The sequence below is a fragment of the Streptomyces sp. NPDC059852 genome, from assembly GCF_042731455.1.
In the GTDB taxonomy this organism is placed as follows: Bacteria; Actinomycetota; Actinomycetes; order Streptomycetales; family Streptomycetaceae; genus Streptomyces.
In genome coordinates, this window is record NZ_JBHWJK010000011.1 from 1 (window position 1) to 56227 (window position 56227).

The following is a 56227-nucleotide window of genomic DNA, read 5'->3' on the forward strand; positions in this document are numbered from 1 at the left end:
GACGCCCCCCTCCTCCCCAGGACTACCCGACCACCGGCGCCCACGTCGCGGGGGGGAGCTGTGTCCGACCGGGTCTGCGGGGGCCGGGCAGGCGCCCCAGCCGCCGTCCCCCCCGCCCCCGCCCCCTGGTCTGTGGTTCCCGGCTAGGACCGGACCTGGTCGGTCACCTCGTCCGAGAACGTGGTCAGCCGGGTGTAGACACCCGGGTACCCCGCCTGGGCGCAGCCCTCGCCCCAGGACGTGATCCCTGCCAGGGCGCCCCCGATGAGCAGGGGACCGCCGCTGTCGCCCTGGCAGGAGTCGACGCCGCCGGACGTCTTCCCGGCGCAGACCATGTCGGAGGCGACGTAGTCCGGGCCGTACGAGCCGGCGCAACTCGAGTCGGACACCGTGGGCACGGTGGCCGTCCGCAACTGGTGGGAGGAACTGCCGCCCGACGACGTGGTGCCCCAGCCGAGGATGCGGGCGCTGGTGCCGGCCGCGTACACCCCCGTGTCCGAGGAGCCGACGTACGCGGCGGTGGCGTACGGCATCGACGTCGACAGGGTCAGCACGGCCACGTCGTCACCCTTGGTGGCCATGGTGTAGCCGGGGTGCACCCAGATGCGGCTGACCTTCGCGACGGTGCCGTCGGTGCCGTTCAGATAGGTGCGGCCGCCGACGACCCGGACATCACCGGGGCTCTCGCCGGCCATGCAGTGGGCGGCCGTGACGACCTTGGTGGGGGAGACCAGCGTCCCGCCGCAGAACTGGTTCTGCGAGGCGTCGGTGATCTGCATCATGAACGGGTACGCGGACGTCGTGGTCGTGGTCCCGCCGACGATGCGGGTGGACGCGGCCTCGGCGGTGGGCGCGCTGAGCAGAGCGGCCGCCGCGGCGGCGACCGCCGTGACGACGGCGGTCCTTCTGGCACGGGTGAGCCCGGACAAGGAGACTCCTCGGTGGGGGGACGGCCGGTGGGGGGTTCGCGCGGGCACTGGTCTCGGTGGGGCCGAGGGACCGACCCCGTGTGCCCGGCGAGCGGCACACCCACAAGGTAGGTCCCGGCTGATCCCCTGCCCAATGAGGGAAGCCCCTAAGGGAGTTGGGCAGGGAAAACCCTCGGTCGTGCCGGGTAAACCGGGCCGCGCCGACGCAATGGGGTGAACTCCACCCGAACACACCGGCGAACCCGCGCCGTACGACGCACGGGGCCGGGTGGGCGGCCCGACGCGCCTACGCGCCGGGCCCGTGCCTCACGGGGCCCGGCGCCCCGCCGCCAGGCGGACGATGTCGACCCGGGAACGGATGCCGAGCTTGCGGTACACCCGGGTCAGCGTCGCCTCCACGGTCTTGACGCTGATGAACAGGCGCGCGGCGATCTCCCGGTTCGTGGCGCCCTCCATGACCAGGCCCGCGACCTGACGCTCCATCGAGGCCAGCCCGTCCAGGCCCGCCGGACCGCCCGGCGCGGGTTCGGGCGGGGGCAGCGCCGCCGCGCTGCGCTCCGCGGCGGCCGCCTCGACCTTCCGCAGCCACGGCAGCGCCCGGCAGCGGCGGAACAGCCGGGCCGCCTCCTCGTAGGCGGCCGGGCCCGCTTCGGGGCGCAGCAGGGCCAGCGCGAAGGCGGCGCGGGCCGCCTCCAGGCCGTATCCGAGGGCTTCCAGCCGGTCCTGAGCGGCCGTCAGCCGCGCCACCGCCCCCTCCCGGTCGCCGCGCGCGGCGCGCAGCACCGCCTCGGCCCGGTCCAGCACGCCCAGCACGCTGTCGCGGTTCAGCCGCAGCGCCTGCCCCCGGGCGACGTCGATGAGGTCCTGTGCCTCCGCCAGCTCGCCGGTGCCCACCAGGGCCTCGGCGAGGTCGCCGTGCCAGCGTCCGCGCGCGGGGTCCGTGATCCCGAGGCCCTGCTCGACCTCCCGCACCCGGCGCAGCGACCGCACCGCCGCCGGCAGGTCGCCCGCCACCAGCTCGGCGTGCCCCAGGGCGGCCAGCGCACGCGAGACGTACATCTGGTCGCCGTCCTCCTCGGCGTGCTCCACGGCCTCCCGGGCCAGGGTCAGCGCCCGGTCCACCTGCCCGCCCGCCGCCTCCGCGAGGGACGTCAGCACCGCCGACGCCACCTCGCCGATCCCGGTGTCCCGGGCCAGCCGCAGGCTCTCGCGGGCCAGGTCGAGGGCGCGTCCGCACTGACCGGAGTGCAGTTCGGTCTCGGCCACTCCGCGCAGGAAGTGCACCTCGCTCTCCACCCACCCGTGCCGGCGCACCTCGCGCAGCAGCCCGGTGACGGCCGCCCTGGCCTCCGGCAGCTGATCGCTCATGATCAGCCAGCGGAAGCGCGAGTACCCGGCGCCGTTGTGGTGGCACGCCACGCGCGGGTCCTGCGGCTCCTCCAGGGCGCGCTTGATGGTCGCGGGCGCGTCCGGATGCCCCATCAGCGTCTCGATCTGGGCCTGGAACGCCAGCGCCATCAGCTCGGTGTACCGGTCGCCGGCCCGCGCCGCGAGCTCGGCGGCGTACGCGACCTCCTCGCGTGCCTCGTCGAAGTCGCCCTTGACCAGCACGGCCCGCCAGGTCAGCTGGTAGTGGACCAGGGCGAGCAGCCGCGGGTCGTCACCGGCGTCCGCCAGGGCCTGCGGGAAGATCGCGTCGACCTCCGACATGGCGTGGCCGGCGGTCTCGATCACCGCGATCCAGGCCCGCACCCGCTCCGCGGGCACCGAGGTACGGGACAGCACCTCGCGGGCGATGTCCCGGGCGAGGTCCAGCTCGCCCGCCGTGATCGCGTCCTCGGTGGCCCTCAGCCGCAGCGCGTCCGGACTCGGGTCGCCGTCCGCCGGGGTGTGCCGGGCGGCGAGCAGGCACAGCTGGGCGGCGACCGACGGGGCGCCCCGGTCGCGGGCCAGCGCGGCGGCCTCCGCGAGCCGGGCGGCGACCTGCGGGTCGGTGCCGCTGGTGGCGAGGGCCAGGTGCCGGGCGCGTTCGATCGGGTCGGAGGCGGCCGTCGACAGGGCGGCGTGGACGGCCCGGCGCTCCCGCGCGGGCGCCTCCGCGTACAGCGCGGCCGAGATCATGGGGTGCGCGAACCGTACGGCCGGCCCTTCCGGCTCGGTCGCCAGCAGGCCGAGGGCGGCGGCCTGGGCCGTCTCGGCCTCGGCGTTGGCCCGCCCGGCCGCGTGCAGCAGGGCCACGGTGGGGCGGGCGCCGGCGCTGGCCACGAGGAGGGTGCGGCGGGCCTCCTCCGACAGCATCTCCAACCGGTTCAGGACGAGGGCGCGCAGCGAGGTGGGCACCGGAAGGGGCTCGCCGGGGCGGGGCGGGGTGGCGTTCTCCGCGAGGGCCCGGCTCAGTTCGAGCGCGAAGAGGGCGTTCCCGCCGCTGGTGCGGTGGATGTCACGGACGGTGGAGCGCGGCAGACCGGTGTAGCCGCGGCGGTCGAGCAGGACGGAGAGCTGGGACCGGGACAGCGGGCCCAGGCGTATCGCCAGGGTGTCCGGCGGGGAGGCGCGCAGGATCTGGTCGTACTCCTCGCCCTCGGTGCGCACCGCGCACAGCATCCGCACCGGGGTCTCGCCGAGCCGGCGGGCCGCGAAGCCGAGGAGTTCGGCGCTGGCCGGATCCAGCCACTGGGCGTCGTCGGCGACGATCAGCACGGGCCCGGCGTCGGCCAGGGCGCGCAGCGCGGACAGGACCGCGAGCCGCAGGGCCAGCCCGTCCCGCTGGAGCGTGGACTCGCCGCGGCCGGTGAGCGCCGCCTCCAGGGCGGTGCGCTGGGCGGCGGGCAGCCGTCCGGACACCTCGTCGAGGACGAGGCCGAGGAGGTCGGCCAGGGCCAGGAAGGGAAGGTGGGATTCGGACTCGGTGGGGGAGCAGCGCAAGACGGTTCGTGCCTCGTGGCCGTATTCCGCGGCCAAAGCCCGCAGGACCGTCGACTTGCCAATTCCGGCCGGACCGTGAAGCAGCACGCTGCCGCCGCGCGCGAGCTGCTCGCGGGCCGAGGTGACCAGTTCGGCCCGCCCGATGACCTGGTCGGAGCGGCAGCCGGCAGGCTCCTTGAAGTCCCGTGGCACGGTCACCGCTCCCCTCCATGTGTCGTGTTCGGGCCAATATTAGGCAACGGTTCTTTGAAATTCGGAGCCGCGGGGAGGTGAGGCGAATAACAACCGGACCGCATAGAGAAATTCACAGCACCGATGAATGAATGGTGAGCCGTCCCGAGCGGCGCGTCCACCCCCGTGCGGCCCCGCCGTGCGGGACCGGGGCCGCCCCCGTCCGGGACCGCCCGCCGCACCCACCGGTCCGTGTCCACGGCTACGGCAGCAGCCCCGCCCGGCGCGCGGCCACCACGGCCTCCCCGCGCGTGTGGGCGCCCAGCTTGCGCATGGCCGACCGCAGATAGCCCTTCACCGTCTCCGCGCGCAGGCCCAGCCGCCCGGCGGCCACCGCGTTCGTGGCGCCCGCGGCCACACACGCCAGCACGTCCACCTCGCGCGGCGCCAGCCGCACGGCCCGCGGGTCCGCCCCCACCGCCAGCAGGCCGGCCGCGTCCAGAAACTCCGCGCGCAGCGCCGGATCACCGATACGCGGCGCCAGCGCCCGCAGCGCCGCGTGCGCCTCCCGGACCTGCTCCCAGGCGGCACCCCGTTCGTCCGGCGCGGCGGGCCCCGGCCGGGCCGCCTCCAGCAGCCCCTGCACCTCGTCCCGCACCACCAGGGCCTGCTCGACGTCCCGCGCCGCGTCCACCGCGGCCGTCAGGACACGGTCGCCCAGCGGCTGGGCGTTGCGCAGGGCGCCGTACAGGACACCGCGCACCCGGCGCCGCACGACCACCGGGACCGCCACCACCGCGCACAGGCCCTCGGCGGCGACGGCGGCGTCGTACTCGTGGCTGATCTGCCGGGAGGCCGAGTAGTCGGTGACCGCGCAGGGGCGGGCCAGCGCGACGGCCTTGCCGCCGAGGCCGTTGCCCGCGGCGACCGCGAGCCGGCGCAGGGCGTCCGTGGCGGTGCCGTTCAGCTCGCTGATGCGCACCCGCGGGCGGCCCGGCTCCAGCAGGCCACCGAAGGCGACCGGGAGCCCGGTCGAGCGGCGCAGACGCACCAGCCCACGCCCGATCTCCACCGCCGCGGCCGCTTCCACTGCCACCCTGCTCGCCCCTTCACCCGCCGCGTCCCGAGCGCACACCCCCGTTCGGGGGTAGTGAGACCCACGTCACGGATTACACGATGGCAGAGGGCCGCCCGGCAAGGTCCGGTAACCAGGAGGACGTATGAAGACGGGGACGGAGCTGTTCCGCGGGGCGCGGGACTTCCTGCTCGAACACCGCGAGGACTACGCCACGGCGTACGAGGGCTTCACCTGGCCCCGGCCGGAGCGGTTCAACTGGGCGCTCGACTGGTTCGACGCCATCGCGGCCGGGAACGACCGGATCGCGCTGCACATCGTGGAGGAGGACGGCAGCGAGGTACGGCTGACGTTCGCCGAGACGGCCGAACGCTCCGCCCGCGTCGCCACCTGGCTGCGCGAGAAGGGCGTACGGGCCGGGGACCGCGTGCTCGTCACGCTCGGCAACCAGGCCGAACTGTGGGAGACCGCCCTCGCCGCCATGAAGCTGCGCGCCGTCGTCATCCCGGCCACCCCGCTGCTCGGCCCGGCCGACCTGCGCGACCGCGTGGAACGCGGACACGTCCGGCACGTCCTGGTCCGCTCGGAGGACACCGGCAAGTTCGACGACGTGCCCGGCGACTACACCCGGATCGCCGTCGGCGGGGCACCCGCGGGCTGGCTGGCGTACGAGGACGCCTACGACGCCTCCGCCGCCTTCACCCCCGACGGGCCGACCCGCGCCGACGACCCGCTGATGCTCTACTTCACCTCCGGCACCACCGCCCGCCCCAAACTGGTCGAGCACACCCACACCTCGTACCCGATCGGGCATCTGGCCACCATGTACTGGATCGGCCTCAAGCCGGGGGACGTGCACCTGAACATCTCGTCGCCCGGCTGGGCCAAGCACGCCTGGTCCAATCTGTTCGCCCCGTGGAACGCCGAGGCGACCGTCTTCATCCACAACTACACGCGCTTCGACGCCGCCCGGCTGATGGCCGAGATGGACCGGGTCGGCGTCACCACCTTCTGCGCCCCGCCGACGGTGTGGCGCATGCTCATCCAGGCCGACCTGGGCGCGCTGCGCACCCCGCCCCGCGAGGTCGTCGCCGCCGGCGAGCCGCTCAACCCCGAGGTCATCGAGCAGGTGCGGCGCGCCTGGGGCGTGACCATCAGGGACGGCTTCGGGCAGACCGAGACGGCCGTGCAGGTCTCCAACAGCCCCGGCCAGCCCCTGAAGACGGGCTCCATGGGCCGGCCCAGCCCCGGCTACCGCGTCGAACTGCTCGACCCGGTCACCGGCGCCCCCGGCGCCGACGAGGGGGAGATCGCCCTGGACCTCTCCGCCCGGCCGGTCGGCGTGATGACGGGCTACCACGGCGACCCGGACCGTACGGCGGAGGCGATGGCGGGCGGCTACTACCGCACCGGCGACATCGGCTCCCGCGACGCCGACGGCTACATCACCTATGTGGGCCGCTCCGACGACGTCTTCAAGGCCAGCGACTACAAGATCAGCCCGTTCGAGCTGGAGAGCGCCCTGCTGGAGCACGAGGCCGTCGCCGAGGCGGCCGTCGTGCCCGCGCCCGACGCCCTGCGGCTCGCGGTGCCCAAGGCGTACATCGTGCTCGCGGAGGGCTGGGAGCCCGGACCCGACACGGCCAAGGTGCTCTTCGAGCACTCCCGGCAGACCCTGGCGCCCTACAAGCGGCTGCGCCGACTGGAGTTCGGGCCGCTGCCCAAGACCGTGTCCGGCAAGATCCGCCGTATCGAACTGCGCGAGGCCACCGCCGCGGGGTCGGACGCCGAGTACCGCGAGGAGGACTTCCGGTGAACTCCTACACCCACGGCACCGGGGACACGCCCCTGCTGGGCGACACGATCGGGGCGAACCTGGACCGGGCCGTCGCCGCCTGGCCGGACCGGGAGGCGCTGGTCGACGTGGCGTCCGGGCGGCGCTGGACGTACACGGAGTTCGCCGCCGACGTCGACCGGCTGGCGTACGCGCTGCTGGCGAGCGGTGTCGCCAAGGGCGACCGGGTGGGCATCTGGGCCGTCAACTGCCCGGAGTGGGTGCTGGTCCAGTACGCCACCGCCCGCGTCGGCGCCGTCATGGTGAACATCAACCCCGCCTACCGCACGCACGAGTTGGAGTACGTCCTCAACCAGGCCGGCGTCTCGCTGCTGTTCGCCTCGCTCAGCCACAAGTCGAGCGACTACCGGGCGATGGTCGAGGAGGTGCGCGGCCGGTGCCCGGCGCTGCGGGAGACCGCCTACATCGGCGATCCCAGCTGGGACGCGCTGATCGCGCGCGGCACCCCGGCCCCGTTCCCGGAGTTGTCCTGCGACGACCCGATCAACATCCAGTACACCTCGGGCACCACCGGCTTCCCCAAGGGCGCCACGCTCTCCCACCACAACATCCTGAACAACGGCTATTTCGTGGGGGAGTCGATCGCGTACACCGAGCAGGACCGGGTGTGCGTCCCGGTCCCCTTCTATCACTGCTTCGGCATGGTGATGGGGAATCTGGCCGCCACGTCCCACGGCGCCTGCATCGTCGTCCCGGCCCCGTCCTTCGATCCGAGGGCCACCCTGGAGGCCGTGCAGCGGGAGCGGTGCACCTCGCTCTACGGCGTGCCGACGATGTTCATCGCCGAGCTGAACCTCCCCGACTTCGCCGGCTACGACCTCTCCACCCTGCGCACCGGCATCATGGCGGGCTCGCCCTGCCCGGTGGAGGTGATGAAGCGGGTGGTCGCGGAGATGCACATGGAGCAGGTCTCCATCTGCTACGGCATGACGGAGACCTCCCCGGTGTCCCTGCAGACCCGTATGGACGACGACCTGGAGCACCGCACCGGCACCGTCGGCCGCGTCCTGCCGCACATCGAGGTGAAGATCGTCGACCCGGCGACCGGCGTCACCGTCGAGCGCGGCACGTCCGGCGAACTGTGCACCCGGGGCTACAGCGTGATGCTCGGTTACTGGGACGAGCCGGAGAAGACCGCCGAGGCGATCGACCGGGCCCGCTGGATGCACACCGGCGATCTGGCGGTGATGCGCGAGGACGGGTACGTCGAGATCGTCGGCCGGATCAAGGACATGATCATCCGGGGCGGCGAGAACATCTACCCGCGCGAGATCGAGGAGTTCCTCTACGCCCACCCCAAGATCGCCGACGTCCAGGTGGTCGGGGTGCCGCACGAGCGGTACGGCGAGGAGGTGCTGGCCTGCGTCATCCCACGCGACGCGGCCGATCCGCTGACACTGGAGGAACTGCGCGCCTTCTGCGACGGACAGCTCGCGCACTACAAGATCCCGAGCCGCCTGACCCTCCTCGACGCGTTCCCGATGACGGTGTCCGGCAAGGTGCGCAAGGTGGAACTGCGCCGCCGGTACGCGACCGGCTAGCTCCGGCGCATACACACACGCGGCCACCGGTCGAGCCCGAGCTCCGCCTCCCGGGCGCGGATCGCCCGCAGCCCGGGGGTGAGCCGGTCCTCCGGCACGACACGGAACCCCAGCCGCTCGTAGTAGGGCGCGTTCCACGGCACGTGCGTGAACGTGGTCAGGGTCAGCCCGCTCAGCCCCTCCTCCCGGGCGCGTTCCCCGGCGTACGCGAGGAGGGCCCGGCCCACACCACGGCGGGCGGCGCGGGGGTGCACGGACACCTGCTCGACGTGCAGCCGCCCGTCGACGGGTTCGGCCACCAGATACCCCACCGGCCGATCGCCCTCGTCACAGCCGACCCAGGCCCGCCCGGCCCGCCGGTACCCCTCCAGCACGTCCACCGGGAACGGCTCGTCGTCGGCGATCTCCGCCATGCCGATCTCCCGGAAGACGGCTCCGGCGGCCCGCTCGATCTCCTGAAGCACACTCAGCTCATCGGGCAGGACGGGACGGATGCGCATGGGGCGAGTGTCGTCCCGGCCGGGCAGGGACGCCAGCGGTTTTCGGGCTCACCCCGCCCCCGTCGCGTCCAGTTCGTCGGCCTGGCCGTTGACCGGCTGGGGGGTGCCCGTGAGGTCGAGGACGAACAGGGGGACGTGCAGGGAGTCGGCACGGGTGCGGGCGTCCGGGGTGTAGCCGGCGAGGGAGAAGTAGACGCAGTGCGTCGACTCCGTCATCGCCGTCAGCCACAGGCACTCCACGTCCCGCCGCGAGGCCGGGTTCACCGTCGGGTCGACCTGGGCGAGGAGGCCGTGCGCGGCGAGGCCGATGCCGGAGGTGGGGCGCTGGTCGGCGCGGCGGATGTCCCGGTAGCCGAGCCAGCGCAAGTAGACGGCCGCCGCGGTGACGGCGTCCCGGGCGGTGCGGATCGTCACCGGCTGGAAGGCGCGGCGGGGTGCGGGGGACCGCCGGGGCCCGGCCGTGGAAGGGCTCGACAGGGGGATCCGGAGGACCGTGCCGCAGGGGCAGCCCAGTTCGGGGCGGGGCCACTCGCTCTCGCGGCCGCACGCGGAGCAGCCCACGGTGATCCACTCGTCGTCCCAGGCCCGGTGGGTGACGGGGGTGGCGGTCCCGTCCGGGTCGAGCGGGGGCGCGAGGGGAGCCCCGCACGCGCACGGATAGACGGGTGCCTCGTAGTGGTGCTCGCTCCGGCAGGCCGGGCAGCGCACCGGCACGCTCTCGGACATGGCCCGCTCCAGGACGGTTCGCATCGGACGGCGGCCCCATCGTCCTCCTGCCGGGGGCCGCTTGTCCCCCTCTTGACGCTCTCCGGCACCCCACCTACATTGCTTCCAGATAGTAGAAAGTAGATTCCGTCATACGGAAAACATGACGGGATGCGACTCATCACGGACTTGCTCACCGGCGGGCGCGACGGGAGTGCGAATCCGACGGCCGAAGCAGGAGACCTCAATGGCTCGTATGACCGCTGCCCGCGCGGCAGTCGAGATCCTCAAGCGCGAGGGCGTCAGCGACGCGTTCGGTGTGCCCGGCGCGGCGATCAACCCCTTCTACGCGGCGCTCAAGGCGTCCGGTGGCATCCACCACACCCTCGCTCGCCATGTCGAGGGCGCCTCGCACATGGCCGAGGGCTACACCCGCGCGCACCCCGGCAACATCGGCGTCTGCATCGGCACGTCCGGCCCCGCCGGCACCGACATGATCACCGGTCTCTACTCCGCGACCGGCGACTCCATCCCGATCCTGTGCATCACCGGCCAGGCGCCGACCGCCGTGATCCACAAGGAGGACTTCCAGGCCGTCGACATCGCCGCGATCGCGGGGCCGGTCACGAAGATGGCCGTCACGGTCCTGGAGGCCGCGCAGGTCCCCGGCGTCTTCCAGCAGGCCTTCCATCTGATGCGCTCCGGCCGTCCCGGCCCCGTCCTCATCGACCTGCCGATCGACGTCCAGCTCACCGAGATCGAGTTCGACCCGGAGACGTACGCGCCGCTGCCCGTCTACAAGCCCGCCGCGACCCGCGCCCAGATCGAGAAGGCGCTCGGCATGCTGAACGCCGCCGAGCGGCCGCTGATCGTCGCGGGCGGCGGAGTCGTCAACGCCGACGCCGCCGACCTCCTCGTCGAGTTCGCCGAGTTGACCGGCACCCCGGTCGTCCCCACCCTGATGGGCTGGGGCGTGCTCCCCGACGACCACGAGCTGAACGCCGGCATGGTGGGCCTGCAGACCTCGCACCGCTACGGCAACGCCACCTTCCTGGAGTCCGACTTCGTCCTCGGCATCGGCAACCGCTGGGCCAACCGCCACACCGGCCGGCTGGACGTCTACACGGCCGGCCGCACCTTCGTGCACGTCGACGTCGAGCCCACCCAGATCGGCAGGATCTTCGCCCCGGACTACGGCATCGCCTCCGACGCCAGGGCCGCCCTGGAGCTGTTCGTCGAGGTGGCCAGGGAACTGAAGGCCGAGGGCCGGCTGCCCGACCGCCGTGCCTGGGCCGCCTCCACCCAGGAGCGCCGGGCCACCCTCCAGCGGCGTACGCACTTCGACGACATCCCGATCAAGCCGCAGCGCGTCTACGAGGAGATGAACAGGGCCTTCGGCCCGGAGACCCGGTACGTCTCCACGATCGGCCTCTCGCAGATCGCGGGCGCCCAGATGCTGCACGTCCACCGCCCCCGGCACTGGATCAACTGCGGCCAGGCCGGCCCCCTCGGCTGGACCGTCCCGGCCGCGCTGGGCGTCGCCAAGGCCGACCCGGACGCCCCGGTCGTCGCGCTGTCCGGCGACTACGACTTCCAGTTCATGATCGAGGAGCTGGCCGTCGGGGCGCAGCACAAGATCCCGTACGTCCATGTGCTGGTCAACAACGCCTATCTGGGCCTGATCCGCCAGGCGCAGCGGGCCTTCGACATCGACTTCCAGGTCAACCTGGAGTTCGAGAACGTCAACGCACCGGAACTCGGCGTCTACGGCGTGGACCACGTCAAGGTCGCCGAGGGCCTCGGCTGCAAGGCGATCCGGGTGACCGACCCGGCCGAGCTGGGATCGGCCTTCGAGCAGGCCGGGAAGCTGGCGGCGCAGTACCGGGTGCCGGTCGTCGTGGAGGTGATCCTGGAGCGGGTCACCAACATCTCGATGTCGACGAGCAACGACATCGGCGCTGTCGTGGAGTTCGAGGAGATCGCGACCGAGCCGGGTCACGCGCCGACGGCGGTCAGGCCGCTCAAGGTCTGATCCGGACCCGGGGCGCGTCAGCCCCACCGACCGCGAAGGGCGGTCCGGCCGACAGCCGGACCGCCCTCTTCGTGCTCCCCCGTGGATGTGCTCCCCCGTACCACCCCCGTGTCACGGGACCCGCTGCCCCCGTGCCGGCGGGCCCCGTGTGACGACAATCTGCCCTTCCCGGGGGGCAGTCCAAGCCCCTTGAACGAAGTTCAGAGGTTGATTTGAGCATGACGTAGAGGCCCTACGCCGCCGGCTGTACGCGCCCCGTCAGCCCGCCTCGTGGTGCTCCGACAGCCCCGGCCAGTCGTCGGGGCCGCCGCCCTGCCAGTCGATGAAGTCGCTCTCCGCCACGTCGGTGACGTAGTGGTCGGCGAGCCGCAGGATCTCGCTGACGTCGTCCACGTGCGTGGCGATGCCCAGCGTCTCGTCGCCCTCGGTGACCCGCCGGGAGCCGTCCAGCCCGGGCGGGTGCACCACGACGTGCGGATGCTCGGTCGGTCGTGCCGTCATGCCTTCAGACTGCTGCGAACGGCGCGGATCCGCACCCCGGCGGGACACCCGCGCACGCGCGCGGCGCCGGGCACGGGAGTTCCCGTACCCGGCGCCGCGAGGCTGTCCGGTGGTGGCCGTCCGACGGCGCGAGGCTGGGCGCGACAGTACGTTCGCGCCGCCGGACGGCGTTCTGGGGCGTGCCCGCCGTGCGTGCCCGGGACCGCGGCGGGAGCGACGGAACCTGGCCCGCCTCCCCTCAGGTCGAAGGAGGCGGCCGGGACCTTCACCACCGCACTGGCTCGCTCGCCGCCGCGGTCCACACGCGGCCCGCGCCCTCCTCCGGGCGGCCACCCCTCATCCGGGCCGGCCGGCGACGGGGCGCGGGCGGTGCGCCCGGCTCATGACCTCCCGTCAGGAGCCGGACGCCGTTCACAAGTCCGCCGGCGGGGGCCGACGGGGTGTCCGGGCGGTGCCGGTGCCTGGGCGCGACAGGACATGTGTCGGCGCCGGCACCGCCCGGAGGTCTCAGTGGGACGCGCCCGACAGGCGCTCCACGGCCCGCAGCAGGGCCGAGTGGTCCAGGCCTCCGTCGCCCTGCGCGCGCAGGGACGCCACGAGCTGGGCGACCACGGCGCCGACCGGCAGGGCCGCGCCGACGCTGCGGGCGGCGTCCGTGACGATGCCCATGTCCTTGTGGTGCAGGTCGATGCGGAAGCCCGGCTGGAAGTCCCGGTTCAGGAAGTTGTCCTTCTTCCGGGTCAGCACGGTCGAGCCCGCCAGGCCGCCGTTCAGGACGTCCAGGGCCGCCTTCAGGTCCACGCCGGACTTCTCCAGGAAGACCACGGCCTCGGCGCACGCCTGGATGTTCACGGCGACGATCAGCTGGTTGGCGGCCTTCACGGTCTGGCCCGAGCCGTGCGGACCGCACAGCACGATGGTCCTGCCCAGTGCCTCCAGGAGCGGCTTCGCGGCGTCGAAGTCCGCCTGCTCGCCACCGACCATGATCGACAGGACCGCCTCGACCGCACCGGCCTCGCCGCCGGACACCGGGGCGTCCAGCACCCGGATGCCCTTGTCCGCGGCGGCCCTCGCGAGATCGATCGAGGTCTGCGGGGTGATCGAGGACATGTCGATCAGCAGCGCGCCGGAGCGCGCGTTCTCCAGGATGCCGTCGGGGCCGTACGCGATCGCCTCGACCTGCGGGGAGGCCGGGACCATGGTGATCACGACGTCGGCGTCCTTCACGGCCTCGGCGATCGAGGAGGCCGCGGTGCCGCCCGCCGCGGCGAGCCGGTCCAGCTTGTCCTGCTCCAGCGTGTAGCCGGTGACCTGGTAGCCCGCCTTGATCAGGTTCTCGGACATGGGGGAGCCCATGATGCCGAGGCCGATCCAGGCGACCGTGGGAAGGGTGCTCATGATGGGGTGCCTTTCGGTAACGGGGTCAGCGGGGCAGCCAGTCGAAGGCCTCGGCGCTCGGGCGGTCGCCCGGCTTGTACTCGAGGCCGACCCAGCCGTCGTAGCCCGCCTTCCGCAGCTGGTCGAGGAGGTCCTCGAGGGGGAGCGAGCCGGTGCCCGGGGCGCCGCGGCCCGGGTTGTCGGCGATCTGGACGTGGCCGGTCCTCGCCGCGTACCGCTCGATCACCGCGGGCAGGTCCTCGCCGTTCATGGACAGGTGGTAGAGGTCCATGAGGAACTTCGCGTTGCCCAGTCCGGTCGCCGCGTTCACCTTGTCCACCACGCCCACCGCGGCGGGCGCGCTGACCAGCGGGTAGAGCGGTGACTCCGGCTCGTTCAGGGCCTCGATCAGCAGGATCGCGCCGATCCGGTCGGCCGCCCGGGCCGCGAGGACCAGGTTCTCCAGCGCGAGCGCGTCCTGCTCGGCCGGGTCCACGCCCTCGACGCGGTTGCCGTACAGGGCGTTGAGGGCCCCGCAGCCGAGGGAGCCGGCGAACTCCGCCGCGACCTCCACGTTGGCGCGGAACCGCTCCGACTCCTCGCCGGGCACGGACAGGGCGCCGCGATCGGGGCCGGGCAGCCGCCCGGCGTAGAAGTTCAGCCCGGTGAGCCGTACGCCCGCGTCCTCGACCGCCTTCCGCAGGGCGTCGAGCTCGGACCGCCCGGGGGCGGGGGAGTCGATCCAGGGCCACCACAGCTCGACCGCGGTGAAGCCGGCCGCGGCGGCGGCCGCGGGACGCTCCAGGAGCGGGAGTTCCGTGAAGAGGATCGACAGGTTGACGTTGAAGCGCTGCTCTGCGAATCCCATCGGGGCCGGCGCTCCCTTCCGTGGTCAATATTCCGTATGACGGAAGTTTGTTTCTGCTTATTGGAAGACTGCCGTCGGGTGTCGGAGGTTGTCAAGAGGGCTCGGCGGATGACGGCGGCGCGCGTTAGGTTGTGCGCGTGCGATTGAGAGTGGAGTTCACGACCGAGCCCTTCGACCTCGACGAGGCACCCGCGCACGCCGTGGCCGCCCGTGAGGTCATCGAGGCGGCCGACCTCGATGCGGTGGACGTCGGCCCGTTCGGCAACACGGCGGAGGGCGGCTCGGACGCGGTGCTCGCCGCCGTGGACGCCCTGCTGCGCAAGAGCCTCGACGCGGGCGCCACCCGCATCTCGCTCCAGGTCAACGTCCTCGAGGAGGGCGGGGCGTGACCGGCGAGGGGGACGACGCCTTCATCGCGGCCGTCAAACCGCTGGTCGACGCCATGGGCGGTGAACTGCTGCCGCCCGACGAGGCCGGCCCCGAGGACGTCGTGCTCTCCTGGCGGGGCGCCGACGCCGTCGCCGTACGGCTGCCCCAGCTCGCCGATTCCCTCGACCACATCCTGGCCGCCATGGAGCGCCGGATGGGCAAGCCCCTGGCCGACCTGGACCGCAAGGCCAAGCAGGAGGTCGTGCGCACCCTGGAGGCGCGCGGCGCCTTCTCCGTACGGCACGGCGTGGAGACCGTCGCGAGCGCGCTCGGGGTCAGCCGCTTCACGGTCTACAACTACCTGAACCGGGACAAGAACCCCTGACGCGGGCTCCCCGGTTTCGTTACCGGGAATTTTCAACAAAGTGTTGACGCGCTGTCGCCGCAAGGCGTTAGCTAACGCCACGCCCGTTCAGCACGAAGGCCGTTCGCGGCCACGGAGGCTCCCGTGACGCCGAATTCCACGCCCCCGGGCCTGGCCCGGTTCAACGCCCTGGAGGAGCAGGCGGCCCACGCCGCGCTCCACGAGGTGTGCGCCTCCACCGCCTGGGTGCGGCGGCTGCTCGCCGCCCGCCCCTACGCCACCCCCGACGAGCTCTACCGGGCCGGCGACGCCGCCATGGCCGGGCTGACCGCCGACGACCTCGCCGAGGCCATGGCCGGCCACCCGCCGATCGGCCGCCCCCGGCCGGGCGACCCGGCCTCGGCCCGCGAGCAGCGCGGCATGGCCGGCGCGTCCGACGAGCTCAAGGCGGAGATGCTCGAACTCAACCTGGCCTACCAGGAGAAGTTCGGCCATGTCTTCCTCGTCTGCGCCACCGGCCGGACCGGCGAGCAGATGCGCGACGCGGTCAAGGAGCGGATCGGCAACGCGCCCGAGCGGGAACGCGAGATCGTCCGCGTCGAGCTGGGAAAGATCAACCGTATCCGGCTCGCCCGGCTCGTCGACGACGACCGACAAGGACCCCGACCATGAGCACCAGCACCACCGCCTCCGTGTCCACGCACATCCTGGACACCAGCGCCGGCCGGCCCGCCGAGGGCGTCGCCGTCCGCCTCTCCGCCCGCGCGGGCCGGGACGCGGACTGGCGGGAGCTCGGCGGCTCCGCGACCGACGCGGACGGGCGGTGCAAGGACCTCCCGGCCCCGCCGGAGGGCACCACCCACGTCCGGCTCGACTTCGCCGTCGAGCCGTACTTCGAGAAGAAGCAAGCCGATGCGCAGCAGGACGCCCCCGCGAATCGGGACAGCGGTGCCGTGTTCTTCCCCGAGGTGGCGATCACCTTCGCCGTGACGCCCGGGGAGCACTATCACGTACCGCTGCTGCTCAACCCGTTCGGCTACTCCGTATACCGAGGGAGCTAGCTACATGACCGCCCATTCCAGCCCTGCCCGCCCTGTGCTTCTGGGACAGAACCAGTACGGCAAGGCCGAGAACCGAGTCGTCAGGATCACGCGGGAGGGCACCACCCACCACATCAAGGACCTGAACGTCTCCGTCGCGCTGTCCGGCGACATGGACGACGTCCACTACTCCGGCTCCAACGCCAACGTCCTGCCGACCGACACCACCAAGAACACGGTGTTCGCGTTCGCCAAGGAGCACGGCATCGAGTCCGCCGAGCAGTTCGGCATCCACCTCGCCCGGCACTTCGTCACCAGCCAGGCGCCCATCCACCGGGCGCGCATCCGCGTCGAGGAGTACGCCTGGGAGCGGATCGAGGGCACCGGAGCCGACGGCGAGGAGATCAAGCACTCCTTCGTCCGCCGGGGCCAGGAGACCCGCCTCACCCAGATCACCTTCGACGGCGAGAGCTGGGAGGTCGTCTCCGGACTGAAGGACCTCACCGTGCTGAACTCGACGAACTCCGAATTCTGGGGCTACGTCAAGGACAAGTACACGACGCTCCCCGAGACCCACGACCGCATGCTGGCCACCGAGGTCTCCGCCCGCTGGCGGTTCAACTGGACCGACGGCGAGCAGCCCGCGCCCGACTGGGACGAGTCCTACGAGCAGACGAAGCAGCACATGCTCCGGGCCTTCGCCGAGACCTACTCGCTCTCCCTGCAGCAGACCCTGTACGAGATGGGCGCCCGCATCATCGAGAACCGCGCCGAGATCGACGAGGTCCGCTTCTCCCTGCCGAACAAGCACCACTTCCTGGTGGACCTGGAGCCGTTCGGGCTGAAGAACGACACCCCGGACGGGGCCGTGTACTTCGCCGCCGACCGCCCCTACGGCCTGATCGAGGCCACCGTCCTGCGGGACGGCAGCGAGGCCCGCATCCCCGCGGACCTCACCAACCTGTAGACCCACGCACGAACTTCGGCACCCGCGGGCGGCGGGCCGGGCCTCCCGGACCCGCCGGCCGCGGCACTCAAACTCCCGGGGTCCTGCCGTGCCCTCTCCCCAGCAGCGCAAAGGACGCACCATGGCAGCAGCCCAGCGCATCGTCATCGAGAACTGTTCGATCGCGACCGTCGACGCGCACGACACCGAGTACGCCACCGGACACATCGTCCTGGCCGGCCACCGCATCGAGTCCCTCGGCGCCGGCCGCGCCCCCGAGGGCCTGGAGAACGTCGTCCGCCGCATCGACGCCACCGGGCACCTCGTCACCCCCGGCCTGGTCAACACCCACCACCACTTCTACCAGTGGATCACCCGGGGCCTGGCCACCGACCACAACCTCTTCGACTGGCTCGTCGCCCTCTACCCGACCTGGGCGCGCATCGACGAGCGGATGGTCCGGGCCGCCGCGCAGGGCTCCCTGGCGATGATGGCCCGTGGCGGTGTCACCACCGCCATGGACCACCACTACGTCTACCCGAAGGGCTCCGGCGACCTGTCCGGCGCGATCATCGGCGCCGCCCGCGACATGGGGGTGCGCTTCACCCTCGCCCGCGGCTCCATGGACCGCAGCGAGAAGGACGGCGGACTGCCCCCGGACTTCGCCGTCGAGACCCTCGAGGGCGCGCTGGCCGCGACCGAGGAGACGGTGAAGCAGTACCACGACACCTCCTTCGAGGCGATGACGCAGGTCGCCGTCGCCCCCTGCTCCCCGTTCTCCATCTCCACCGAGCTGCTCCGCCAGGGCGCCGAACTCGCCCGGCGCCTCGGGGTGCGCATGCACACCCACGGCTCGGAGACCGTGGAGGAGGAGAAGTTCTGCCACGAGCTGTTCGGCATGGGCCCGACCGACTACTTCGAGTCCACCGGCTGGCTCGGCGAGGACGTGTGGATGGCGCACTGCGTCCACATGAACGACTCCGACATCGCCGCCTTCGCCCGCACGAGGACCGGCGTCGCGCACTGCCCGTCCTCCAACGCCCGCCTCGCCGCCGGGATCGCCCGCGTCCCCGACATGCTGGCCGCCGGCGTCCCGGTCGGCCTCGGCGTCGACGGCACCGCCTCCAACGAGTCCGGCGAACTGCACACCGAACTGCGCAACGCCCTGCTCATCAACCGCCTCGGCGCCCACCGCGAGTCCGCCCTCACCGCCCGCCAGGCCCTGCGCCTCGGGACGTACGGCGGAGCCCAGGTGCTCGGCCGGGCGGCCGAGATCGGCTCCCTCGAACCCGGCAAGCTCGCCGACCTCGTGCTGTGGCGGATGGACACCCTCGCCCACGCCTCCATCGCCGACCCGGTCACCGCGCTCGTGTTCGGCGCGGCGGCCCCCGTCACCGCGTCCTTCGTGAACGGCCGCCAGATCGTCGAGCACGGACGGCTGCTCACCGCCGACGAGGACGCCATCGCCCGCTCCACACGGGACGAGGCGCGCCGGCTCGCCGACATCGCCGCCGCCGGGTAGCGCGCCCTCGGGCTCATGAACTCCGGCCGGGAGGGACGGCTCCCGGCCGGTCGGCTCCGGACCCTTCGGGTCCCGGGGCGGCCGTCGCCGGGGCGCGCGCACGCGCGCCCCGGCCCGGTCCACCGTCCCCCTGGTCCCGCACGACCATGCACCACCTCCCTGACACCCACGGCAGCCGTTCCGCGCGGCCGTGTAACCGACCGGAGGGAAGCCGCCGTGGCCGACCACCCCGTTGACGAGAAACTCCCCGCGCTCAAGATGGCGACGACCGGCCTCCAGCACGTGGCCGCCATGTACGCGGGCGTCGTCGCCCCACCCCTGATCGTCGGCGCGGCCATCGGCCTCTCCGCCACCGACCTGACCTTCCTGACCGGCGCCTGCCTGTTCACCGCGGGCCTCGCCACCTTCCTCCAGACGCTCGGCGTGTGGAAGATCGGCGCCCGGCTGCCCTTCGTCAACGGCGTCACCTTCGCCGGTGTCGCCCCGATGACCGCGATCGTCGCCTCCACCGGCGACAAGAGCGACGCGCTGCCGATCATCTTCGGTGCCGTCATCGTCGCCGGGCTCCTCGGCTTCCTCGCCGCCCCCGTCTTCTGCAAGGCGGTCCGCTTCTTTCCGCCCGTCGTCACCGGCACCGTGATCACCCTCATCGGGATCTCGCTCCTGCCGGTGGCCTTCGGCTGGGCGCAGGGGCCCGACCCGGCCGCCCACGACTACGGCTCGGCCACGAACCTCGGCCTCGCCGGCGGCACCCTGCTCATCGTGCTGCTGCTGCGCCGCTTCACCACCGGCTTCGTCAAACAGATCGCCGTCCTGCTCGGCCTGGTCGCCGGCACCCTGGTCGCGATCCCGTTCGGTGTCACCGACTTCGCTCCCGTCGCGGACGCGGACGTCGTCGGCTTCCCGACGCCGTTCCACTTCGGGGCACCGCAGTTCCAGCTCGCCGCGATCCTCTCGATGTGCGTGGTCATGGTGGTGTCGATGACCGAGTCGACCGCCGACATGCTGGCGCTGGGCGAGATCGTCGACCGTCCGGCCGACGAGCGGACCATCGCGGCGGGGCTGCGCGCCGACACCCTCGGCTCCGCGCTCAGCCCGCTCTTCAACGGGTTCATGTGCAGTGCCTTCGCCCAGAACATCGGGCTGGTCGCCATGACGCGGATCCGCAGCCGGTACGTCGTCGCGGCCGGCGGCGGCTTCCTGGTGCTGATGGGGCTGTGCCCGATGGCGGCCTCGCTGATCGCGGTCGTGCCCCGCCCGGTGCTCGGCGGCGCGGGCGTCGTCCTCTTCGGGTCGGTGGCCGCGAGCGGTATCCAGACCCTGGTCCGGGCCGGGCTGGAGAAGGACAACAACGTCCTGATCGTCGCGGTCTCGCTCGCCGTCGGCATCATCCCGATCACCGCGCCGGAGTTCTACCACGCCTTCCCGGTGACCGCGCGGATCGTCCTCGACTCGGGCATCTCGACCGGCTGTGTGGCCGCCGTGCTGCTGAACCTGGTCTTCAACCACCTGGGCCGCCGCGGCCGTGACGCCGAGGACGTGACCCATCCGATGGAGACGGGCAAGGAGCTCACCGGGGCGCCGGCGCGCTCCTGAGCCCCGGCGGAACACCGCGCGCCCCGGCAGGACATGAGGAGTCCTGACGGGGCGCGCGGCCGTGCGGGTGCCGGATCAGCGGGTGAAGGTCACCCGGTTCTCCTTCATCAGGGAACCGCAGTTGGAGCCGGTCACCTGGACGTACACGTTCTTGATCTGACCGCCCCAGTCCACGCAGTAGCCCTTGCCGTAGACATAGGTGGGTCCGGCGTACGAGGTGTAGCGCCCGTAGTCCTCGTCGTACTCGTCGGTGCCGTTGACGTAGATCCACGCCGACATGTCCTGGGCGGTGCCCGGGGTGTTGCGGATGGTCGCCACACAGTTCTTGCCGTTGGTGGCGTTGTACGTCAGGTACACGGTGCCGAGCGAGCCCACGGGCGCCGAGTTCACCGTCTTGTAGCCGCTGCCGCAGACCTTCTGCGGGGTGGTGTTGGGTGCCGCGGAGGCGGGGGCCGTGAGGGCGGCGGTGCCGCCGACGGTCAGCGCCGCGAGCGCCACGGTGGACAGGACAGAACGTGCGTATCGCATATTTCCCCCTGGTGTCCCTTGGAGTTGGTTGCTCCTGCATGGTGTGACCCGCGGGGTATGCGAATGGTTGTGCTCGAATCCGATGCCGTGTCGACGCATCTTCTCGGCGGGGTGCCGACCGGGCGCCGTCAGATCCCGAACAGGCCCGGGTCCGTGGCCAGTTCCTTGAAGTAGTCCTGCGGGTCGGCGACCATCCGGCGCTCCTTGAGGTCCAGCAGGCCGCCGACGGCGACGAGTTCGGCGGCGACCGTGCCGTCCGTCTTCACCATGTCCTGCCGGATGCGGAAGGTCTTGCCGCCGGTCCACTCGAAGACGCACGTCACGTCGACCTCGTCACCGGCCAGCAGCTCGCGCCGGTAGCGGATGGTCGTCTCCAGGGCGACCGGCCCCACCCCCTTCGCCATCAGCCCGGCTTGGGTGATCCCGGCGGCCTGGAGCAGCGACCAGCGGGCGTGCTCGGCGTAGTTGATGTACACGCTCTGGTTGACGTGCCCCTGCACGTCGGTCTCGTATCCGCGGACGGTGATCCGGACGGAGAACGGCTCGCTCACTGCTGCCCCTTCGACGGTCGATGCCTGATGCAGCGATCCTGGCACGCCGCTCACGCCCTGCGGGGGGACGCCAGCAGATAGCGCGCCCGGGTGCGTGGCTCGGTGTGCTCCCCGACCTGCCAGCCCGCCCCTTCCAGTGTGGCCGCGCAGGCCCGCAGCCGCGCGCCGTCCGGCTCGCGCACCGCGACCGCGTCCGGCTGGGGCGTGGCCCGCACCCGGTAGCCCTCCTCGTCGTCCCCCTCGGCGGGCCGGTGCCCGGCGGCCTCCAGGGCCAGCGCGGCGGCCTGCACCAGATGGCCGCGCTCCCAGGCGCACGGCCGGTCCAGGGCCCCGTCCGGGTTGGTCATCCGGCGCAGCTCCAGCAGGCCCTGCCAGGCGCTGTGCACCTCACGGGCGCGGGCGGGCCCGCCCAGCGGCCGCTCCTCCCCGCCGATCCGCGCGGCGAACACCCGCCCCGCCTCGGGAGCATCCGTACGCTCCGCCTCCGCCGGCTCCGGTCCCCGCAGCCGGTGTCCCGCCGGGGTCAGGAAGTGGTCGTGCGGCGGACGCGGGTGCCGGAAGGCCAGGCCCCGCCCCACCAGCGCCGCGAGCTGGGCCGGGGTGCCCCTGAGCCGCCCCGTGACGGGGTCGGCGGCGTCGATGAGGCGCCGCTGGGCGGCGGTCGGTGGTCGCGTCACGGCGTGCTCCTCCCCGGGGGTCCGGCACGGCACCCGCCCGCGCGGGACGCCGCACCCCTTCGCCGGAAGGCTACGACCCGGGTCTGACATTCCAGCCGGTGATCACCGGGCGGCCGTGCTCGGTGCCGAGCCGGCACAGCGACCCGGTGGCCAGCTGGAACAGCGCCCCGTCGCCGGGCGGCAGACCGAGATAGCGGGCGGTGAGCACCCGCAGGAAGTGCCCGTGCGCCACGAGGACCACACAGCCCTCCGTGTTGGCGAGCGCCGCGTCGACCTTGCCGAGCATCCGGTCGGCGCGCTCGCCGACCTCCTCCGGGCTCTCACCGGGGTGGTCCGGCGGGCCCGGCGCGACCCCGTCCGTGAACAGGAACCAGCCGGGCCGCTCCCGCTGGATCTCGACGGTCGTCACGCCCTCGTAGCCGCCGTAGTCCCATTCGCGCAGATCGACGTCGACGCGCACGTCCCGCAGCCCGATCAGCTCGGCCGTCTCCCGGGCGCGCTGCGCCGGACTGGCGAACGCGGCCCCGATCCGGTGCGAGCGGACCAGGGGGACCAGCCGCCGGGCCTCCTCACGGCCGTGCTCGGTCAGCGGCACGTCCGTCGAGCCGGTGTGCCGCCCGGACCGCGACCACTCGGTCTCGCCGTGCCGGACCAGAAAGACCTCACCCACCGCGCACCCTTCCCGCTCGCCTGCCTGCACCCTGCCATACGGCGGCCGGGGGACGCAGAGCGGGCTGGGCCGGACGGTCGTCAGGGCGCCGGGACGGGCGGCGGAACGCGGTGCGGGACCGGCGAGGCTCAGGGCCCGGGCAGGGCCTGCACCGACTCCGCGAGCCGCCCGACCGCCGTGACGAGCGGCGCCACCGGCTCGACGAACGCGGTGAGCCGGTCCAGGGCGCGCCGCAGCACCGACGGCTCCGGTGCCTCCTCCTCCAACTCCTCGCGCAGCCGCCGTAGTTCCCGGTCGGTGGCGTCGGGGTCGGCCAGCGCCTCCCGGTGTTCCCGGAGCAACCGCTCGACCTGGGCGAGCAGTTCGGCCGTACGGGCGGTCTGCTCGGGGTCCTGGGCCGGGAAGGACACCGAACCGGAGAACGCCTGCGCCCGGTGCCCGACGGCCTGGTTGCCCACGTAGTGGGTGCCGCCGCTGATGACGATGCCGTTGTTGACGGGCGGGTCCTGGGGTCCGTCCTCGTGACGCATGCCGTCGCCCTCCTATTTCTCGGAACCGCCGGTGCCGCCGACGGCGGCCGGACCGGTCTGCCGCGGGACGGTCTGGATGGCGCTGGCGCCCGCCCCGACCGCCTGGTTGCCGACGAAGCTCGTACCGCCCTGCTGGATGACGCCCTGGTTGAGGATCGTCTGCTGCTGGGCGCGGAAGTCGGTGATGTCGTAGCCCCGCGAGTCGAGGAACTCCCGCAGTGCCGCCAACGTGTGACGCTCCACCAGGGAGGTGATCCGTCCGGCGTCCACGACCTGGAAGTAGTTGTGGTAGTCGGGACTGAGGGCCATCTCGCGCACGCTCACCCGGGCACCGAAGTCGAACACCGGGTCCTGCTCCATGGCTTTCAGCTCGTCCATCATGCGCCGGTGGTGCCGGGTCTCGAAGCGGGCGTACCGGACCGCGCGGAACGGGGCGGCGAGGAAGGCCGGGCCGGTGCGGGACAGCGCGGTGATCAGCAGACCGCGCCGGGCGTCGTCACCCGGCTTGCCGCGCAGCCGGTCCACGACGTGGTAGTCGGCCCGGACGGGGCCGAGGACGTGGTTGTCGCAGTGCAGATGCAGGGTGCGGCCCGAGGTGGAGAAGTGCAGGAACACGCTGGGCACCACGTCCCCGCCCCACAGCGGCACATGGACGGCCAGCTGATGGCGGACGGCGCCGGCCGGACGCTCGATGATCCGGCGGACCTCCGGCTCCGGCAGCCGGGCGACCGGCGCGAGCCCGGTGCCGCTGGTGAACCGTTCGTCGTCCCCGATGGCGGTACCGCTCACGAAGACGCGGTCCTCGACGTACAGGGACCGCAGCGTGTCCGCGCCGTCGTCGGCCGCGCCGTCCTCGGTGCCGCGCTCGGCGACCGTGCCCAGCCGCTCCCGTACGTGGTCGACGAGGTCGGTGACGGTGAAGGGCTCCGGCACCGCGGGGCGCGCCTTCACCCCGCCGGCGTCGTCCGCGGGCAGCAGCGGCACGGCGATCGACCACTTGGAGGTGGTGCCCGCGTAGCCGACGAAGGGCGTGTACCCGCCGTAGACCGTGACGTTGCCGCTCTGCGCCTCCCTGATCGCCGTCAGCCGGTCCGCGATCCACTTGTGGCGCGGCACGGTCGGGCGGGGCTGCCGGGGGAAGGCCTCGCGGGTCATGGTGGTGCGCAGCAGCCCGTCGACGGCGAGGTCGTGACGTACGACCGTGGCACACGCGAACGCCACGGCGGCGATCGACGCGAGGACCGCGGGCACGCCGCCGCCGTACGCGCCGAGCAGCCAGGCCGCGAGCCCGGACACGGGGGTCGCCGAGATGCCGTGGCCGACGTAGAAGGCGACGAGCACCATGACGGCGGCGGAGACGCCGATGCCGATCAGCACCCGGCTCTCGGGCTGGTGGTGGCCACGGGTGGCCAGGCTCGGGCGGCCGCCGGTGCGCCGGGCCGTCGACAGCAGGACCAGGGAGAACAGCACCCACAGCGGGGCGAACACGGCGACCAGGGCGAACGCGCCGGTGAGCCGAAGGTCCCGGCGCTGCCGGAGCTCCCGCGCGGTCAGGCAGTGCCGGACGACGGGCACCAGATCGACGTCGGGGGAGGGGGCCACCGCGCCGGCCTCGTCGGCCAGCACCTCCTCCACCACCCGGTCGGCGAACTGCTCGTCGACGTAGGCGGCCGTGCACAGATAGCGGGTGACGTCACCGGGTGCGCTGCCGACGGGCATGTGGACCGGACCGGTCGTCATGCCGGTTCCTCCCTCTCTCCTGGGACGGGCCGGCGCCGGCCGGGCACCAGGGAACGGGGTGGCGGACGGCCCGGCCGCGAGCAGGGTGAGCAGCAGGCCGGCCGCGAGACCGAAGAGGACCCCCTGGCGCAGCGAATGCCACAGCGCCTCGGCGGACTGCTCGAACCGGTAGTGCTCGGGCCGGAACAGCCCGGGCAGCGCCCAGATCAGCGCCTGCAGGATTCCCGAGACCAGCACGGCGCCCCCGACGCGGCGCAACCACACCGGGAACCGGCCGGGCAGCAGCGCCGGGACGAGGACGACCCCGGCGATCAGCAGCAGGGCGTGGAGGTCGTGGGCGATCAGGTACCGGACGCCCGCGTAGTCGTCGGGGGAGTACCCCCAGGAGGGCATGAAGACCGAGGCGAGCGGCCAGGGCGGGGAGCCGCTGCTCAGGTAGAGATCCCAGTAGTACTCGCTCAGCGGTCGCTGCACCCACGGGCTGCCCACGACGAGGAGGAGCGCGACGAGGAGAAGCGGACGGCCGCGTAAGCCGGGCGGTCTCATTCCGGGGTCCCCCATCCCCTGGACTTCGTGATCGGTGGCGGCACTCTATGGCATCCCCGTTCCCCGCGACCGCGAATCCGCGAACGTTTCGCTCCTACTGGCGGTAGCCGCTCAGGAACCGTCCGATCCGCCCGATCGCCGCCTCCAGGTCGTCGGCGTACGGCAGCGTCAGGATGCGGAAGTGGTCGGGGGAGGGCCAGTTGAAGCCGGTGCCCTGGACCACCTGGATCTTCTCGCGCAGCAGCAGGTCCAGGACGAACTTCTCGTCGTCGTGGATGCGGTGCACCTTGGGGTCCAGGCGCGGGAAGGCGTAGAGCGCGCCCTTGGGCTTCACACACGAGACGCCGGGGATCTCGTTGAGCTTCTCCCAGGCCACGTCGCGCTGTTCGCGCAGCCTGCCGCCGGGCGCGGTCAGGTCCCGGATGGACTGCCGGCCGCCCAGCGCGGCCTGGATGGCGTACTGCGCGGGCGCGTTGGCGCACAGGCGCATGGAGGCCAGCATGGTCAGGCCCTCCAGGTAGTCCTTGGCGTGCTGCTTCGGCCCGGTGACCACCAGCCAGCCGGAGCGGAAGCCCGCCACCCGGTAGGTCTTCGACAGACCGCAGAAGGTGAGGACGACCAGGTCGGGGGCGAGGGCGGCGGCCGAGTGGTGGACGGCGTCGTCGTAGAGGATCTGGTCGTAGATCTCGTCGGCGAAGACCATCAGGCCGTGCCGGCGGGCCAGGTCGAGGACGCCCTCGACGACCTCCTTCGGATACACCGCGCCCGTCGGGTTGTTGGGGTTGATGATGACGACGGCCCTGGTGCGGTCGGTGATCTTCGCGGCCATGTCGTCCAGGTCCGGGTACCAGTCGGCCTGCTCGTCGCAGAGGTAGTGCACGGCCTTGCCGCCCGCGAGGTTGGTCACCGCGGTCCACAGGGGGAAGTCCGGCGCGGGGATCAGGACCTCGTCGCCGTCCTCCAGGAGGGCCTGTACGGCCATGGAGACCAGCTCGGAGACGCCGTTGCCCAGGAAGACGTCGTCCACGTCGACCTCCAGGCCCAGGGTCTGGTAGCGCTGCGCCACGGCCCGGCGGGCGGACAGGACGCCGCGCGAGTCCGTGTAGCCGTGCGCCTGGGGGAGCATCCGGATCATGTCCTGGAGGATCTCCTCCGGCGCCTCGAACCCGAACAGGGCGGGGTTGCCGGTGTTGAGGCGCAGCACGCTGTGGCCCGCCTCCTCCAGTGCGTTCGCGTGCTCGATCACCGGGCCGCGGATCTCGTAGCAGACCTCGCTCAGCTTGCTCGACTGCCGGAACTCCATGCGCGCTCGCCCCTCCGGATTCGTGTGTTGCTTGGTTTTACCAAGTGCGAGCTTGGAAAGTCCAACAACGTGTCTAGACTGCGTCGCATGTCACCTCGCCGAAGCTACGACCAGTACTGTTCCGCCGCCCGGGCGCTCGACGCCGTCGGCGACCGCTGGACCCTGCTGATCGTCCGGGAGTTGCTGGCCGGTCCGCGGCGCTACACCGACCTGCACGCCGACCTGCCCGGGGTCAGCACCGACGTGCTGGCCTCACGGCTGAAGGACATGGAGCGCGACGGCCTCAGCACCCGTCGCCGGCTGCCCCCGCCCGGAGCGGCCTACGTCTACGAACTCACCGAGCGCGGAAGGCGGTTGCTGCCGGTGCTCCAGGCGCTGGGGGAGTGGGGCCGGTCCGAGCTGGGCGAGCGCCGGCCCACCGACGCGGTGCGCGCGCACTGGTTCGCCCTGCCGCTGCTGTCGTCCCTGGACGGCGAGGGGCTGCTCGAAGTGCGGCTGGAGGAGGGCGACTTCCACCTGCACGTCGGCGCCGAGGAAGGGCCCGTCTACGGCGACGGTCCCGCCCCCCGCGAGCCCGACGCACGGCTGGTCCTGGACTCCGCGACCTGCGCGGCCCTCGCACGCGGCGAGGCGAGCCTCACCGACGCGGTACGGGACGGCCGCGCCACGGTGACCGGGGACGGCACCCTGGCCAAGGCGCTGCTGGACCGGTGAACGCCGCGGGGTCCGCCGTACAGGCTGTACGGCGGACCCCGCGACCGGTCATGACGTGCCGTCAGGCCGACGGCGGCACCCTCGGCGGGCGCCCCGCACCACGCGTCAGCACGTACCCGCCGATGCCCGCGAGCGCGGCCAGCACGCCGCCGAGCCCCGTCCACACCCAGCGGTCGGACCACCAGCCCGAGGCCCAGCCGTCATCCGGTTCCAGACTGGCGAGCAGCGCCTCCCCGCCGGACTTCTCGTCCTCGTCCCGGGTCACCCCGGCGCCCGGCACCAGCGGTCGCGCCAGCGAACCGTCGACCGCCGCCGCGCCGCCGGCGTCCTGCGAGCCGACCCGCACCTCGGCGCTCACCGGCTGCCCCAGCGCGGAGGCCGGCACGTCCACGGCCGTCAGCCGCACGTAGTACGTGCCCGGCAGCGGGTCGCCGTCCCACGGCTCCGACCAGCCGCGCACCGTCCGCAGCGCGCACGCCAGCTCGACCGACGCGGCACCGGCCGGCGCGGTGCGCGTCTGCGCCCCGAACCGGCACGCCTGGCGGCGCCGCAGTCCGTCGTACACGTCGATCTGCCAGGTCTCGGCGGCGTGTTCGGCCGGCAGCTTCACCGTCGCCTCGACCGTCGGCCGCTGACCGGTGTCCGCGGGGAACGACCAGTACAGGTAGTCGCCCGTGGAGGCGTTCGCCGTGGCGGTCTGCCCCTGCTCGATCTCGGTCGCCGTGCGGAACGAGGTGCCCGCCCGCGTCGGCGCCTCCGCGTCCCCGGACGCCTCCGGCGACGGCGAGGAGTCCGCCGCGGCGGGCCCCGCGGCCAGCCCCAGGGTCAGCAGGGCCGCGCCCAGCACATGAGTCATCCGCATCAGTTGGTCCTCCAGACCGCGACGCGCCAGCGCGACAGCCAGCCCCAGACGAGACCGGCGAGGAAGCCGGCGAGGATCAGGGCGCCCAGCAGCCACCAGCCGCGCCCGAGGCCGAAGGAGGCCACGTCCCGGGCGGGCGACGGCCCGTCCACGACGTCGACCGTCAGCTCCAGCGGCAGACCCGGGGTGGTCTTCACCCCGGCGCCCGCGGAGAAGGAGTGCGTCACCTGCAGGCACACGATCTCCGCCGGGGCGTCCTCGTCGTCGTCCGCCTCCGCCTTCGGGTAGCGCAGACCGGCCGACACGACGTCCGTACGGCCCGTCCCGGCCGCCTCACCGCGCACGATCTCCCGACCCTTGACCGTCACCGCCCGCACCAGCACGCCGTACGACGGGTTCACCGCCCGGTCGGCCGCCACGCTCACCGAGGCCCGCAGCTCCTGGCCGGGACGTACGTCGACCCGGTACCAGCGCTGCTGCCCGAACTCCTCGCGGTCGGTGTAGAGGCCGGACTTCAGCGTCGGCGCCTTCTCGCAGCGGTCCGCGCCGTCGGTCGCGACCGGCGTCACGACCGGATCGGCCGCCCGGTCCACCAACTGGTTCACCTTGTCGGTGAGTTCCTCGGTGTGCTCGACCGAGGTGAAGGTGCCGCCGGTCGCCTCGGCGATGCAGCTCAGCTGCTGCCGCAGCTTGGTGTTCGGGACCAGGCCGAGCGTGTCGATGGTCAGGCCGATGCCCTTGGCGGCGATCTCCCGGGCCACCTCGCACGGGTCGAGCGGCGCGCAGGTGTCCTCGCCGTCGCTGATGAGCACGATGCGCTTCGAGCCCTCGCCACCGTCGAGATCCTCGGCGGCCTTGAGCAGCGCCGGGCCGATCGGCGTCCAGCCGGTCGGCGACAGGGTGGCCACCGCCGCCTTCGCCTCGGTGCGGTCCAGCGGCCCGACCGGGTACAGCTGCGCGGTGTCCTTGCAGCCCGTCTTGCGGTCGTCGCCCGGGTAGTTCGCGCCCAGCGTGCGGATGCCGAGCCGCACCTCCTCGGGCGTGGCGTCCAGCACCTCGTTGAACGCCTGTTTCGCCGCGGCCATCCGCGACTGCCCGTCGATGTCCCGCGCCCGCATCGAGCCGCTCACGTCCAGGACGAGATCGACCTTGGGCGCCGTCGCGCTCACCTCGTCGGCGACCGCCCCGGCCGGGAACGCCACCCCGGCCGCGAGCAGGGCGAGCAGGGCGCACGCCCCGGCCGCCAGCCGTGTTCGTATGATCATCGGCGGATCCTAGTGACCGAGGACGGCCCGTTCCAAAACGGGGTCAGAACACGTCCGTGCGCAGCGGGTTGGGCAGGGCGGTCCACTGGTCCCCGCCCACGCCGGGCGACAGCCGCATCAGCGTGAGCGCCTTCGTGGGCAGCGCCTCCTCGCACAGGGCCGCCAGATCCCCCGTCGCCGGCAGCTCCGGCACGGCCGCCGCGAGGGCCGCCCGCAACGCCGGCCCCGACCCCGCGGTGCCCGCCAGCGCCCCGGCCACCAGGGAGCCGAACAGCTTGCGGCGCAGGGCCGTCACATCGTCCGTGACGATCCGGCCGGTCAGCTCCGGCACCGGGACGCCGTGCCGCGCCAGCCGGGCGGGGCTCACCCGGATGTCGGCGAGATCGCGGTAGACCAGCCGCACCGGCGACCCGTCCGCCGCCAGCACCACCAGCAGGTTCTGCCCGTGCGCCTCCAGCGCCACGCCCAGCTCCAGCAGCCGCAGCCCCGTCGTCAGCGCCAGCCGCGTGAACGCCGCCAGCCACACGCCCGACGTGGGCAGGCCGGTGTACGGCAGCGCCGCCACCGGCACCACCCGCTCGCCCGGCCCCGCGTACCGCCCGGGCGGCTCCCGCAGTACCGCCGCCAGATCCGCGGACCCGGCCGCCACGGCCCCCAGCGTGCGCGTGAAGCGCACCAGCCCGTCCAGCCGGTCCCCGAGGTCCTCCGCGAACCGGGACAGCGTCTGCGACATCCCCACGGAGTACAGCGAGATGTCCCGCACCGAGGACGTCAGCCGGGCGCTGAGCGCCGTCTTGACGTGCGGCCCGCCGGGCACGGCGAGCGTGCGCAGCGACATCAGCGGACGCGCGTCCACCCAGTCCTCGTACGGCCGCTTGAGCACATGCTCGGCCTGCCACGGGTGCACCGGGATCAAGAGCCGCCCCCCGTCCCGCAGTTCGTCCGGCCACCCGCCCGTCACCAGGCACCCGTCCGCCGGCACCGGAACCCGCGCCAGCGACACGACCGGCCGGTGCTCCGGCCCGTACGCCAGCTGCTCGGCGACCGAGAAACCGGGCCGGGACCGGCAGTTGGGGTGGAACGGATGGCCGTCCACCACCCGCTGCTCCCACTCCCAGTCGTGCTCCGGCCACTCTTCCGGGTGAGATTCCCGACCGGCCCGCGCGAGCGCCAGCGAGGCCACGCTGTGCCCGAGTTCGGAGGTGAACGCCTCGCCGTGCGGTACGGCCAGGTCCGTCAGCAGCCGCACCGGATCGTCGTACACCGTCCCGTCCAGCCGCACGGAGGTGACGTAGGCGGCGGTGGCGTACGGGTCCGCCCGGGGGCCCTCCAGCAGGCGGCCGTCCCCGAGCCGCAGGGCGAGCCCGTCACGACCGGCGGCCCGGCCGGTCACCCAGGGCAGCGGCTCGTACGCCAGGGCCCGCCAGAGCCGGGTCAGCACCGCGGCCCTGGCCCCCGGCAGCCCGGCCGAGTACCGGGGCACGAGCGCGGGGCCGGCTTCGGCCAGTTCGGCGGCGATCTCGGCCTCGGCGCTGGGAGGACGATGCACGGGAGGGCTCCTCGGGGTACGGGTAGGGCGTCGGGACGGCCACCGACGACAGACATACTGATCGTCTCCCGCCTGAACGGACCGTAGGGAACCAGTGGATCGCGTGCACCTCACCCCGCCGACCGCCGCGGACGCGGCGGCCCGCGCCGACGCCCTGGCGATCGCCCCGCTGCTCAACTGCCTGCTCCGCGAGGTGGCCGAGCCGCAGCGCGACGGGGCGGCGCGGGCGGACGCGCCGGACGACGAGCGGCGGGTGCACCGGCTGCGCGGCTCCGGCCGGCTCCTGCGTGTCCTCGGTGAGCGGCGGCCCGCCGAACCCGAGGTGTTCACCGGCGGCGCCTGGCGCCGCGTCGGCCACGCCGAGCTGGTCAAACTCACCGCGGACGAGCTGCGCCGCCACACCGGGCAGTCCAACCACGAGCTGCCCGCCGAGATGACGGACAGCCGGGACGCGCTGGCCGCCCTGCTCGTGGCCCGCGCGCGTGCCGTACCGCCCGAAGACCTCTATCTGCGCTCCGAGCAGTCCCTCCTCACCGGCCACCCGTACCACCCCGCGCCCAAGGCGCGCGGCGGCGGCCCGGTCGCGGACTGGCTGCCGTACGCGCCCGAGGCGTACGCCCGCTTCCCGCTGACCCTGCTCGGCCTGCGCGAGGACCTGGTCGTCGAGGAGGGCGACACGACCGCCCTCGACGCCCTCGGCGAGGCCCCGCCCGGCTACCGGCTGCTGCCCGCGCACCCCTGGCAGCTCGGCCTGGTGGACCTCGCGCCCGCCTTCGCCGACGGCCGGCTGGTCCGGCTCGGCACGACCGGCTTCGACGCCCGGCCGACGGCCGCGATCCGCACGCTGTACGCGCCCGGGGACGACCTGTTCCTCAAGTTCAGCCTCGACGTCCGCGTCACCAACGACATCCGCCGGCTGTGGCGGCACGACCTGCTGCGGCTGCGCCGCACCGACGCGGCGGCCGCGGCGGCCCTCGCCGGCCAGGACGCGGCCTGGCTGAGCGACCGCGGCTACCGCACCGCCTCGTTCGCCTTCGAGGAGCTGGCGGTCCTGGTGCGCGACGGGCTGGGCGGCCGGGTCCGGCCGGGGGCGACACCGCTGCTGGCCGCGGCGCTCGTCGAGGGCTTCGAGGGCAGCCCGCTGGACGCCGCCGTGGACCCGGCCGCCTGGTGGGAGGCGTACCTCGCCCATGTCGTGCCGCCCGCCCTGACGGCGTTCGACGCGCACGGCGTCGTCCTGGAGGCGCACCTGCAGAACACCCTGGTCGCCGTCGACGCGGCCGGCCTCCCCGTCCAGGCCCTGTTCCGGGACGCCGAGGGCGTGAAGCTGCTCGGCGAGGTGTCCCGGGCGGCGGGCTGGGAGCGGCTGGTGTACTGCCTGGTCGTCAACCATCTCACCGAGGTCGCCGGGGCCCTAGGCGCCCGCCACCGCCGGTACGACCCCTGGCCCGCCGTCCGCCGCGAGCTGGCCCGGCACGCCCTCCCCGAGATCCCGGCCCTGCTGGCGGCCCCCACGCTCCCCGGCAAGACCAACCTGCTGCTGCGCTGGACGGGCGCGGACGGCGCCGACGCCCGCTATCTGCCGCTGCCGAACCCGCTGGCCGGAGCCGGGTGAGCGACGGGCCGGAGCCCTAGGGGGCGTCTTGTCGATCAGGCCGGGCTCCCGGCGTCCGGCACCGCGCCTCGCCGCGTTGTCGTCGGTCTCCCCCACGCTCGAACGAGCTCCCGCGGGGGCACCCCCACCGCACCGCATCGACTCCCTCCTCCGCCTTGCGATGCACGGCGCCGGACGCCGCTCGCTGATCCGACCTGATCGACAAGATGCCCCCTAGGCGGCCCGGGGCGCCTGTGCCGCGACATGGGTACTGGACCCGATGGCCCCGGCCCCCTGCCGCATGTGAGGGTGACAGTGAACCCCCGGCCTCCCGGTCACCGGAAGGAGGAGGTATGCCGCACCCGGCCCGACCGCGCCCGACTCGATCCCCGCACCCCCTCGACGCACGGCCACGGCACCGCGACCCCCGTTTCACCCGGGGCCCCGAGACCGGGCGCCCGCCGCCGGGCGGCCCGCGCGGCCGGCGGGGGGCCTGGGCACTGCTGGCCGCCTCGGTGGCGATGCTGACCGCCGGCGCCATGCTCCCGCAGGGACTGCTCCTCGCCTCCGGCCTGGTCGCGGCCGGTATGGCGGTCCAGATGCTCACCCCGCCCGAGAAGCCGGAGCCCCCGCGCCTCCCGGAGCCGGCCCGCCGTGAAGACCCGGCCGGCCGCTCGCACGACGACGCCTGACGCGCGTCGCGGACGGGACCACGCGTCCGCGACCGCGGACGGGACCACGCGTCCGCGACCGCGGCCTTGTCCGCCCCGCTGTGGAAGGTGGTGACCCGTGGGGCATGCCGACACCCTGCTCGCGATGGGCGGCGCGTTCGTGGCCGCCGCCGTCCTCGCACGCCTCGGCCGCCGGATCGGCCTGCCGACCATCCCGCTGTTCATGCTGGCCGGGATCCTGCTCGGCCCGCACACCCCCGGCCTGGTCCTGGTCCGGGACGCGCACGACTTCGAGATGCTCTCCGCGCTCGGCCTGGTGCTCCTGCTGTTCTACCTCGGTCTGGAGTTCCAGCTCGACGACCTCAGGAGCGGGGGAAGACGGCTGCTCGCGGCGGGCGGCGTCTATCTGCTGCTGAACGTCGGCGCGGGCCTGGGCTTCGGGTTCGCGCTGGGCTGGGGGCCGCGGGAGGCGCTGGTCCTCTCCGGGGTCCTCGGCATCTCCTCGTCGGCGATCGTCACCAAAGTGCTCGTGGACTCCGGCCGCATCGGGCGCCCGGAGACCCGCCTCATCCTGGGTGTCACCGTGGTGGAGGACATCTTCCTCGCGCTGTACCTCGCCGCCCTCCAGCCCGTGATCAGCGGCGCGGAAGGCATGGGTGAAACGATTCTTCAGGCGGCCAAGGCGTTCGGATTCCTGCTCGTCCTCGCCATCGCGGCCCGCTACGGGACCCGGCTGATCGGCCGCCTGATCGCGGTGCGGGACGACGAACTGCTCGTGATCAGCTTCCTCGGCGCCGCGATCCTCGTCGCCGGGGTCTCCGAGGTGCTGGGCGTGGTGGACGCCATCGGCGCCTTCATGGTCGGCCTGATCCTCGCCGGAACCCCTTCCGGGCCCCGGATCCGCCGTCTGGTGCACCCGCTGCGGGACGCCTTCGCCGCGATCTTCTTCCTCGCCTTCGGCCTGGCCATCGACCCCGCGGATCTCCTGTCCGTCGCCGGTCCGGTCGCCGCGGCCGTCGCCCTGACCATCGCCATGAACGTGATCGCGGGCCTGTTCGCCGCCCGCCTGTACCGCTACGGGTGCGAGCCCACCGCGAACATCGCCACCACGCTCCTCGGCCGCGGGGAGTTCGCGCTGATCCTGGCCGCGATGGCCGCCACCGCCGGACTCGACGGGCGGCTCGCCCCGTTCATCGCCAGCTACGTCCTCGTCCTGGCCGTGCTCGGGCCCGTCCTGGCCGGACGCGCACATCTGCTCGCCCGCCTCCTGGAGACCACGCGGGCCGTTCTGCCGCGCCGCGGCGACGGGCCGCCCGAGCGGTCCCGGCCCCCGGAACCGCCGGAGCCCGCGGACGGCGAGGCCGCCGAGCCGTCCGGGGCCGCCGCCCGCTCCGGCACGAGGTGACCGGCGACTATGCTCGGTGCGTACCGCAGGCCGGAAGCAGGGGTCGGATGTTGAGAGAGGTCGTAGCCACCCGCTACATCGAGCCCCTGACGTCCGGCGGCTCCGTCCCGGGCGTCGTCGAGGCCGACGACCTCGGCACCTACGTCGTGAAGTTCACCGGGTCCGCGCAGGGCCGCAAGGCCCTCGTCGCCGAGGTGATCGTCGGTGAACTGGCCCGCGCGCTGGGGCTGCGGTTCCCCGAGCTGGTCCTGGTGCACTTCGACCCCGCCGTCGCCGACAGCGAGCCGCACCAGGAGGTGCGGGACCTGCACACGGCCAGCGCCGGAGTGAATCTCGGCATGGACTATCTGCCGGGCGCCCGGGACTTCACCCCCGAGGTCGCGAAGACGTTCCCCGTGGACCCGCTGGAGGCGGGCCGGATCGTCTGGCTGGACGCCCTGACCGCGAACGTCGACCGGACCGTGCACAGCTCCAACCTGATGGTCTGGCCCACCCTCGGCACCGTCCCGCCCCGGCTGTGGCTGATCGACCACGGTGCTGCCCTCGTCTTCCACCACCGCTGGGACGCCTCCGACCCCGAGCGCGCCTACGACCTGCGCCACCACGCCCTCGGCCAGTACGGCCCCGACGTGCGCGCCGCCGACGCGGAGCTGGCGCCCCGGGTGACCGGGGAACTGCTGCGGGAGATCGTGGCGGCGGTGCCGGACGCCTGGCTGGCCGCCGAGCCCGGCTTCTCCACGCCGCAGGAGGCCCGCGACGCCTATGTCGCGCATCTGCACAGCCGCGTGCGGGCGTCCGCCGCGTGGCTGCCCACCGGCTTCCCGACCCGGGAGGAACTCGCCGCCGAGGACCGCGCGCGGGCGGCGAGGACACAGCGAGGCCGGCCGGACTGGCTCAAGCGGGTTCCCGACCTGCACGGCAAGCCGGCCGTCGAACAGGACGGATCGGTGCACCTGGGATGAGCGGCCGCGTCGAGATCGAGTACTGCACCCAGTGCGGCTGGCTGCCCCGCGCGGCCTGGCTGGCGCAGGAACTGCTCACCACCTTCGAGGCGGAGCTGTCCGAGCTGGCCCTGCGGCCGGGCAAGGGCGGCGTCTTCGTGGTCCGGGTGGACGGCGAACCGGTCTGGGACCGGCGCGAGCAGGGCTTCCCCGAGCCCACGGCGGTCAAGCGCGCCGTACGCGACCGAGTGGCCCCGGGAAAGCCCCTGGGCCACTCGGACAAGGCCGGTCCGGACGCCGTCAGCCCCTGAGCCGCTCGTACGCCGGCAGGGTCAGGAAGTCGGCGTAGTCGGCGTCCAGGGAGACCTCGAGCAGCAGGTCGTGGGCCTCCTGCCAGTGGCCGGCGGCGAACGCCTCCTCGCCGAGCTCCCGCTCGATGTTCCGCAGTTCCTCGGCGGCGATCCGGCGGGCCAGCTCGGGTGTGGCCTTCTCGCCGTTCTCGAACTCGACGCCCGCGTTGATCCACTGCCAGATCTGGGAGCGGGAGATCTCGGCGGTGGCCGCGTCCTCCATCAGGTTGAAGATGGCGACCGCGCCGAGCCCGCGCAGCCAGGCCTCGATGTAGCGGATGCCGACCTGCACGGCGTTGACGAGCCCGTCGTACGTGGGCCGGGCGTCGAGCGAGTCGATCGCGATGAGGTCGGCCGCCTCGACGTGCACGTCCTCGCGCAGCCGGTCCTTCTGGTTCGGCTTGTCCCCGAGGACCTTGTCGAAGGACTCCATGGCGATCGGGACCAGGTCGGGGTGGGCGACCCAGGAGCCGTCGAAGCCGTCGGCGGCCTCGCGGTCCTTGTCGGCGCGGACCTTCTCGAACGCCACCTTGTTGACCTCGGCGTCGCGGCGGGACGGGATGAACGCCGCCATGCCGCCGATCGCGTGCGCGCCGCGCCTGTGGCAGGTGCGGACGAGGAGTTCGGTGTAGGCCCGCATGAACGGGGCCGTCATCGTGACCGCGTTGCGGTCCGGCAGCACGAACTTCGGCCCGCCGTCCCGGAAGTTCTTGACGATGGAGAACAGGTAGTCCCAGCGGCCGGCGTTCAGCCCGGAGGCGTGGTCGCGCAGCTCGTGGAGGATCTCCTCCATCTCGTAGGCCGCCGTGATCGTCTCGATCAGCACGGTGGCCCGGACGGTGCCCTGGGGGATGCCGACGTAGTCCTGCGCGAACACGAAGACGTCGTTCCACAGCCGGGCCTCGAGGTGCGACTCCGTCTTCGGCAGGTAGAAGTACGGGCCCTTGCCGAGGTCGATCAGCCGCTGGGCGTTGTGGAAGAAGTACAGGCCGAAGTCGACGAGGGCGCCGGGCACCGGCCGGCCGTCGAGCTGAAGGTGCCGCTCGTCCAGGTGCCAGCCGCGCGGGCGCATGACGACGGTGGCCAGCTCGTCGGCGGGACGCAGGGCGTACGACTTGCCCGAGGCGGTGTCGGTGAAGTCGATGGCGCGGCGGTAGGCGTCGATCAGGTTGAGCTGGCCGAGGACGACGTTCTCCCAGGTCGGCGCGGAGGCGTCCTCGAAGTCCGCGAGCCAGATCCGGGCGCCCGAGTTCAGGGCGTTGATCGTCATCTTGCGGTCGGTCGGGCCGGTGATCTCGACACGGCGGTCCTGGAGCGCCGGCGGGCACGGGGCCACCTGCCAGGAGTCGTCGGCGCGGATCGCGGCGGTCTCCGGGAGGAAGTCGAGCGTGGAGGTGCGGGCGATCTCGGCGCGGCGCTCCGCGCGGCGGGCGAGGAGTTCGTCACGGCGGGGCGTGAAGCGGCGGTGCAGCTCGGCCACGAAGGCGAGGGCCGCGTCGGTGAGGACCTCCTCCTGCCGGGGCAGGGGCTCGGCGTCGACGATGGCCAGCGGGGACGGCGCTGGTGCGGACATGAGCTGTCACTTCCTTCAGCGGGCGGTGGGGCGAGCGGTCGAGCGGGAAGGCACCGGGTGCCAGTCTTCCCGGAGGCCGGGGGAAACGCCCGCCGAACGGCCGGGGCGCTTCTGATCAGTGGATACTAGTTTCCTCATGGTGGAAGTTCAATGGTTTGTTGATGTCGAGATTCCCTGCGGCGGGCCGAGGTGGCGCCGAGTGCCACCGCGGTCACTCCAGGTGGGCCAGATCGGCCTCCGTGTCGATGTCGTAGGGCTCCGCCACGTCCCCGCACTCGACGAGAGTGATGGAACCGGCGTGCTCCTTGAGGTAGGCGCGCGCCCCCCGGTCCCCGGTGGCGGCGGCGCTCACACCGGCCCAGCGGGCCGCGCCGAACAGCACGGGATGCCCGCGGACGCCGTCGTACGCGGCCGTAGCGAGGGACGACTGGTCCCGGTACGCCCCGAGGACCCGCGCCACCGCCTCAGGGCCGATGCCCGGCTGGTCGACCAGCAGGACGAGCGCTGCGCGCACCCCCGTTCCGGCCAGCGAGTCCAGCCCGGCCCGCAGGGAGGAGCCCATCCCCTCGGCCCACTCCGGGTTCTCCACCACGACACACCCGTCGAGCGCCGCCCGCCGGCGTACGTCCGCCGCGCGCGCCCCCAGGACCACGTGCACGCGCGCGCAGCCGCCCGCGCGCAGCACCCCGGCGGCGTGCTCGACCAGGAGCCGGCCGCGATACGGCAGCAGGGCCTTGGGCCGTCCGCCCAGTCGTCGTCCGCCGCCCGCCGCGAGGAGCAGACCGGCCACCGGGAGGGGTCGTGAGTCCGTCATGCGTCCTGCATACCTGACACCTGCGCGAGGGGCCGACCCGCAGGGCTGAATTTCCGTCCGCGCTGTGGCGGATCGGTACGGGGTGGCGTTTACTGACCCGCGTCCCCGGCGCCCCCAGGGGCGTTCGGCGGGGGCGCGCGGCTGGTGGCGCACAACGGCGTGCGAGGGGGAGAGCTTTGTTGCGGAGCTTGGGGCAGAGGTCGGTGACGGGCACGGACGAGGACCCGAGGGTGGCGGAGCTGCGGACGGCCGTGTCCCGTCTGCGCCGCGAACTCGCCGCGCATCCCGCCGAGTTCCCCGACCGGGGGATCGCCGAGGAGGAACTGGCCGCGCTGGCCGCGATGACGGCCGACGGGGCGCCCGAGGCGCCCCGGCTGCGCCGGTCCTTACTGCTGATCGCCGGCGCCATCGGCTCGGTGAGCGCGCTGTCGCCCGGACTCACCCAGGTGCGGGACGCCGTGGAGAGGTTCGGGGCGCCCCCGCGCGGGCGCGGCTAGGGGGGGTGTCCTGTCGATCAGGCGGGCTCAGCTCGCCAGGCCGTGACGGAACGCGTAGACGACCGCCTGGACGCGGTCGCGCAGGTTCAGCTTGGTGAGGATGCGGGAGACGAACGTCTTCACCGTCTCCTGGCTGATGACGAGGGCGGCGGCGATCTCGCTGTTGGACAGGCCGTCCGCGATCAGCCGCAGCACCTCCAGCTCGCGGGGGGTGAGGGGGACGTCCTCGGGGGCGCCCTCGGTGGGGCGGATACGGGTCGCGTACCGGCCGACGAGCCGGCGGGTGACCTCGGGGTCGAGGAGCGCCGCGCCCAGGGCGACCGTGCGGATGCCGTGCAGCAGGCGGTCGGGCGGGGCGTCCTTGAGGAGGAAGCCGCTCGCTCCGGCGCGCAGCGCCTCGTAGACGTACTCGTCGAGGTTGAACGTGGTGACCACGAGGACCTTGACGGGGTGGGCGACCCCGGCCCCCGCCAGCAGGCGGGTGGCTTCGAGGCCGTCGAGGACCGGCATGCGGATGTCCATGACCACGACGTCCGGGTCGAGTTCGCGGGCGAGGTCGACGCCCTTCCGGCCGTCACCGCACTCACCCACCACCTCCATGTCGGGCTGGGCGTCGATGATGGTGACCAGGCCCGTCCTGATCAGCGCCTGGTCGTCGCAGACGAGCACCCGGGTCGGGGCGGCCCCGGAGGGAGGAGGTGTGCTCACGAGCGGCCCCCGGCCGGTATCCGCGCCCGGACGACGAAGCCGCCGCCCGCGACGGCGCCCGCGCTGAACTCCCCGCCGAGCACGTCGACCCGCTCGCGCAGACCGGCCAGCCCCCGTCCGCCGCCACCGACGGCGGCGGCCCGTGAGCCGGTGCCGTCCGTGCTGACCTCCACGGTGATCTCCCTCTCGCCGTGCCGCACGGCGACCAGAGTGCGGCTGCCGTGAGCGTACTTGAGGGCGTTGGTGAGTGCTTCCTGCACCACCCGGTAGGCCACGAGGTCGGAACTGCCGGTGGACTCGGGCGGGGTGCCCTCCTCGGTGAACTCCACCGGCTGGCCCGCCCGGCGGGTCTGCTCCACGAGCGTCAGGACACGGCCGACGGCCGGTGTCCTCGGCTCGGCCCCGGAATCGCCGCCGTTCCCGGTGCCGTGATCGGGGTTGAGCAGGTCCAGCAGGTGCCGCAGGTCGGTGATCGCCCGGCGCCCGGTGTCGGAGACGGCGCTCAGGGACTGCTCCAGCCGCTCGGGCGCGGCGGTCAGATAGCGGGCGGCCTCCGCCTGCACCACCATCGCCGTCACATGGTGGGTCACGACGTCGTGCAACTCCCTCGCGATCCGGGTGCGTTCGGCGTTCCGTGTCTCCACCGCGACCCGTTCGCGGCGTTCGGCCTCCGCCTGCCGGGTGGTGCGCAGCCAGCTTCCGGCGCCCCAGGCCAGGCACAGCGCCATGTAGAAGGTCGTGAACTCCGTGGCGGTCTCGCCCGTGCCGAGGTGGGAGAGGCTCACCGCCAGTGCCACGTACGCCACGGTGAGGCCGGCCACGAAGCTGCGGCGGTGCCGTTCCAGATGCGAGCCGGTGCTCAGCAGCACGACGCCGAGCGCGGAGGCCGCGAACGTGTGGTAGCCGAGGAGCTGGTCGGCGGCGAACCCGCCGGAGACCAGGGCCAGGGAGAGGGCCGGCCACCGCCGGCGCACGGCCAGGGGCAGGGACTCCAGGAGGATCACGACGACGGCGAGCGTGTCGTGCGGGCGGTCGGGGACACCCCCGATGACCGTTCCGTTGCTGCGGAGCGCCGGGAGGAAGGAACCGATCAGGAGGAGGAGCCCGAACGGAAGGTCCCGGACGACGACGTCCAGCCGGTACCAGACTCCGCCGAGCCGCTTCCGGGCGCTGTCCAGACTCTTCCGGGCGCTGTCCAGACGGTGCCGGATGCCGTCCGGGCGGGCCCGGTCCACCGACGGCCGGAGCCGGAGCCCGGCCGGCCGGAGCCCGGCACCGCTCTCGCGGTGTCCGGCTCCGTACGACCGGTGCTCCGGCGAACCGGCGGTCCGCTGTTCCGTCATCGGGCGAGCGCCGCGAGGGTGTCGACGCGCTCGGCGCGGCGCCGGGGGACGATGGTGCCGCGGCGGTGGGCCACGACCAGGAAGCAGACCGTCAGCAGCGTGCCGAAGAGCACCGCGTAGACGCTCGCCTCGGGACCGAACTCGCCGCCCGTGATCAGGTGGTTGCCCGACAGGGTGGAGTCCAGCAGTCCGTGGGTCTCGCCGTTGCCCGAGACCTGGGTGCTGAAGATGCCGGACTCCATGAAGTTCCAGGCGAAGTGCACGCCCATCGGCAGCCACAGATTGCGGGTGGCGGCGTAACCGGCGGCGAGCATGGCGCCCGCCTCGACGGCGATGGCCAGGGCGCCGGCGACGGTGGCGTCGTCGTTGAGGAGGTGCATGCCGCCGAACACGAGGCCGGACAGTATCAGGGCGATGTACGTTCCCGTGCCGCGTTCCAGCAGCCGGAACAGCAGTCCGCGGAAGATGATCTCCTCCGTCGAGGCGGCGGCCGCCATGAAGCCGATGAGCCCGACGGCGCCGCTCACCGAGTCGATGCCGTGGACCTCGTAGTCCCCGAGGAAGTAGATGTTGCCGATGACGCAGAGGAACATCAGCGTGCCGAGGACCAGGCCCCAGAAGGTCGCCCTCGCCGCTCCCTCCCCCCGCAGTTCGGTCACCTCGCGGTTCTCGGTGCGCCCCACGGCCCACCGGTAGACGAAGGTCATCACCGCCACGGTGAGGGCGCCCACCAGGAGCGAGAGCCAGGGGTCGTCCTTCACCCCGTTGGCGAGACCGCCGCACACCGCGTAGACCGCGAAGACGACGACGACCTGCAGGACTGTCTTCCAGGCTTTCATGACGTGGACTCCCCTTCGCCGGTTCCGACTCCGGTTCCTTCTCCGGCCCGCGGCCCGGCGTTCCGCGGTGAGTCGAACACTAGGAATCCGGTGTCGGGGGAGTCGTCACCGTGGGGTGGACACTCGTCTGTGGCTCGCGCGGGGGACGGAGGGGCGGAACGTCCCCCGGGAGGGGCCTATGTGCCTTGGGGCGCGGCCGGTTCCGTCAGGACTGGTTCTGGCTGGCCAGGGCCTCGGCCAGTTCGTCGGCGATCTGCTGGAGCACCGGCACGATCCGCTCCGTCGCCGCCTCGGTGACCCGGCCCGCCGGGCCCGAGATCGAGATGGCCGCCGGGGTGGGGGAGTCGGGCACGGGGACCGCGAGGCAGCGCACCCCGATCTCCTGCTCGTTGTCGTCGACGGCGTAGCCGGTGCGCCGCACGTCCTCCAGCGCCGCGAGGAAACCGTCCGGCGTGGTGATCGTCCGCTCCGTGGCGGCCGGCATGCCGGTGCGCGACAGCAGCGCGCGCACCTCCTCCGCCGGGAAGGAGGCCAGCAGCGCCTTGCCGACGCCCGTGGAGTGCGGCAGCACACGCCGGCCCACCTCGGTGAACATGCGCATCGAGTGCTTGGACGGCACCTGGGCGACGTAGACGATCTCGTCGCCGTCGAGCAGGGCCATGTTCGCCGTCTCGCCGGTCTCCTCGACCAGCCGGGCCAGGTACGGGCGGGCCCAGGTGCCCAGCAGCCGGGAGGCGGACTCGCCGAGCCGGATCAGCCGCGGCCCGAGGGCGTACCGCCGGTTGGGCTGCTGGCGGACGTATCCGCAGGCCACCAGGGTGCGCATCAGACGGTGGATGGTCGGCAGCGGCAGACCGCTGCTGGCGGACAGCTCGCTCAGGCCCACCTCGCCACCGGCGTCCGCCATCCGCTCCAGCAGGTCGAAGGCGCGCTCCAGGGACTGGACGCCGCCGCTGGACCGGGTGGAGTCGGTGGTGCTGGCGCTGGACGTCGGCACGGCGCGTTCCTTTCGGGACCGGGGGGAAGGGCTGCAGCCTACCCGCCGGTCGGTCGACTCCCCGCGAGGGCGTCTTCACGTTCTGCGTGACGGAAGTGTATTTCCACTTCGTGGAACTGTCCAGAGTCGCCGCGCGGGGCGCACTGTGGAGAAGTGTGCCCTTGACGGCGCCGCGACGGGAGTGAAGACTCCTTCAACAGAACGTTGAAAAAGCAGGCGGCAGAGAGGGGTCCGGGTGTCCGACGTCGAACTGGTGCTGCGCTCGACGCGCGTCATCACCCCGGAGGGGACGCGGGCCGCCTCGGTCGCGGTCGCCGCCGGGAAGATCACGGCCGTCCTCGGGTACGACGCCGCCGTCCCGTCCGGAGCCCGCCTGGAGGACGTCGGCGACGACGTCCTGCTGCCCGGCCTCGTCGACACGCACGTGCACGTCAACGACCCCGGGCGCACCGAGTGGGAGGGCTTCTGGACCGCCACGCGCGCCGCGGCGGCCGGCGGCATCACCACGCTCGTCGACATGCCGCTCAACTCCCTGCCGCCCACGACGTCGGTCGACCATCTGCGCGTCAAGCAGAAGACGGCCGCCGACAAGGCGCACATCGACGTCGGCTTCTGGGGCGGCGCCCTGCCGGACAACGTCAGGGACCTGCGCCCGCTGCACGAGGCCGGGGTCTTCGGCTTCAAGGCGTTCCTGTCGCCGTCCGGCGTGGACGAGTTCCCGCACCTCGGACAGGACGAACTCGCCCGGTCCCTGGCCGAGATCGCCTCCTTCGACGGGCTGCTGATCGTCCACGCCGAGGACCCGCACCACCTGGCGGCGGCCCCGCAGCACGGCGGCCCGCGCTACGCCGACTTCCTCGCCTCCCGTCCGCGGGACGCCGAGGACACGGCGATCGCCCAGCTGATCGCCCAGGCGAAACGCCTCCACGCGCGCGTGCACGTCCTGCACCTGTCGTCGTCCGACGCGCTGCCGCTGATCGCCGAGGCCAGGCGGGAGGGCGTACGGATCACCGTCGAGACCTGCCCGCACTACCTCACCCTGACCGCCGAGGAGGTCCCGGACGGGGCCAGCGAGTTCAAGTGCTGCCCGCCCATCCGGGAGTCCGCCAACCAGGACCTGCTCTGGCAGGCGCTGGCCGACGGCACGATCGACTGCGTGGTCACCGACCACTCGCCCTCCACGGCCGACCTGAAGACCGACGACTTCGCCACCGCCTGGGGCGGCATCTCCGGTCTCCAGCTGAGCCTGGCCGCCGTCTGGACCGAGGCCCGCCGGCGCGGGCACGGCCTGGAGGACGTCGTCCGCTGGATGTCCACCCGGACCGCCCGGCTGGCCGGGCTCGGGCACAAGGGCGCCATCGAGGCCGGCCGCGACGCCGACTTCGCCGTGCTCGCCCCCGACGCCGCCTTCACCGTGGACCCGGCCGCCCTCCAGCACCGCAACCGGGTGACGGCGTACGCGGGCCGGACCCTGCACGGAGTCGTGCGGTCCACCTGGCTGCGCGGCGAACGCGTGTACGCCGACGGCGAGTTCACCGAACCGAAGGGGCGTCTCCTCACCCGCACCCCCTGACCCCATCCGACGACGCGAAAGGCAGACCTGATCACCGTGACGGCGATCCCCAGCTTCACCGGCGACGCGAGCCCCTACCAGGGTGGCGACCCGTACGCGGACTACCGCACCGCCGACTTCCCCTTCACCCGGTACGCCGATCTCGCCGACCGGCGCCTCGGCGCCTCCGTCGTCGCCGCCAACGACGAGTTCTTCGCCGAGCGCGAGAACCTCCTGGTGCCCGGGCGCGCCGAGTTCGACCCCGAGCACTTCGGGCACAAGGGCAAGGTCATGGACGGCTGGGAGACCCGCCGGCGCCGCGGCGCCTCGGCCGATCATCCCTGGCCGGCGTCCGAGGACCACGACTGGGCGCTGGTACGCCTCGGCGCGCCCGGCGTGATCCGCGGCATCGTCGTGGACACGGCCCACTTCCGCGGCAACTACCCGCAGGCGGTGTCCGTCGAGGGCGCCAGTGTGTCCGGCTCGCCGTCCCCCGAGGACCTGCTCGGCGACGACGTGAAGTGGACGACGCTCGTCCCGCGCACCCCGGTCGGCGGCCACGCCGCGAACGGCTTCGCCGTGCGGGCCGAGCAGCGCTTCACCCACCTGCGCCTCAACCAGCACCCCGACGGGGGCATCGCGCGTCTGCGTGTCTACGGGGAGGTCGTGCCCGACCCCGCGTGGCTGGCGGCGCTCGGCACCTTCGACGTCGTCGCCCTGGAGCACGGAGGCCAGGTCGAGGACGCCTCGGACCTCTTCTACTCACCGGCCACCAACACCATCCAGCCGGGCCGCTCCCGCAAGATGGACGACGGCTGGGAGACCCGCCGGCGCCGCAACCAGGGACACGACTGGATCCGCTACCGGCTGGCGGCCCAGTCCGAGATCCGGGCCGTCGAGATCGACACGGCGTATCTCAAGGGCAACAGCGCGGGCTGGGCGTCGGTCTCCGTGCAGGACGGCGAGAGCGGCACCTGGACGGAGATCGTCCCGCGCACCCGCCTCCAGCCCGACACCAACCACCGCTTCGTCCTGGAGTCCCCGGCTGTCGGCACGCACGCGCGCGTGGACATCCATCCCGACGGCGGCATCTCCCGGCTGCGCCTGCACGGCTCGCTGACCGAGCAGGGCGCGGCGGGTCTGCGCGCCCGTCACCAGGAGCTGGGTGGGTGACACGCCCTGGGGAACGGTCTCGCCCCGCGGCCGGTGGTGCTGTGGGGGGTCCGCGGGGCGAGCGTCCAGGGGTGCGGTACGGCCTGCGGGCCGTACCTCAGCAGCCGTAGTCGATCAGGTCGAAGGTCGCGTAGTGGTCGGCCGTGTAGTAGTCCTCCTGCGGCTCCTCACCGGTGACGACGCGCCGCGCGCCCCGGGTGTCGGAGCCCGGCGTGATCACCGTGTACTCGTGGTAGTAGCCGGTCGAACGGCTCGGCAGGACGCCTTCCCGGTTCTGGAAGACGGTGCCGTCCTGTTCGAAGGGGAAGGGACCGCCCTGTTCGATCAGGTCCAGGGTGTCGTGCGCCTGCGACGGCAGGGCGCTCTGGCAGATGCTGCCGACCGCGGCCGCCGCCGGGGTGGCGGTGACGGTGCCGCCGACGAGGAGCGCGGACAGCAGGGCCGCCGCGGAGCCGATCCGGGTGAGGTGTGGGGGGAATCTCATGGCCGTATGATGACGCGCGTAGAAGATGGCATGTCAACGTCAACCTCGCGGTTCTCCGCCGGATGTCCCCTCAATTTTCACGCCGTTGCCATCGGCGCGCGAGGCGGTCACCCGGACGTGCGGCTCTCGGCGACCGCGAACAGCGCGAACGCCAGCACCAGCAGGGTCACGCTCGCGTAGATCTCGTAGCCGTCCAGGAACCCGACGCGCTGCACCAGACCCCAGTGCCAGTCGGTGAACTCGTGGATCAGGCCCGCGACGCCCTGCACGAGACAGATGAACCCCAGGAACTCCAGCACCTGCTTCATACCCCGAGCCTCGCCCGCCGGGCACCCCGTGCCCATCGGCCACGAGGCGCGACCCGCGCGGCCTGAGTCGGCCGTCCGGGCGGCCCGCACCCACCAAAGTCTCCGGTGCCGCGACTTTGGTCGGTGATGCCGTCGCGGCAGGCCCGCCGGGAGCCGCCGCTGCGTAGATTTGTCGACCGTGAACACCGAACAGCACCCGTCCCCGCCGCAGTTCCTCGCGGAGCGGCGCTGGCTGCTGCCCTCCGCCCTGGCCGAGGAGTTCGAGCCCGACGGCGACCGCCCGGGCCGGCCCCGGCGCACGGCCCGCGACTGGGTGGTCGACTTCGCGTGCTTCCTGCTGGCCGTGCTCCTCGGCCTGCTCACCGCGGACACGCTGACGCGTGAGGACATCCCCGGCGGCCTCGTCGCCCTCGACCAGCTGCTCGGTGCCCTCGCGTGCGGCGCGGTGTGGCTCCGGCGCCGCTGGCCGTTCGGGCTCGCGGTCGCCATGGTCCCCGTGTGCTTCGTGTCGAACACGGCGGGCGGCGCGGGAATCGTCGCCCTGTTCACCCTCGCCGTGCACCGGCCCTTCCGGTACGTGGCCTGGGTCGCCGGCGCCTCGCTCGCGCTGACCCCGGTGTTCTTCTGGCTGCGCCCCGACCCCGAGGTCCCCTACGGCTGGGCCGTCTTCTCCGTCGCCCTGCTCACCGGCGCGATGGTCGGCTGGGGCATGTTCGTCCGGTCCAAGCGGCAGCTCATGGTGAGCCTGCGCGACCGCGCCCGGCGCGCCGAGACGGAGGCCAGGCTGCGCGCGGAGCAGGCGCAGCGCCTGGCCCGCGAGGCCATCGCCCGGGAGATGCACGACGTCCTCGCGCACCGGCTGACCCTGCTCAGCGTGCACGCGGGAGCCCTGGAGTTCCGGCCGGACGCGCCCCGCGACGAGGTCCAGCGGGCCGCCGGCGTCATCCGCGAGAGCGCCCACGAGGCCCTGCAGGACCTGCGCGAGATCATCGGCGTCCTGCGCGCCGGCGAGTCCGACGACTCCGGCCGCCCCCAGCCGACCCTCGCCGCGCTGGAGGCCCTGGTCGCCGAGTGCGGCGAGGCCGGTATGAAGGTCACCCTCGATCTGCGCGTCACCGACCAGGCCGCCGTACCGGCCTCCGTGGGCCGCACCGCCTACCGCATCACCCAGGAGGGACTGACGAACGCCCGCAAGCACGCCCCCGGCACCGAGGTCACGGTGACCGTCGCGGGCGCACCGGGCCAGGGCCTGACCGTGGCGGTGCGCAACGGTGCCCCCGAGGGGGAGGTGCCGCCCGTGCCCGGCTCCGGCCAGGGGCTCATCGGACTGCGGGAGCGGGCCACGCTGACGGGCGGCCGGTTCGAGCACGGGCCCGAGGCGGACGGAGGGTTCGGCATCCGGGCGTGGCTGCCGTGGGCGTGACCACGCGCGTCCGGGCGGGAGCCTTCCCGCGCGGACCCGTCCCCGCGCACCGGAGGACCGTGATTACGTGAGGCCCATGACTGCCATCAGACTGCTCCTCGTCGACGACGACCCGCTGGTCCGGGCCGGACTGGCCCTGATGCTGGGCGGCGCCGACGACATCGAGATCGTCGGCGAGGCCGCCGACGGCGCCGACGTCGGACCGCTGGTCGACCGGACCCGGCCGGACGTCGTCCTGATGGACATCCGCATGCCGGGCGTCGACGGCCTCACCGCGACGGAGCGGCTGCGCGCCCGGCAGGACCCGCCGCAGGTCGTCCTGCTCACCACCTTCCACGCCGACGATCAGGTGCTGCGCGCCCTGCGCGCCGGGGCGGCCGGGTTCGTGCTGAAGGACACCCCGCCCGCCGAGATCGTCGACGCGGTGCGCAAGGTCGCCGCGGGCGACCCGGTCCTGTCGCCCGCGGTGACCCGCCGGCTGATGGACCACGCCGCCGGCACGGCCGCCGACACCCGCCGCGCCCACGCGCGCGGGCGGCTGACCGTCCTGAACGACCGTGAGCGCGAGGTCGCCGTCGCCGTGGGCCGGGGCCTGTCCAACGCGGAGATCGCCGGGGAGCTCTACATGAGCGTCGCCACCGTGAAGACGCACGTCTCCCGCGTCCTGGCCAAGCTGGACCTCAACAACCGGGTGCAGATCGCGCTGCTGGCGTACGACGCGGGCCTCCTGGAGGAACTCGACGGCCTCGGGGGAGACGGGCGGTGACGGGCCGGCGCGGGCCTCAGAGGGCCGCGGTCGTGGTGCCCCCCGGCAGCTCGCCGAGCGCCACCGGTCTTCGCTCGCGCCGGGACAGCTCGCACGCCTCGGAGATCCGCAGCGCCTGCAGGGCCTCCCGCCCGTCGCAGGGGTTGGCCCGCTCGCCGCGCACGACCTCGACGAAGGCGTTCAGCTCGGCCTCGTAGGCGGGCCCGAACCGCTCCAGGAACCCGGTCCACGGCTTGTCCGCCGCGGGCGTCCCGGTCGGCTCGGTGGACGCGATCGGCGTACGGTCGTCGAGGCCGACCACCACCTGGTCCAGCTCGCCCGCCAGCTCCATGCGCACGTCGTACCCGGCGCCGTTGAGCCGGGTCGCCGTCGCGGTGGCGAGCGTCCCGTCCTCCAGCGTCAGCACCGCCGCCGCGGTGTCCACGTCGCCCGCCTCACGGAACATCGCGGGCCCGGCGTCGGAACCGGCCGCGTACACGTCCACGACCTCCCGCCCGGTCACCCAGCGCAGCATGTCGAAGTCGTGGATCAGGGTGTCCCGGTAGAGCCCGCCCGACAGCGGCAGCCAGGCGGCGGGCGGCGGCGCCTGGTCGCTGGTGAGGGCCCGCACGGTGTGCAGCCGCCCCAGCCGTCCCGACCGGACGGCCTCGCGGGCCCCGAGGTACCCGGCGTCGAACCGGCGCTGGAACCCCATCTGCAGAATCGTCCCGGCCGTCTCCACCTCCGCGATGGCCTGCAGCGTCCCCGGCAGGTCCAGCGCGATGGGCTTCTCGCAGAACACCGGCAGACCCGAGCGGGCCGCCCGCCCGATCAGCTCGGCGTGCGCGGACGTCGCCGTGGTGATCACCACCGCGTCCACGCCCCACCGGAAGATCTCGTCCATGCCGGGCGCCGCCGTCTCGCCGAGCCGGTGCGCCAGCTCCTGGGCCCGCGACGGATCCGCGTCCGTGAGGATCAGCGATCCGACGTCACGATGGCGACTGAGCGTGTTCGCGTGGATGGTGCCGATGCGGCCCGTACCGATGACCCCGATGCGCATGGAAACAAAGTGGGGGTTCGGTGTGGACGCTGTCAATGACAATGTCCGGACAATCGGACTACACAACTTCCCGTCAACAGGCCGTGGGACTACAGTCGGGCCGTGCCGAAACCAGAAATGGACCCGACCGTGGAACTCGAGCTCAGCGTGGACCGGAGCAGTCCGGTGCCCTTGTACTTCCAGCTCTCGCAGCAGCTCGAGGCCGCCATCGAGCACGGAGCGCTCACCCCCGGCAGCCTGCTGGGCAACGAGATCGAACTCGCCGCGCGCCTCGGTCTGTCCCGCCCCACCGTCCGCCAGGCCATCCAGTCCCTGGTCGACAAGGGGCTGCTGGTGCGCCGCCGCGGCGTCGGCACCCAGGTCGTGCACAGCCAGGTCAAACGCCCGCTCGAGCTCAGCAGCCTCTACGACGACCTGGAGTCGGCCGGTCAGCGCCCGGCGACCCGCGTCCTCGCCAACGCCGTCGTCCCCGCGTCCGCCGAGGTCGCCGCCGCCCTCGGGGTCGCCGAGGACAGTGACGTCCACCGGATCGAACGGCTGCGTCTCACGCACGGCGAGCCGATGGCCCACCTCTGCAACTTCCTGCCGCCCGGCCTGCTCGACCTGGACACCGGGCAGCTGGAGGCGACCGGCCTGTACCGGCTGATGCGCGCCGCGGGCATCACCCTGCACAGCGCCCGCCAGACCATCGGGGCCCGCGCCGCCACGGCCGCCGAGGCCGACCGCCTCGCCGAGAAGGAGGGAGCGCCCCTGCTCACCATGCAGCGCGTGACGTTCGACGACACCGGCCGCGCGGTCGAGTACGGCACCCACACCTACCGGCCGAGCCGCTACTCGTTCGAGTTCCAGCTCCTCGTCCGGTCCTGACCGCACCGACCGGTACGTAGCAATGTCAGGACAAACGGGTGACCGCTTCGGTGGCTCCCGAGTCCGCCGCTCACGGCACATTCCTGCCCGGAACCGGCCACTCGCGGCAACCGTCCCATTGTTCCCCCGTTCGGCACCGAGCGTGAGCGTGCGGCAGAATCGGGCCCGATGAGCACCTACCGCGACTTCACCGCACCGATCGGCTCCCGCCGGGCCCCCGTGCTGCGCACGGTCGGCTCCAGAGAGCGCCGCTCGCACCTGTCGGCTCCCCGCGTGCCCACGGTGGGCATCGACATCGGCGGCACCAAGGTGATGGCGGGCGTCGTGGACGCGGACGGCAACATCCTGGAGAAGCTCCGCACGGAGACGCCGGACAAGTCCAAGAGCCCGAAGGTCGTCGAGGACACGATCGTCGAACTGGTCCTGGACCTGTCCGACCGCCACGACGTGCACGCCGTCGGCATCGGCGCGGCCGGCTGGGTCGACGCCGACCGCAACCGCGTCCTGTTCGCCCCCCACCTGTCGTGGCGCAACGAACCCCTGCGCGACCGCCTCGCCGGCCGTCTCGCCGTGCCCGTCCTGGTCGACAACGACGCCAACTCCGCCGCCTGGGCCGAGTGGCGCTTCGGCGCCGGACGCGGCGAGGACCACCTCGTCATGATCACGCTCGGCACCGGCATCGGCGGCGCGATCCTGGAGGACGGGCAGGTCAAGCGGGGCAAGTACGGCGTCGCCGGCGAGTTCGGCCATATGCAGGTCGTGCCCGGCGGCCACCGCTGCCCGTGCGGCAACCGCGGCTGCTGGGAGCAGTACAGCTCGGGCAACGCGCTCGTGCGCGAGGCCCGCGAGCTCGCCGCCGCCGACTCCCCGGTGGCCTACGGGATCATCGAGCACGTCAAGGGCCAGATCTCCGACATCACCGGCCCGATGATCACCGAGCTCGCCCGCGAGGGCGACGCCATGTGCATCGAACTGCTCCAGGACATCGGCCAGTGGCTCGGCGTCGGCATCGCCAACCTGGCCGCCGCCCTCGACCCGTCCTGCTTCGTCATCGGCGGCGGCGTCTCGGCCGCGGACGACCTGCTGATCGGCCCCGCGCGCGACGCCTTCAAGCGCCAGCTCACCGGCCGCGGCTACCGCCCCGAGGCCCGCATCGCGCGCGCCCAGCTCGGACCCGAGGCCGGCATGGTCGGCGCCGCCGACCTCGCCCGCCTGGTCGCCCGGCGCTTCCGCCGCGCCAACCGGCGCCGTGTCGAGCGCTACGAGCGCTACGCACGCTTCACGGAGTCCCGCCGGACCTCCCAGGGGCCGGCGTGACCGTGTCCGTACCCCGTCAGGCCGACTCCCCGGACGAGCCGCGGCAGCCCACCGAGGACCGCCGCCACCGCAACCGCCGCCGGGCCCTCACGCTGCTCATCATCGTGCTGCTCATCGGCGTCCCCGCCGGCTACCTGGTCATCTCCGCCAACCAGAGCCGCGACAGCGGCAAGGACAAGGAGGCCAAGTACTCGGCGACCGGCCTCACCGCGGGCTGGCCCGCGCGCGTGCAACGGCACATCTACAAGGTCACCATCCCGGTCCCCTCGTACAAGGTCGCCTACTACGAGACCAACAACTGGAAGACCAGCCGGCTCTACGTCCAGTTCGAGACCGTACCCGGCGGCCTCGACGCGTATCTGAACACCATGGGGCTCGACCGGAACGACCTGAAGCGGGACGACATCACGATCAGCGCCCGCGACCAGAAGATCACCGGCTGGAAGTTCACCGGTGAGGGCCCCTGGTACGGCGTCGTCGACAAGCGGGAGAACCCGGCACCCACCCACGACATCGTGGTGAACCTCGCCGACCCCCAGAAGCCCTTCGTGTACGTCGTCGCCCGCACCGTCCCGTAGCCGTCACGGGCGCCCGCCCCGGTGGCCGGAGCCGATTGTCAGACCCCGCCCGTAGAGTCGGAGACAGTCGGTCCGGCGTCGGGGAGGGAGGTGACAGGACGTATGAGCAGCGCACCCTCGGCGACCGCGAGCACGGACGAGTCCGTCCCCGCGCGGCTCGCCGCCGTCTTCCTGCCCGCGCCGCTCCCGCGCGAGGGCCGCATCGCCTTCTGGGACCCGGACGGCGACCCGCTGCCCGCCCAGGACGGCGAGCTCACCGTCGTCCGGCCGCACGGCTCCACGGTCCGCCGCCGCACCACCGCCGCGCTCACCCTGCCCCTCACCGAGGCCCTGCCGCTGCTCGTGCGCGCCCGCCACGACCCGGCCGCCCACCCCGCCACCGCCTGCTGGGGCGCCGCCGCCCTGCACGCCCTGCGGCTCACCGCGCGCGGCCGCCTCCTGCCCGGCCTCACCCCCACCGGCCACGACGCCTGGCGGGCCGGCCCCCTCGACCCCGACGACATCACGCACCTGCGGGCGATCGCCGCCGCCCTGCCCCCCGAGGGCCACGCCGTCCCGCTGCCCGGGCCCGGCCCGCTGCGGCTGCCCGAGCCCGAGGCGCTTCTGCGCTCCTTCCTCGACGCCGTCGCCGACACCCTGCCGCGCACCCCCGCCGCCCCCTACGCCGCCGGCCGCCCCTTCGCCGCGCGCGAGGCCCAGCCCCTGCCCACCGCCCACGCGTGGGCGGCCGAGGTCGCCGCCGGCATGGACGCCGGGGTGCGTATCTCGCTCCGCCTGGACCTGTCGGCGCACACCCTCTTCGACGAGGACGCGGGCGGCTCACGCAACGCGGGCGCCGCGATCGTCCAGGTGCACAGCCTCGCCGACCCCACCCTCGTGGCCGACGCCGCCGCCCTGTGGTCCGGCGAGGCGGACTCCGCCTTCGGTCCCCGCGCGCGGGTGGACGCCGCGCTCGCGGTCCGGCGCGCCGCCCGCGTGTGGCCGCCGCTCGACCGCCTCGCCGAGCAGGACGTGCCCGACGTCCTCGCCCTGTCCGACGACGAGCTGGGCGACCTGCTCGGCGTCGCCGCGACCCGGCTCGCCGCCGCGGGCGTCGCGGTGCACTGGCCCCGGGACCTCGCACAGGACCTCAGCGCCGCCGCCGTCGTCCGGCCAGCCCCCGGCTCGGCCACCGACGGCACCGGGTTCTTCGAGAGCGAGGCACTGCTCCAGTTCCGCTGGCAGCTCGCCATCGGCGGCGACCCGCTGACCGAGGCCGAGATGGACGCGCTCGCCGAGGCGCACCGCCCCGTCGTCCGGCTCCGTGACCAGTGGGTGCTGGTCGACCCGGCCCTGGTCCGCAAGGCCCGCAAACGCGAACTCGGCCTGCTCGACCCCGTCGACGCGCTGTCCGTCGCCCTCACCGGCAGCGCCGAGGTCGACGGAGAGACCGTCGAGGCGGTGCCGGTCGGCGCGCTCGCCGCCCTGCGCGACCGGCTCACCGCCGGCGTCCGCCCCGCCGAGCCCCCGCCGGGGCTGCGAGCCACCCTGCGCGACTACCAGCTGCGGGGCCTGGCCTGGCTGGACCTCATGACCTCGCTCGGGCTCGGCGGCTGCCTCGCCGACGACATGGGACTCGGCAAGACGATCACCGTCATCGCCCTGCACCTCAAGCGGGCCCGGCCCGCCCCCACGCTGGTCGTGTGCCCGGCGTCCCTGCTCGGCAACTGGCAGCGGGAGATCACCCGGTTCGCCCCCGGCGTCCCCGTCCGCCGCTTCCACGGCCCCGACCGCACCCTGGACGGCCTCGACGGCGGCTTCGTCCTCACCACGTACGGCACCATGCGCTCGGCCGCGCCCACCCTCGCGGAGGCCACCTGGGGCATGGTCGTCGCCGACGAGGCCCAGCACGTCAAGAACCCGTACTCGGCGACCGCGAAGGCCCTGCGCACCATCCCGACCCCGGCGCGCGTCGCCCTGACCGGCACCCCCGTCGAGAACAACCTCTCCGAGCTGTGGGCCCTCCTCGACTGGACGACCCCCGGCCTGCTCGGCCCCCTGAAGTCCTTCCGCGCCCGCCACGCGCGCGCCGTGGAGAACGGCGAGGACGACGAGGCGGCCGAGCGGCTGGCCCGCCTGGTCCGGCCGTTCCTGCTGCGCCGCAGGAAGTCCGACCCCGGGATCGTCCCCGAGCTGCCGCCCAAGACGGAGACGGACCACCCGGTGCCGCTCACCCGCGAACAGGCCGCCCTTTACGAGGCGGTGGTCCGCGAGTCGCTGATCGCCATCGAGACGGCCGAGGGCATGGCCCGCCGGGGCCTGGTGCTGAAGCTGCTGACGTCCTTGAAGCAGATCTGCGACCACCCCGCCCTGTACCTCAAGGAGGACCCGTCCGCCGCGATCGAGCGCCTCGCTGTCCGCTCCGGCAAGCTGACCCTCCTGGACGAACTCCTCGACACCGTGCTCGCCGAGGACGGCTCGGCGCTCGTCTTCACCCAGTACGTGGGGATGGGCCGCCTGATCACCTCCCACCTCGCCGCCCGCGCGGTCCCGGTGGAGATGCTCCATGGTGGCACCCCGGTCCCGGACCGGGAACGCATGGTGGACCGCTTCCAGAGCGGCGCCACCCCGGTCCTCGTGCTCTCCCTGAAGGCGGCGGGCACCGGGCTCAACCTGACCCGCGCCGGCCATGTCGTCCACTTCGACCGCTGGTGGAACCCGGCCGTCGAGGAACAGGCCACCGACCGCGCCTACCGCATCGGCCAGACCCAGCCCGTCCAGGTCCACCGGCTCATCACCGAGGGCACCATCGAGGACCGCATCGCGGACATGCTCGCCTCCAAGCGGGCCCTGGCCGACGCGATCCTCGGCACCGGAGAGTCGGCCCTCACGGAGCTGACGGACCGTGAGCTGACCGACCTCGTGTCCCTGAGGAGGGAGTCATGACGGGGGAGGACGAGCGCGCCCAGAGCCCCGCCGACGCGGCCCGGCAGGCGCTGCGGGCCGCCCGGGAGAAGCGCGAGGCGGAGCGGGACACCGGCGGCGAAGCCGCCTCCGAGGGGCGCCCCCCTGCCGAGGCACGCCCCGGTGACGCCGCTCGCGCGGCCCTGAGGCGGGCCGCGTCCGCGGCGCCGGAGGCGCGTGAGGAACCCCGGGCCGGCTCCGGCGCGGGGGCCGGGCCCACTCCCGCCCGGCGTGCGGCCGAGGGGGCCCGGGAGGCGCTGCGCGCCGCCCGCGAGGACAGACGGCGGGCCGCGGCCGAGGCCGAGCGCGAGGGGCGGCCCGCGCACCGGCCCCGGCGCGCCGCGGCCACCGGCCCGGTGGGGGAGCGAGCGCCCGGGGGTGAGGCCGCCCGTGACACCGCGGCCCGACGCGCCCGCGATGTCCGGCGCCTGGTGGCGGGCGCCTTCAAGATGCCGACTTGGGAGGACGCCGACGGCACCTATGACGGCCGGGATGGCGTCGAGGGCCGTGATGGCCGTGACGCGGGCGACGCCCGCGAGGCCGGCGATGGCCGCGACGGCCCCGACGTCCACGACACCGACGCCCCGATTCACGCCCCGGCCCCGGCGGACCGCACCGACGCGACGGACAGCACGCACGCGACGGACCGCACCCACGCCATGGACCGCGCTGCCGGCGACGCGATGCCGGCGGAACCGTACGACGCCCCCTCGCCGGGCCCCGCCTCCACTTCCCCGGCCCCCACGCCGGGTACGGCTTCCGCCTCCACGCCGGGTACGGCTTCCGCCCCCACG

General features: G+C 73.4%; 53 protein-coding genes (1 of these 53 cut by a window edge). 26 read left to right on the top strand and 27 right to left on the bottom strand.

Going from position 1 to position 56227, the window contains the following annotated elements; all coding sequences use genetic code 11:
• Positions 1-143: 143 nt before the first annotated feature.
• From ACFV46_RS16240 to ACFV46_RS16250, 3 genes are all read right to left on the bottom strand, one after another.
• Positions 144-929, bottom strand: a complete 786-nt coding sequence (locus ACFV46_RS16240; RefSeq protein WP_385498627.1) for a S1 family peptidase — start codon at positions 927-929, stop codon at positions 144-146.
• Positions 930-1235: 306 nt separating this feature from the next.
• The gene (locus ACFV46_RS16245; protein WP_385498628.1) at positions 1236-4052 is read right to left on the bottom strand and encodes an AAA family ATPase; all 2817 of its coding nucleotides are present in this window, start codon (positions 4050-4052) and stop codon (positions 1236-1238) included.
• Positions 4053-4287: 235 nt separating this feature from the next.
• Positions 4288-5115 (bottom strand): LuxR C-terminal-related transcriptional regulator, encoded by an 828-nt coding sequence (locus ACFV46_RS16250; RefSeq protein ID WP_385498769.1) that lies wholly within the window; start codon positions 5113-5115, stop codon positions 4288-4290.
• Positions 5116-5245: 130 nt separating this feature from the next.
• Here ACFV46_RS16250 and ACFV46_RS16255 point away from each other — a divergent pair, with 130 nt between their 5' ends.
• Together ACFV46_RS16255 and ACFV46_RS16260 are read left to right on the top strand one after the other, a co-directional pair.
• Entirely contained in the window at positions 5246-6916 is a 1671-nt protein-coding gene (locus tag ACFV46_RS16255; protein ID WP_385498629.1) for an AMP-binding protein, read from the top strand.
• Positions 6913-8496, top strand: coding sequence for an AMP-binding protein (locus ACFV46_RS16260; protein ID WP_361934787.1), 1584 nt, complete (start codon positions 6913-6915; stop codon positions 8494-8496). The genes ACFV46_RS16255 and ACFV46_RS16260 overlap by 4 nt, the downstream gene beginning before the upstream one ends.
• On the opposite strand, the gene ACFV46_RS16265 is transcribed toward ACFV46_RS16260, so the two are convergent.
• A complete protein-coding gene (locus ACFV46_RS16265) occupies positions 8493-8996 on the bottom strand; it encodes a GNAT family N-acetyltransferase (protein ID WP_385498630.1) in 504 nt (167 codons plus the stop codon). The two genes, ACFV46_RS16260 and ACFV46_RS16265, sit on opposite strands and share 4 nt — an antisense overlap.
• A 48-nt stretch (positions 8997-9044) precedes the next feature.
• Complete coding sequence (locus ACFV46_RS16270; RefSeq protein ID WP_385498631.1) at positions 9045-9722, bottom strand: hypothetical protein; 678 nt, start codon at positions 9720-9722, stop codon at positions 9045-9047.
• 226 nt (positions 9723-9948) lie between these two features.
• On the opposite strand from ACFV46_RS16270, the gene gcl reads away from it, so the two are divergent.
• A complete protein-coding gene (gcl, locus tag ACFV46_RS16275; RefSeq protein ID WP_385498632.1) occupies positions 9949-11733 on the top strand; it encodes a glyoxylate carboligase in 1785 nt (594 codons plus the stop codon).
• Positions 11734-11991: 258 nt separating this feature from the next.
• Here gcl and ACFV46_RS16280 read toward each other — a convergent pair whose 3' ends face one another.
• The 3 genes from ACFV46_RS16280 to ACFV46_RS16290 form a co-directional block, all read right to left on the bottom strand.
• Positions 11992-12234 (bottom strand): hypothetical protein, encoded by a 243-nt coding sequence (locus ACFV46_RS16280; protein WP_361934798.1) that lies wholly within the window; start codon positions 12232-12234, stop codon positions 11992-11994.
• Positions 12235-12741: 507 nt separating this feature from the next.
• Positions 12742-13632 (bottom strand): 2-hydroxy-3-oxopropionate reductase, encoded by an 891-nt coding sequence (locus tag ACFV46_RS16285; RefSeq protein ID WP_385498633.1) that lies wholly within the window; start codon positions 13630-13632, stop codon positions 12742-12744.
• Positions 13633-13657: 25 nt separating this feature from the next.
• Positions 13658-14479: a TIM barrel protein gene (locus ACFV46_RS16290; RefSeq protein ID WP_361934803.1), complete on the bottom strand. Its 822-nt coding sequence runs from the start codon at positions 14477-14479 to the stop codon at positions 13658-13660.
• Positions 14480-14616: 137 nt separating this feature from the next.
• On the opposite strand from ACFV46_RS16290, the gene ACFV46_RS16295 reads away from it, so the two are divergent.
• From ACFV46_RS16295 to ACFV46_RS16325, 7 genes are all read left to right on the top strand, one after another.
• A complete protein-coding gene (locus ACFV46_RS16295; protein WP_361934804.1) occupies positions 14617-14868 on the top strand; it encodes a hypothetical protein in 252 nt (83 codons plus the stop codon).
• Positions 14865-15233, top strand: a complete 369-nt coding sequence (locus tag ACFV46_RS16300; RefSeq protein ID WP_361934807.1) for a helix-turn-helix domain-containing protein — start codon at positions 14865-14867, stop codon at positions 15231-15233. Before ACFV46_RS16295 ends, ACFV46_RS16300 begins: the two co-directional genes overlap by 4 nt.
• A gap of 123 nt (positions 15234-15356) precedes the next feature.
• A complete protein-coding gene (gene uraD / locus ACFV46_RS16305; protein WP_385498634.1) occupies positions 15357-15884 on the top strand; it encodes a 2-oxo-4-hydroxy-4-carboxy-5-ureidoimidazoline decarboxylase in 528 nt (175 codons plus the stop codon).
• Positions 15881-16273 carry a hydroxyisourate hydrolase gene (gene uraH, locus ACFV46_RS16310; protein ID WP_151786565.1) on the top strand — a complete coding sequence of 131 codons (393 nt, stop codon included), beginning with the start codon at positions 15881-15883 and terminating at the stop codon, positions 16271-16273. The genes uraD and uraH overlap by 4 nt, the downstream gene beginning before the upstream one ends.
• 4 nt (positions 16274-16277) lie before the next feature.
• Positions 16278-17219, top strand: coding sequence for a factor-independent urate hydroxylase (gene pucL, locus ACFV46_RS16315; protein WP_361934813.1), 942 nt, complete (start codon positions 16278-16280; stop codon positions 17217-17219).
• Between the two features lie 121 nt (positions 17220-17340).
• Positions 17341-18720: an 8-oxoguanine deaminase gene (locus ACFV46_RS16320; RefSeq protein ID WP_361934816.1), complete on the top strand. Its 1380-nt coding sequence runs from the start codon at positions 17341-17343 to the stop codon at positions 18718-18720.
• A 216-nt stretch (positions 18721-18936) separates the two neighbouring features.
• A complete protein-coding gene (locus ACFV46_RS16325) occupies positions 18937-20316 on the top strand; it encodes a nucleobase:cation symporter-2 family protein (RefSeq protein WP_361934818.1) in 1380 nt (459 codons plus the stop codon).
• 75 nt (positions 20317-20391) lie between these two features.
• Here ACFV46_RS16325 and ACFV46_RS16330 read toward each other — a convergent pair whose 3' ends face one another.
• From ACFV46_RS16330 to ACFV46_RS16360, 7 genes are all read right to left on the bottom strand, one after another.
• Positions 20392-20844, bottom strand: coding sequence for a spore-associated protein (locus ACFV46_RS16330; RefSeq protein WP_361934821.1), 453 nt, complete (start codon positions 20842-20844; stop codon positions 20392-20394).
• Between the two features lie 128 nt (positions 20845-20972).
• Entirely contained in the window at positions 20973-21395 is a 423-nt protein-coding gene (locus ACFV46_RS16335; protein ID WP_385498636.1) for an acyl-CoA thioesterase, read from the bottom strand.
• Between the two features lie 50 nt (positions 21396-21445).
• Positions 21446-22072 (bottom strand): hypothetical protein, encoded by a 627-nt coding sequence (locus tag ACFV46_RS16340; RefSeq protein ID WP_385498637.1) that lies wholly within the window; start codon positions 22070-22072, stop codon positions 21446-21448.
• A gap of 70 nt (positions 22073-22142) precedes the next feature.
• Positions 22143-22742 (bottom strand): histidine phosphatase family protein, encoded by a 600-nt coding sequence (locus ACFV46_RS16345; RefSeq protein WP_361934829.1) that lies wholly within the window; start codon positions 22740-22742, stop codon positions 22143-22145.
• 128 nt (positions 22743-22870) lie between these two features.
• Positions 22871-23272, bottom strand: a complete 402-nt coding sequence (locus ACFV46_RS16350) for a DUF5955 family protein (protein WP_361934832.1) — start codon at positions 23270-23272, stop codon at positions 22871-22873.
• Positions 23273-23284: 12 nt separating this feature from the next.
• Complete coding sequence (locus ACFV46_RS16355) at positions 23285-25558, bottom strand: hypothetical protein (protein WP_385498638.1); 2274 nt, start codon at positions 25556-25558, stop codon at positions 23285-23287.
• A 94-nt stretch (positions 25559-25652) separates the two neighbouring features.
• Positions 25653-26861, bottom strand: coding sequence for a pyridoxal phosphate-dependent aminotransferase (locus tag ACFV46_RS16360; RefSeq protein ID WP_361934837.1), 1209 nt, complete (start codon positions 26859-26861; stop codon positions 25653-25655).
• A gap of 87 nt (positions 26862-26948) precedes the next feature.
• Here ACFV46_RS16360 and ACFV46_RS16365 point away from each other — a divergent pair, with 87 nt between their 5' ends.
• Positions 26949-27575 carry a winged helix-turn-helix transcriptional regulator gene (locus tag ACFV46_RS16365; RefSeq protein WP_376726928.1) on the top strand — a complete coding sequence of 209 codons (627 nt, stop codon included), beginning with the start codon at positions 26949-26951 and terminating at the stop codon, positions 27573-27575.
• 61 nt (positions 27576-27636) lie between these two features.
• Here the strand turns inward: ACFV46_RS16365 and ACFV46_RS16370 are convergent, their stop codons facing one another.
• From ACFV46_RS16370 to ACFV46_RS16380, 3 genes are read right to left on the bottom strand one after another with little or no spacing between them, the layout of a single operon-like run.
• On the bottom strand, positions 27637-28437 hold the full coding sequence (locus ACFV46_RS16370; RefSeq protein WP_376726929.1) for a hypothetical protein: 801 nt from the start codon (positions 28435-28437) through the stop codon (positions 27637-27639).
• Positions 28437-29702 carry a VWA domain-containing protein gene (locus ACFV46_RS16375; RefSeq protein ID WP_361934844.1) on the bottom strand — a complete coding sequence of 422 codons (1266 nt, stop codon included), beginning with the start codon at positions 29700-29702 and terminating at the stop codon, positions 28437-28439. The genes ACFV46_RS16370 and ACFV46_RS16375 overlap by 1 nt, the downstream gene beginning before the upstream one ends.
• Positions 29703-29745: 43 nt before the next feature.
• Entirely contained in the window at positions 29746-31251 is a 1506-nt protein-coding gene (locus ACFV46_RS16380; protein WP_385498640.1) for an IucA/IucC family protein, read from the bottom strand.
• A 94-nt stretch (positions 31252-31345) separates the two neighbouring features.
• Here ACFV46_RS16380 and ACFV46_RS16385 point away from each other — a divergent pair, with 94 nt between their 5' ends.
• The 5 genes from ACFV46_RS16385 (at position 31346) to ACFV46_RS16405 (ending at position 36173) form a co-directional block, all read left to right on the top strand.
• Positions 31346-32866 (top strand): IucA/IucC family protein, encoded by a 1521-nt coding sequence (locus tag ACFV46_RS16385; RefSeq protein ID WP_385498642.1) that lies wholly within the window; start codon positions 31346-31348, stop codon positions 32864-32866.
• A gap of 332 nt (positions 32867-33198) precedes the next feature.
• Positions 33199-33537: a hypothetical protein gene (locus ACFV46_RS16390; RefSeq protein WP_376726932.1), complete on the top strand. Its 339-nt coding sequence runs from the start codon at positions 33199-33201 to the stop codon at positions 33535-33537.
• A 97-nt stretch (positions 33538-33634) separates the two neighbouring features.
• A complete protein-coding gene (locus tag ACFV46_RS16395) occupies positions 33635-34921 on the top strand; it encodes a cation:proton antiporter (RefSeq protein WP_385498643.1) in 1287 nt (428 codons plus the stop codon).
• Positions 34922-34968: 47 nt separating this feature from the next.
• Positions 34969-35883: a HipA family kinase gene (locus ACFV46_RS16400; protein WP_385498645.1), complete on the top strand. Its 915-nt coding sequence runs from the start codon at positions 34969-34971 to the stop codon at positions 35881-35883.
• Positions 35880-36173: a SelT/SelW/SelH family protein gene (locus ACFV46_RS16405; RefSeq protein WP_062666950.1), complete on the top strand. Its 294-nt coding sequence runs from the start codon at positions 35880-35882 to the stop codon at positions 36171-36173. The genes ACFV46_RS16400 and ACFV46_RS16405 overlap by 4 nt, the downstream gene beginning before the upstream one ends.
• Here the strand turns inward: ACFV46_RS16405 and aceB are convergent.
• Both aceB and ACFV46_RS16415 read right to left on the bottom strand, forming a co-directional pair.
• A complete protein-coding gene (aceB, locus tag ACFV46_RS16410; RefSeq protein ID WP_385498646.1) occupies positions 36163-37785 on the bottom strand; it encodes a malate synthase A in 1623 nt (540 codons plus the stop codon). The two genes, ACFV46_RS16405 and aceB, sit on opposite strands and share 11 nt — an antisense overlap.
• Before the next feature lie 211 nt (positions 37786-37996).
• Positions 37997-38599, bottom strand: coding sequence for an NTP transferase domain-containing protein (locus ACFV46_RS16415; RefSeq protein ID WP_385498647.1), 603 nt, complete (start codon positions 38597-38599; stop codon positions 37997-37999).
• Positions 38600-38775: 176 nt separating this feature from the next.
• Between ACFV46_RS16415 and ACFV46_RS16420 the strand changes: the two genes are divergently transcribed.
• Entirely contained in the window at positions 38776-39096 is a 321-nt protein-coding gene (locus ACFV46_RS16420; protein WP_376726937.1) for a DUF5955 family protein, read from the top strand.
• Positions 39097-39123: 27 nt separating this feature from the next.
• Here the strand turns inward: ACFV46_RS16420 and ACFV46_RS16425 are convergent, their stop codons facing one another.
• From ACFV46_RS16425 to ACFV46_RS16440, 4 genes are all read right to left on the bottom strand, one after another.
• Positions 39124-39804: a response regulator transcription factor gene (locus ACFV46_RS16425; RefSeq protein WP_361934871.1), complete on the bottom strand. Its 681-nt coding sequence runs from the start codon at positions 39802-39804 to the stop codon at positions 39124-39126.
• Positions 39801-41147: a sensor histidine kinase gene (locus ACFV46_RS16430; protein ID WP_385498649.1), complete on the bottom strand. Its 1347-nt coding sequence runs from the start codon at positions 41145-41147 to the stop codon at positions 39801-39803. The genes ACFV46_RS16425 and ACFV46_RS16430 overlap by 4 nt, the downstream gene beginning before the upstream one ends.
• The gene (locus tag ACFV46_RS16435) at positions 41144-41986 is read right to left on the bottom strand and encodes a CPBP family intramembrane glutamic endopeptidase (protein ID WP_385498650.1); all 843 of its coding nucleotides are present in this window, start codon (positions 41984-41986) and stop codon (positions 41144-41146) included. Before ACFV46_RS16435 ends, ACFV46_RS16430 begins: the two co-directional genes overlap by 4 nt.
• Positions 41987-42191: 205 nt before the next feature.
• Entirely contained in the window at positions 42192-42983 is a 792-nt protein-coding gene (locus tag ACFV46_RS16440) for an IclR family transcriptional regulator (RefSeq protein WP_376726940.1), read from the bottom strand.
• A gap of 235 nt (positions 42984-43218) precedes the next feature.
• Between ACFV46_RS16440 and allB the strand changes: the two genes are divergently transcribed.
• A complete protein-coding gene (allB, locus tag ACFV46_RS16445) occupies positions 43219-44556 on the top strand; it encodes an allantoinase AllB (RefSeq protein ID WP_385498651.1) in 1338 nt (445 codons plus the stop codon).
• Positions 44557-44592: 36 nt separating this feature from the next.
• Entirely contained in the window at positions 44593-45708 is a 1116-nt protein-coding gene (gene alc / locus ACFV46_RS16450; RefSeq protein ID WP_385498652.1) for an allantoicase, read from the top strand.
• Positions 45709-45805: 97 nt separating this feature from the next.
• Here alc and ACFV46_RS16455 read toward each other — a convergent pair whose 3' ends face one another.
• Positions 45806-46192 carry a ribonuclease domain-containing protein gene (locus ACFV46_RS16455; RefSeq protein ID WP_385498653.1) on the bottom strand — a complete coding sequence of 129 codons (387 nt, stop codon included), beginning with the start codon at positions 46190-46192 and terminating at the stop codon, positions 45806-45808.
• Between the two features lie 107 nt (positions 46193-46299).
• On the bottom strand, positions 46300-46500 hold the full coding sequence (locus ACFV46_RS16460; RefSeq protein WP_385498654.1) for a hypothetical protein: 201 nt from the start codon (positions 46498-46500) through the stop codon (positions 46300-46302).
• 178 nt (positions 46501-46678) lie between these two features.
• Between ACFV46_RS16460 and ACFV46_RS16465 the strand changes: the two genes are divergently transcribed.
• Positions 46679-47923, top strand: coding sequence for a histidine kinase (locus tag ACFV46_RS16465; RefSeq protein WP_385498656.1), 1245 nt, complete (start codon positions 46679-46681; stop codon positions 47921-47923).
• 76 nt (positions 47924-47999) lie between these two features.
• A complete protein-coding gene (locus ACFV46_RS16470; protein ID WP_361934895.1) occupies positions 48000-48689 on the top strand; it encodes a response regulator transcription factor in 690 nt (229 codons plus the stop codon).
• 16 nt (positions 48690-48705) lie between these two features.
• On the opposite strand, the gene ACFV46_RS16475 is transcribed toward ACFV46_RS16470, so the two are convergent.
• Positions 48706-49728, bottom strand: coding sequence for a Gfo/Idh/MocA family oxidoreductase (locus tag ACFV46_RS16475; protein ID WP_385498657.1), 1023 nt, complete (start codon positions 49726-49728; stop codon positions 48706-48708).
• 129 nt (positions 49729-49857) lie between these two features.
• Between ACFV46_RS16475 and ACFV46_RS16480 the strand changes: the two genes are divergently transcribed.
• From ACFV46_RS16480 to ACFV46_RS16500, 5 genes are all read left to right on the top strand, one after another.
• Positions 49858-50595: a GntR family transcriptional regulator gene (locus ACFV46_RS16480; RefSeq protein ID WP_385498771.1), complete on the top strand. Its 738-nt coding sequence runs from the start codon at positions 49858-49860 to the stop codon at positions 50593-50595.
• Positions 50596-50763: 168 nt separating this feature from the next.
• Positions 50764-51912, top strand: a complete 1149-nt coding sequence (locus ACFV46_RS16485; protein ID WP_361934899.1) for an ROK family glucokinase — start codon at positions 50764-50766, stop codon at positions 51910-51912.
• Positions 51909-52490, top strand: a complete 582-nt coding sequence (locus tag ACFV46_RS16490) for a sugar kinase (RefSeq protein ID WP_361934901.1) — start codon at positions 51909-51911, stop codon at positions 52488-52490. The genes ACFV46_RS16485 and ACFV46_RS16490 overlap by 4 nt, the downstream gene beginning before the upstream one ends.
• 102 nt (positions 52491-52592) lie before the next feature.
• Positions 52593-55415, top strand: a complete 2823-nt coding sequence (locus tag ACFV46_RS16495; protein WP_385498658.1) for an SNF2-related protein — start codon at positions 52593-52595, stop codon at positions 55413-55415.
• Positions 55412-56227 carry the start of an SWIM zinc finger family protein gene (locus tag ACFV46_RS16500; RefSeq protein WP_385498660.1) on the top strand. It continues 1305 nt past the right edge of the window, so only the first 816 of its 2121 coding nucleotides appear in the window; it begins with the start codon at positions 55412-55414; the stop codon falls past the right edge of the window. The genes ACFV46_RS16495 and ACFV46_RS16500 overlap by 4 nt, the downstream gene beginning before the upstream one ends.

Excerpts from the sequence above, each read along its gene's own strand:
- ACFV46_RS16255 (WP_385498629.1), top strand. The coding sequence starts at position 5,246 with ATGAAGACGGGGACGGAGCTGTTCCGCGGGGCGCGGGACTTCCTGCTC.
- ACFV46_RS16265 (WP_385498630.1), bottom strand. The coding sequence starts at position 8,996 with ATGCGCATCCGTCCCGTCCTGCCCGATGAGCTGAGTGTGCTTCAGGAG.
- ACFV46_RS16270 (WP_385498631.1), bottom strand. The coding sequence starts at position 9,722 with ATGTCCGAGAGCGTGCCGGTGCGCTGCCCGGCCTGCCGGAGCGAGCAC.
- gcl (WP_385498632.1), top strand. The coding sequence starts at position 9,949 with ATGGCTCGTATGACCGCTGCCCGCGCGGCAGTCGAGATCCTCAAGCGC.
- ACFV46_RS16280 (WP_361934798.1), bottom strand. The coding sequence starts at position 12,234 with ATGACGGCACGACCGACCGAGCATCCGCACGTCGTGGTGCACCCGCCC.
- ACFV46_RS16285 (WP_385498633.1), bottom strand. The coding sequence starts at position 13,632 with ATGAGCACCCTTCCCACGGTCGCCTGGATCGGCCTCGGCATCATGGGC.
- ACFV46_RS16290 (WP_361934803.1), bottom strand. The coding sequence starts at position 14,479 with ATGGGATTCGCAGAGCAGCGCTTCAACGTCAACCTGTCGATCCTCTTC.
- uraH (WP_151786565.1), top strand. The coding sequence starts at position 15,881 with ATGAGCACCAGCACCACCGCCTCCGTGTCCACGCACATCCTGGACACC.
- pucL (WP_361934813.1), top strand. The coding sequence starts at position 16,278 with ATGACCGCCCATTCCAGCCCTGCCCGCCCTGTGCTTCTGGGACAGAAC.
- ACFV46_RS16320 (WP_361934816.1), top strand. The coding sequence starts at position 17,341 with ATGGCAGCAGCCCAGCGCATCGTCATCGAGAACTGTTCGATCGCGACC.
- ACFV46_RS16330 (WP_361934821.1), bottom strand. The coding sequence starts at position 20,844 with ATGCGATACGCACGTTCTGTCCTGTCCACCGTGGCGCTCGCGGCGCTG.
- ACFV46_RS16350 (WP_361934832.1), bottom strand. The coding sequence starts at position 23,272 with ATGCGTCACGAGGACGGACCCCAGGACCCGCCCGTCAACAACGGCATC.
- ACFV46_RS16355 (WP_385498638.1), bottom strand. The coding sequence starts at position 25,558 with ATGAGACCGCCCGGCTTACGCGGCCGTCCGCTTCTCCTCGTCGCGCTC.
- ACFV46_RS16360 (WP_361934837.1), bottom strand. The coding sequence starts at position 26,861 with ATGGAGTTCCGGCAGTCGAGCAAGCTGAGCGAGGTCTGCTACGAGATC.
- ACFV46_RS16365 (WP_376726928.1), top strand. The coding sequence starts at position 26,949 with ATGTCACCTCGCCGAAGCTACGACCAGTACTGTTCCGCCGCCCGGGCG.
- ACFV46_RS16370 (WP_376726929.1), bottom strand. The coding sequence starts at position 28,437 with ATGCGGATGACTCATGTGCTGGGCGCGGCCCTGCTGACCCTGGGGCTG.
- ACFV46_RS16375 (WP_361934844.1), bottom strand. The coding sequence starts at position 29,702 with ATGATCATACGAACACGGCTGGCGGCCGGGGCGTGCGCCCTGCTCGCC.
- ACFV46_RS16390 (WP_376726932.1), top strand. The coding sequence starts at position 33,199 with ATGCCGCACCCGGCCCGACCGCGCCCGACTCGATCCCCGCACCCCCTC.
- ACFV46_RS16400 (WP_385498645.1), top strand. The coding sequence starts at position 34,969 with ATGTTGAGAGAGGTCGTAGCCACCCGCTACATCGAGCCCCTGACGTCC.
- ACFV46_RS16405 (WP_062666950.1), top strand. The coding sequence starts at position 35,880 with ATGAGCGGCCGCGTCGAGATCGAGTACTGCACCCAGTGCGGCTGGCTG.
- aceB (WP_385498646.1), bottom strand. The coding sequence starts at position 37,785 with ATGTCCGCACCAGCGCCGTCCCCGCTGGCCATCGTCGACGCCGAGCCC.
- ACFV46_RS16415 (WP_385498647.1), bottom strand. The coding sequence starts at position 38,599 with ATGACGGACTCACGACCCCTCCCGGTGGCCGGTCTGCTCCTCGCGGCG.
- ACFV46_RS16430 (WP_385498649.1), bottom strand. The coding sequence starts at position 41,147 with ATGACGGAACAGCGGACCGCCGGTTCGCCGGAGCACCGGTCGTACGGA.
- ACFV46_RS16435 (WP_385498650.1), bottom strand. The coding sequence starts at position 41,986 with ATGAAAGCCTGGAAGACAGTCCTGCAGGTCGTCGTCGTCTTCGCGGTC.
- ACFV46_RS16455 (WP_385498653.1), bottom strand. The coding sequence starts at position 46,192 with ATGAGATTCCCCCCACACCTCACCCGGATCGGCTCCGCGGCGGCCCTG.
- ACFV46_RS16460 (WP_385498654.1), bottom strand. The coding sequence starts at position 46,500 with ATGAAGCAGGTGCTGGAGTTCCTGGGGTTCATCTGTCTCGTGCAGGGC.
- ACFV46_RS16470 (WP_361934895.1), top strand. The coding sequence starts at position 48,000 with ATGACTGCCATCAGACTGCTCCTCGTCGACGACGACCCGCTGGTCCGG.
- ACFV46_RS16475 (WP_385498657.1), bottom strand. The coding sequence starts at position 49,728 with ATGCGCATCGGGGTCATCGGTACGGGCCGCATCGGCACCATCCACGCG.
- ACFV46_RS16485 (WP_361934899.1), top strand. The coding sequence starts at position 50,764 with ATGAGCACCTACCGCGACTTCACCGCACCGATCGGCTCCCGCCGGGCC.
- ACFV46_RS16495 (WP_385498658.1), top strand. The coding sequence starts at position 52,593 with ATGAGCAGCGCACCCTCGGCGACCGCGAGCACGGACGAGTCCGTCCCC.